Below are 57,671 nucleotides of genomic sequence, written 5' to 3'. Positions count from 1 at the left end.
TGCTTTACTTGACGGCTCCAGCTGTTGGCGCATTTGCGAAGTACAACCTGATCAATACCATTGCGGATCAACCGCTGGAAGAAGTTCAAAGTATCGACTGGGTCAACAAATGGGAGACAACCGGATTACTTCAATTCAATGACCTCAATGGCGACGGTATCGTCAATTTTTCGGAAGGGGAAGAAGATAATGAAGTGGTGATCGACGGCGACATTATTGTCCTTTCCACTCCTGAGGTTGCCAACTTAGCACCGTTCATTATCGCGCTGGTGGCCACCGGCGGTCTGGCGGCGGCACTTTCGACAGCTTCGGGGCTGTTGATTACCATGTCGAGCGCGGTTTCACATGATATCTATTACCGGATTTTTAACAAAGAAGCTTCTGAAAAACAGAGGCTGAGGGTCGGCCGGATTACATTGCTGGTAGCCCTGTTGATTGCTGCTTATGTCGGAATCAATCCACCTGGGTTTGCCGGGGAAGTCGTCGCTTTGGCATTCGGTTTAGGGGCGGCGAGTCTATTTCCTGTTATTTTGTTAGGTATATTCGATAAGCGGATGAATAAAGAAGGGGCAATTTCCGGGATACTTACAGGCCTGATATTTACCCTGCTGATGATCGGGATGATACTCTCTGAGTCTATCTTCGGAACAAGTAGTGCCATATTGGACAGCTTCTTTGGCATCAATGCACAGGGCGTCGGTGTTATCGGTATGATTTTGAACTTTATCGTAAGTTTCGTCGTATCGCGTAATACTCCCGCACCTCCGGTTGAAATTCAGCAGTTGATAGAAAATGTGCGGGCTCCTGAAATAGATAGTGGAGTAGAGATAGCAGCAACAAAAGAAGATGAGTAGTTAAGAAGGGTACTGTTATGGTGAAGGAGGCGGATGCGTTGAATGTAATCAATATCGTGGCAATCTCTTTGACAATCCTCGTTTGGTTTCATCCTATGATGGGGCTGCTAACCTTCCGAAAGGTAATCGGCATCACGCTATTTCTGGAACTGTTCTATCTGATCGGCTCCTATTTATTAGACTGGCCATTTCCTACACCTTATGTTCTCATCCAATTGTTCGTGGTGACTGTATGGGGCGTTGTTCTGGGGATTGTATTTTCACGTATCTGGCCGTTGCCTTCACATAAAGGTTTGGAACGAATTTTCCGTACATTCCTGGTGGTGATTCCTGCTCTGGGGCTCGGAATGGGCCTTCAAGTATTGTTGCAGGGTGCTCAGGCAACACAAGCCATTTATCTGATTTTTGCACTTTCGGCCTGGCTAGGATCCGGGCACTTTGTCAGAGGCGCAGCAGAGAATTATGGCTGAATTTTTTTTGTAATGGGAGTGTTCATTTTTATTCAGTGCTTCTTCACATATTTAATCCGTGGAAAAGGGTATGGAATAATTTTCTTCTATACCCTTTTTGCATTATATCCTGAATATTACTCCCAATCTTCTAAGAACCTCGGTATTATACTTTAACTCGTTCCGATGGATAGCTGTCCAGTTTGTATATAAATGTACATAAAGAGAAGTCTACTTATTAAAAGCAAGCAGTTAACATATTTTGTGGGTTTATTGCTGTAATCTTCTGCTAGACGGAGCTGGTGGGAATATATGAGATCGGATAAAACCAATTTAAAATTAAAAATGATTATTTTCCTGTTTCTCCTTTTAATCATTGTCTTTACAGAGGTTAAATGGATGAAAAGTGAGGATGTTTACACCAGGCAAGGTGACAAAGAAGGACAAACTGTGACAGAGATACTGGCCGAGATGAGTCTGGAAGAAAAAATCGGTCAAATGGTCATAGCCGGCATGGCAGGTACCTCGTTACAAAGTAATGAAAAGGAACTGATTTCAGAATACAGAGTAGGCGGTATGATTTTTTATGCAAACAATCTGGAAACACGAGAACAGACGGAGCAATTAGTGAAAAACATAAAAGAAATAAACAAAGAAAATAAACTTCCTCTGCTGATCAGCACCGACCAGGAGGGTGGAAGGATTTCCAGACTTCCAGGTATCAATGAAACTCCAACTAACAAAGAAATCGGAGAGAAAAACGATAAGGAATATGCTTTTTCCGTGGGTCAAACACTAGGGGAGCAATTGCTGGCAATGGGTTTCAATACAAATTACGCACCGGTACTCGACGTAAATAGCAATCCGGAGAACCCTGTGATTGGAGACAGGGCGTTTGGTGACAATGCCGATCTCGTCAGCAGGTTGGGGATTCAAGTGATGAAAGGAATCCAATCCAAGGGTATTATACCGGTTGTCAAACATTTTCCAGGACATGGTGATACAAGTGTCGATTCTCATATTGAGCTTCCAAAAGTAAACAAAAGCCTGGAAGAACTAAATGAGCTGGAGTTAATCCCTTTTAAACAGGCTATTGCTAATGGCATAGATGTCGTAATGGTCGCCCACATACTGCTTCCGAAACTGGATGAGGAATTCCCGGCATCCATGTCCGAAACCATTATTACTGACCTGCTGAGGGGTCAGCTTGGCTTTCAAGGTGTGGTCATCACGGATGACATGACGATGGGAGCTGTTATCAATCATTATGGAATAGGCGAAGCTGCCGTTGAATCTGTTAAAGCAGGTAGTGATCTTATTTTGGTTGCTCATGATGATAACAAGGTGAAAGAGGTAATCAGTTCGTTGAAAAAAGCAGTTGAAGGCGGCCAAATATCCGAGGACAGCATAAATGAAAGTGTTGAAAGGATCCTGGGATTGAAAAATAAGTATCTTATAGAATAAACGCAGGTTAATGAAGCTCCCCAATTCATGGTGTTTTATTTCTCCATTAGTTGGATATACAACTATATATTGTTTTTTCTAGAAGGAGGAAAGATATCATGAAATCACTGGAAGAAGCATTAACGCATAAAATAGGGCTTGGTACGGCTCCTTTAGGTAATATGTTCAGGGAAGTTCCAGAAGAGGAAGCGCTAAAAACGATTCAAAATGCCTGGGATCAAGGTGTACGCTACTTTGATACAGCCCCATTTTACGGCGCGGGTTTAGCGGAAATGCGTCTCGGGAAAGTATTATCGAATTATAACCGTGATGATTATGTGATAAGTACGAAGGTGGGCCGTTATGTAACCGATGAGCAGGAAGAAAAAGAAGGCCTGTTCGAATATGCCCGTGATAATAAGGTTATTACGGATTACACCGAAGAGGCGACGATGAGGTCCATCGAACAGAGCCTTGAGAGATTAAAGACTGATCGTTTAGATATCGTGAATGTCCATGATATTTCTCCTGACTTTCATGGCGATGAGTGGATTTCGAAATTTGAGGAAGCTAGAACTGGAGCATTTCGTGTGTTATCACGCCTTCAGGAAGAAGGCGTAATCCGGTCCTGGGGTGTCGGTGTCAATACGACAGAGCCGATTGAATTGGCGATGAGCCTTCAGGAAACACAACCAAATGTAAGTTTGTCCGCTACTCAATATACGCTCCTTCAACACGAACATGCATTACAGCGGATGATGCCTATGGCTGAAAAAAAGGGTGTGGACATCATTGTAGGAAGTCCTTATAACTCCGGTGTATTACTGGGCGGAGAGCATTACAATTATGAGAAAGCAGGCCCCGATATTCTTGAAAGAGTAAGTCAATTAAAAGAAATAGGGCAAAAATACGATGTCCCATTAAAAGCGGCAGCGCTTCAGTTTTCTACTGCCCATCCTGCTGTTAAAGCGGTTATCCCGGGTTCAACCCATCCGGAAAGAATCGAAGAAGACCTCGCTATGATACGAAGAGATATTCCAAAGGATTTCTGGGATGAGTTAGTGGACAGAGGCTTTATCTCCTCAAAAGCTCCACTGCCTGCCTAATCAAATTAAAAATTATAAAAAAAGGAAAGGAACCTCGAGCATGGTTCCTTTCCTTTTTTCTTTGGCTATCTGGTAAACAGGCTCTTCAGTTGTGTCTCTGCCTAAAAACTAATTGACAATGATTCTCAATAACAGTATTATAAATGATAATGAGAATCAATATCATTTAGGTGCATTGATTCTAGAAAACATCAACCATGCTAAAAAGGAGAGGATTAATATGAGAAAAATATCATTCATCTTTACCTTCCTGTTAGTGATTGTATTTCTCTTAAGTGCGTGCGGTAATGCCGCTATAACCAACAGCACGGAGGAATCTTCAACCACCGAAAATGAACAGGAGGAAACAAGTTCCGAAACTATTACCTATCAATCAGAAAACGGACCTGTAGAGGTACCTGAAAATCCAAGTCGGATTGTGGCACTTTCCAATGCTCCAAACATGCTTGCCTTGGATGGAAAAGTTGTTGGGGTAGACGAATGGACAAGTACCAATCCCTTGTTTGAAGAAAAGGTGGAGGGGATTGAAGTAGTATCCGACGAAAATCTGGAGAAAATTATCGAATTAGAGCCTGATCTTATCGTCGTGGGATCGTGGATGAAAAACATAGATAAAATGAAAGAAATAGCCCCGACTGTTGTTTCTACCTGGGGGGAATTAGATTACTTAGAACAGCAAGTTGAAGTTGGAAAGCTCATTAATAAGGAACAAGAAGCAAAGGATTGGGTGGAAGACTTCCGAAAGCGTGCAGAAAAAGCCGGCGAAGAAATAAGGGAAAAAATCGGCGAGGATGCAACAGTTTCCGTTTTTGAAAATGACGCCAAGCAAATATATGTGTTCGGAGATAACTGGGCACGAGGGACTGAACTGTTATATCAAACGATGAATCTGAAAATGCCGGAAAGAGTGAAAGAAAATGCGCTGGAACCTGGCTATTATACATTGTCGATTGAAGTAATCCCCGAATTTGCGGGCGATTATATCGTCCTTAGTAATAACCCGGATGGAGACAGTTCCTTTATGGAAACCGATACATGGAAGAATATCCCCGCCGTGAAGAACAATCGGGTTATAGAATTAAACACTAAAGCGGTTACCTATAGTGACCCCATAACGGTAGAATATCTTCTAGATACGTTTAAGACCGCATTTCTTGAAGAGATAAATTAGGATATGCCGAAATGAGTACCTTTTATAAGATGCAAAACTGCTTCCTTGAAAGGGAGGCGGTTTGGTATTTGTTTATCAGTCAGTGTTTGAAAGCTTTCTAAAGTATGCCTGCCCCTTTTATATCATCCATAAATAGGTTATAATTATCAGAAAAGTAGATATTTTGCCTTGTAAGATATTATAATAGATTGGAAAAGATTGTATCTATATGGAGAAGTTGTGTTACTAGATGGGGGCCCTTTATTGGATGCCTGAGCAGGAGTGCCTCCTCTTTTTCAAATATAGACGATAAGGAAGGGTATAATGAGCAGCGTACAGAAGAAAACAGACGTAATTTTAATCGGTGCCGGAGTCATGAGTGCGACTTTGGGATCTTTGTTAAAAGAGTTAGAACCGGATTGGGAAATCACCGTATTCGAGAAACTCGCAAATGCAGGAGAAGAAAGCTCTAATGAGTGGAATAATGCCGGGACTGGCCATTCTGCACTGTGCGAACTTAACTATACATCTGAAAAAGCAGACGGGTCTATAGATATCAGTAAAGCAATAAAGATCAATGAACAGTTTCAGCTTTCCAGACAGTTTTGGTCCTATCTTGTTAACAACAACCTAATTAATAAACCAGAAGACTTCATCAAGCCACTGCCGCACATAAGTCTCGTACATGGGGAAGAAAATGCCCTTTTTTTAAAAAAGCGATTTGAAGCGCTATCACAGACCCCGTTGTTTGAAGGAATGGAATATACGGAGGATGACGATAAGTTAAAAGAATGGTTGCCGTTAATCATGGAAGGCCGTACAGGAAATGAAAAGAAAGCGGCGACAAAAATCGATTCTGGAACCGATGTCAATTTCGGTGCCTTGACACGAAGGATGTTCGAGCACCTTGAAAGTACAGACGTAGTCGTAAACTATAAGCATAGTGTAGAAGATATAAAGCGTACCAGTGATGGATCATGGGAAGTGAAGGTCCATGATATTGATAATGGAAAGATCGAATACCACACCGCGAAATTCGTCTTCATCGGCGGAGGCGGAGGTAGTCTGCCTTTACTTCAAAAAACCGGCATTCCGGAGTCGAAGCATATTGGCGGTTTTCCGGTAAGCGGTTTATTCATGGTATGCAACAACCCGGAAGTGGTAGAGCAACACCATGCAAAGGTGTATGGAAAAGCTAAAGTCGGCGCACCTCCAATGTCTGTTCCGCATCTTGATACGAGGTATATAGGCAATAAGAAAACGTTGTTGTTCGGGCCGTTTGCCGGCTTTTCGCCAAAATTTTTGAAAACAGGTTCCAATTTGGATCTAATTGGATCGGTCAAACCGAACAATCTTGTTACTATGTTGTCCGCAGGTATAAAAGAAATGAAGTTGACAAAATATCTGATTCAACAAGTCATGTTATCAGATGAGAAACGCCTGGAAGAATTACGTGAGTTCATTCCGAACGCCAGAGCAGAGGATTGGGATATAGTGGTCGCAGGCCAGCGTGTCCAAGTAATCAAGGATACCGAAGGCGGCAAAGGAACATTGCAGTTCGGAACAGAAGTGGTGAGCGCTGCTGACGGATCGGTAGCTGCTTTGCTTGGCGCTTCACCGGGTGCTTCTACTGCCGTCCATGTTATGATCGATTTACTCGGAAGATGCTTCCCACAAGAAATGAAGGGTTGGGGAGAGAAGATTAAAGAAATGATTCCATCGTATGGCGTGTCACTAGTGGATAACCCACAGCTGTTCCATGAAGTACATGCTTCTACAGCAGAAACTCTAGGTTTAAGTGAAAAAAAAGAACCAGTGTATAGTTGAAAATTTATTTTGCGAAAAAGCTCCTGACACATGCGTCAGGAGCCTTTTCATTTATATAGACTACTCATCACCATGTTTCTAGAAGAGAAGCCAGCGTCCTATAATAAACCGCTGGCTTCTAAGTTTATCTATTTTTTGTTAACAGAAGCATCATAAATGGAATTTACTGCTTCCTGAAGGGCTGAATTAAATTCTTCATCAGATTGGCCGGCGCTCAAGTCTGCTGCCAAGGCACGGGAGAAGCTGGCTATCAGGCCATCATTTTCTTTCAATCTCTCGTTTGCTTCTTCGCGTGAATAACCTCCTGAAAGGGCAACTACTCGTACGACACGAGGATGTTCGATCAACTCTTTATAAGCATTTGGTTGTGTCGGAATAGACAGCTTCAACATCACATTTTCTTCTTCTGACAATCCGTTTAGGTGCTCGATGATTTCTTCGCGGAGGATTTCTTCTGATTTTTGTTTATCCTTGCTGTAAACATCTACTTCCGGTTCGATAATCGGGACTAAACCGGATGCAATGATTTTTTTCCCTATATCAAATTGTTGATCGACAACGGCTTTGATACCGGTAGGATTTGGTTCCTTAATGACAGAACGCATCTTCGTCCCGAAGATATGGCGATCGGTAGCACGACCTAGTGTTTCATCCAGATCATGAATCGGCTTCATCAATTGGACGCCATTCTCTTCTTCCGCCAAGCCTTTATCCACTTTCAAGAAAGGTACTATTCCTTTCTCTTCCGCAAGATAATCACCTGTAAATTTACCTTCGATTTCACGGTCCATTGTTTGTTCGAATAAAATCGCTCCAAGGATGTGTGCTGAATCAAAAGCAGGTGACGTAATAATTCGAGTCCTCATTTCGTGCACAAGGTCGAACATTTCGTCTTCATTCGAGTAGGAAGACTCCGGCACACCATATTCTGCCAAAGCTTTCGGAGTACTTCCGCCACTTTGATCAAGGGCAGCGATAAATCCTTTTCCATTCTTAATTTTGTCGAATTGGCTGTTGTTCATCTTTTCCACTCCTTTTAAGTTTTCCTATTGTCTCTTTGCTTGATTCTCACAGAGAGAATAAGTCTATTATAAGTGTAGCACTAGAGAGACACGGATTAATAGTTAGGAGCTTGAATTCAAGCCCCATCTCTCATTTCTTTTCCCGATTATCATTCATCTAACACAACCGGATGATCCGGCAAGGTTTGCATGTATGGATACCTACTGTTTTCTACTAGTTTCTACCTAAATATATATGGTTTAAAAGAGAGTCGGTCGGGAACTTTCTTAACAAGGCCCCTAAGAGCTAGAAGTAAATCATGAAAGGAGGTTATTTGAATGAATGCTGCAGCAGAAATGGCCTATCACTTAAAAATTGTGGAGGGACTGGCTGACAGGGTATTGCAACAGAACCCCGTTTTAAAAAATCCTATGGAAGACAGGTACACGGAAATACTCCAGGAAAAAAAGGAAGCAATCCATAACACATTGTCGGAACTGAAACAAGAACCTTCGATGACCGAAGAACTACACAAAAACCTCAGTGTTATCTATCGGGCGGATGAAACGGATAAACTCTTGTTTGAACAATGGAAGAGAGTTTCCAGCCAAAACAATTGGGTGAATCAAGAAGAGCTGGAAGAACTGGAAAAAGATATGCAAAGAATGAAAACAGAACTGGAGGAGGTAGTTCCATTCATAGAAGAAATGGCCGGTGGATGGGAGAAAATGAGGTTCGTTGTTCCGGCGTTATATCGGGAACAAGCCAGGAAAGGAGAATGACAATGGACAGAAGAGACATAAGACAGGACCAAGTTACTGCAGAAGGCGCGGATGTTGATAAATGGGTCCACAGTACATGTAACTTATGTTCAGTAGGATGTGGGACAGATATAGCTGTCAAAGATGACAAAATTGTCGGTATAAGGGGAATCAATGAGCATTCCATCAACAAAGGAAGGCTGGATCCAAAAGCTAAATATCAATGGATTCCCAATAACAGTGAAGATCGTGTGTTGACTCCGTTGATCAGGAATTCGGCGGGAGAGCTTGAACCGGCAAGCTGGGATGAAGCAATGGAACTGGTTGTGAGAAAATCCAAGCAGGCTCTCAAGGAAAAAGGCGGTGATGGTGTTTCCATCTACTCGACAGGTCAAGGTTTTCTGGAAGATTATTATACTATCGGAAAAATCGGCAGAGCCGGATTGAAAACACATCTTCTTGATGCCAATACGAGATTGTGTACAGCTACCACCGAATGGTGTTTGATCGAATCTTTCGGTTCAGATGGCGTACCTGCCTCATTTGATGACGTTGACAAAGCAGATACCATCATGTTGTTTGGACATAATCCTGCCGAAACGGGGACGGTGTTATGGGATAGAATCCTAACAAGGAAAAAAGCGACCGGCAAACCTTACTTAATTGTTGTTGATCCAAGAAAAACGCCGACAGCGGAAGAAGCGGATTTACATTTGGATTTAAAGCCCGGCACTAATCTTGCCCTGCTGAATTGCATTCAAGAGCAACTTATCGAACACAACTGGATCGATCCTGATTTCATTCAGAATCACACCATCCAATTTGATTCCCTCCAAAAAGAGCTGGAAAATTGGAGCATCGATAAAGCGAGCTCGATTACCGGTCTGCCTGCAGATAAGATTAATCTTGCTGCCGAAAAACTCGGTAAAACGAACACATTGGTTTCCACCACCTTACAGGGTGCGTTTCAAAGCAGTGATGCAACTGCATCCTGTGTTGCAATTAACAATATCCATCTGATGAGAGGGTTAATTGGCAAAGAAGGGTGCGGACCTCTTCATATGGCAGGTCAGCCAAGTTCCTCGGCAAACCGGACAGTAGGGGGAGTCGGAACATACCCGGCCAACCGAAATCCTAATAATCCGACCCATATTAAAGAGATTGCCGAGCTATGGAATGTAAGAGAAGAGGATTTGGAAATCGGACCGAATAAGGATATCATCAAACAAATCGAGTTGATAGAAAAGGGGCAAATCCAATTCTTCTGGAACATCCATACGAATCCGCTTGTCTCCCTGCCTAACAAAGGGCGGGCACGAAAAGCGTTGGAAAAAGTATTCCTGGTCGTACAGGATCCATTTCTGACAGAAACAAGTGAAGTAGCGGATGTCATCCTTCCTCCTGCGATGTGGGGAGAAAAAGAAGGGACGATGGAGAATGCCGACAGAACGATCAACTTATTGCGCAAAGCAGTAGAACCGCCAGAAGGGGTTAAGTCCGATTTTGAAATCCTTGTCGATTATGCGAATCGGATGGGTTTCCAAGACAAAGAAGGTAATCCTTTAATTGGCTATAATACGCCTGAAGAGGCATTTGAAGAATGGAAACGGGTTTCAGAAGGCCGTCCGAGCGACATGACGGGGATGACCTATGAACGGCTGGAAAAAGAAAACGGCATTCGCTGGCCGTGCACCAAAGAAAACCCTGAAGGAAAAACAAGGCTATATGAAGATTTTCACTTTCCTACCGAAACGGAATATTGTCAAAGCTTCGGGAAAAATACCTTTACAGGTAGACCATTGTCGAAAGAGGAATTTAAAGAAATGGACCCGGATGGGAAAGCGATGTTTCAGGTAACCCGTTATGGAGGGCCTTCGGAAGCGCCTCAGAGCGAGTACCCATTCTGGCTGAATACCGGACGTCTGGTATGGCATTGGCATACCAGGACAAAAACGGGCAGAATGCCGGAGATGGAAGAAAAAGCGCCACAGGTTTTTGTGGAAATCAATGAGGAAGATGCCAGGCATTTATCAATCAGGGAAGGCGACCAAGTACGGATCGTGTCTCCACGTGGTAAAGTCGAAGTGCCCGCAAAAGTAGGAAATAAGATGAACAAAGGGGAAGTATTTGTACCATTCCATTATGGAAACTTTGAAGGAGAACAAACTCCTAACGAAATGACGATGGATGAAGTGGACCCTCTTTCTCACCAACCGGTCTTGAAACATGCAAGTTGCCGATTGGAAAAAGTGGGATAACCAACGTTTTAGGCCAGAGTGATGGACAACCGTCTGTTTGTCTATCACTCTTCTTGTTTTCTGATTGTTTTTCACAGCTAAAGCTATACTATTATTATTGTTAGAAGAAAGGAGCGGTAAAATGAGCGGAAATACAAATAAGGAACATACTGCTGCCGCGAGGGACATACTTGCCAAGGAAAGGACAAGATTAGCCAATGATCGAACCCTCCTAGCCTTTATTCGGACAGCTTTGACATTTTTTGTAGGGGCAGCAGCACTGATTGAATTTTTCGGAGAGAGCAGAAAATTGGAACTAACTGCTTATGCTACAGTTCTAATAGGATTCATAACCCTCTGGATAGGGGTATATCGCTATTATCGTTCCAGAAAATCTATCGAGAATGCTGTGAAATAATTTTTTTATCTTCAATAGGAAAAAAGGTATCTTCCAACTATCCCTTTCCCTTTTACCAAGCCTTTTTTTCCTCGCTAAACCTTGCGAATAAACATCAACTCCTCCCCTTAAGTACAGATGAACTTATATTTCATGTTTATCCCCCCCTTTGTTTTTTTGCCATGAATATTGCAAGACTGGCGGACTTTTATTGGAAAAGTCCGCTTTCCTTTTTTTTTCAGTTATAAAGAATTTAATTTTCGGTAGTTAGTACTAAGGATGTTGAACTCATTTGATAGTAGTTAGGGTACATGCCGTGCCAAGCCTTTCCCTTCTTTCATAAATTGCTGTAAACGAAAGGAAGGGAGGGGCAATATTTGTTCAATTACTCGATGGTGCAAATGGCGAGGACGAATGCCCGCAGGTTGGATCGGCCTTTACGGGAGGAAATCCTCAACATTTATAAACCATTTAAATGGATGCCGTGTTTTCTGCATAAAGTTCTGGAAGGTTCACTGAGGAGAAGTCGTAATATTCCGGTTATTATTGAATTCGAAAAAGAGTGTTATCTGGAAGGCTGCGCTCAAGTTGATGGAATAATGAAAAAGCATCGAAAAAATAAAATTAAACGGCATTTTTCCAGAATAGGCTGCTGTAGTGCACGTGTAACTCCTAACAGTCTTAATGAGATTCTTTCCACTTGCAGCAGGGTAAAGAAGGTACATTTAAACCGGAAAGTGCATGCCTTACTCGATGTGGCTGTACCATCAGCGAATGCCAGCAATGTTAAAAGGGATAATCAAGTATTGACTGGAAAGGGAGTCAATATCGCTATTCTTGATACAGGTATTCACCCGCATCAAGATTTGAATGGTCGAATTACAGGATTTAAAGATTTGGTCAAGGGAAGGACAGAACCATATGATGACAATGGCCATGGAACGCACTGTGCTGGCGATGCTGCTGGTAACGGGTCGGCTTCCTCATCCCGCTATAAGGGACCGGCACCTGAAGCAACTCTGACAGGTGTGAAGGTGTTGGATAAAAGGGGCTCAGGTTCCCTCGACACAGTAATAGAAGGAGTAGATTGGTGCATTCAATATAATGAAGAAAATCCAAAAAATAAAATTGATATCATCAGTATGTCGCTAGGAAGCTCTGCACAACCTTTTGCCAATGAAGATTTGGACCCAATGGTGCAAATGGTAGAAGAGGCTTGGGCTGCGGGAATTACTGTCTGTGTTGCAGCAGGAAACGAAGGACCTGATAGCGGTACTATTTCCAGTCCGGGCATAAGTGACCGTGTCATTACAGTGGGAGCACTTGATGACAGAGATACTTCGGATACAAAAGATGATGACGATGTTGCAGATTTTTCAAGCAGGGGACCGACCATTTATGGAATAGCCAAACCAGATATACTTGCTCCCGGTGTAAACATCGTTTCTTTAAGATCTCCAAGGTCCTATATTGATAAATTGCAAAAAGCTAATCGTGTAGGCGATGAATATTTTGTAATGTCCGGGACCTCGATGGCAACCCCGATATGTGCCGGGGTGGTCGCATTGATGAAGCAGCATAATCCTGAGCTTCAGCCTGATGACATGAAGGATCTGCTGCTGAGTGGAGCGGATTTATGGGAAGGTAAAGACCGTAATATCTATGGAGCCGGATATATCAATGCTGAGAGGTCAATTCCTCAATAGGTAAACAGACAAAAAACTTACCTTTATGATGGAACGGTAAGTTTTTTGTTTGATTTTATTTACCTTGAAGTGCTTCTAAATCAATATTCTCCTCTTGTTTAGACCATTCCCCGGTAAATTCCTCTTCGTTATAGGAAAAGAAGTCTTCCAATATTTCTTCTCGATCGTCGAGAAAAAGCTGATCGGCAACAGTTGTAACCAGTTTTGGAATGCCAAATCTCATTCCGGACAATGCGGAAGCGGCAATTCCACAGCTGATTAAGGCTGAGTAATTGAATGCGAACAGACCGTGTAAGGACTTTTTTCCTTTATCATCCCGACTTAGTAGTCCGAATCCCGGTGTTAGATAAGGATGTGCATCGAGCAAAGGGTTCGCACATTCAGCCGGTGCTTTATATTTATCTCCCCAACGGGCAATCGAGTTTTCTACCAATTTTAATTCGGGTCGCAATGCCGGATCAGTTACCAGACCAGTACTGATAATCAAATAATCGAAAGAAAATTGTCCTTTTGGCGTTGTTACGACTGCACCTATATCCGACGATTCAACATCCAACCATGGTGAACCTAAATGAAGATGAAATCCCGACCAGGAACATGCACGGTTAAAGGTGTCATTAGTAGGCGGTTGGTTATGTTTAAAGAAATGGTTGATAGCATCGTATTTATCAGAATCCGGCAAGGAATGAAACCGTTCGATCATTCCGGAGACTTCCATCTGCCGTATCGGATTAATGCGTTGCATCTTTTCACGCCGGACAAAAACGTGCGCTTCTGAAACCCCTTTAGAGAGAGCATAGTTGGCATTATCAAAAGCTGAGGCTCCCCCTCCAAGAATGCCAATCTTTTTGCCTTTTAGTTTATTGTAATCAATACGTTCAGAAGTGTGGGCATATAACGAGCGTGGCAGTTTGTCGGAAATCATGGAAGGTACATGCCATTCACCGCCGCCCTGAATGCCGGTTGCCAGGATTACTTTACGGGCGAAAAGGGGGGAGGAAGGATAACCATTTCTCTCAACATGAACACGGTACATTCCATAAGCTTCCGGTTCAATCAAACTTAATTTCATATTGTTAATTAGAGGCAAGTTAAGGATGCTTCGATACCATTTCAAATAGTTCATCCAATCCCCTCGGGGAATCTTATCGACCTCCTCCCAGCCTTTTGCGCCGAATTGTGCTTCCCACCACGATCGGTAGGTAAGGGACGGAATGCCCAAGTCGACAGAGGTCAAATGTTTCGGAGTGCGTAGTGTTTCCATACGAGCATAAGTGTCCCAAGGACCTTCCTGCCCCTCGGGATTCTCGTCAATAAGAAGAATGTTCGAAATGCGCTCCCGTAGTAAGCCGAAAGCAGCTGCCAATCCGCTTTGTCCTCCTCCGACGATTATTACATCATAGACGTGCCCTTCCGGGTGTTTGTGTGGGCGGACCCAGTCCGGACCCCCGAAGTTTAAGTAGGATAAATCCCTTTTCACTTGTTCGTTCAAGGCCTCTAAGCTCATATTTTTCCTCACCCTTCATCGCAAAGTATGTAATGGTCAATAATTTGTTAATAAATGTATCGCTCCATGTAATGTTAATTTACATACTAACATTGAACGCCGGGATAGTGTATATACAAATTATCTAAATTTTCTATTTTTAGTTGGTTAAAATCGCTAAATAAAACGAGCAAGGTGCTGAACGAACAAGAGTTGGCAAATTTCCAACTGAACACTAGTCCGAGAAGGTTGAATGCATACCTTTTTTATATTGTTGCAAACTATAACGGATATCTTTGCAAGTATCTTTTTCTCTTGAAAAAGTAAAGAAAGAAGGTAGTGAACATGGCATTCAACCCACCGAAAGAAACTGCGCGTCTGGCTATGGAGCATGGGGAGAAGAAGGCTGGTTTGCCGCTTACAACGCAAGCTGTTCTTGGTTTCCTGGCTGGCGCATTCATTTCATTGGGTTTTTTACTGGATATCCGGGTTACCGGAGACATGCCAGAAGAAGTATGGGGATCGATGACAGCACTCATAGGCGGATTGGTCTTTCCGGTCGGCCTTGTATTTGTCTTGTTGGCTGGAGGTGAACTGCTTACAGGCAATATGATGGCAGTGGCAACCGCAAGATTTGCAGGAAAAATTAAGACGATGGATATTATTAGAAATTGGTCGATTATCACGATCACTAACTTTATCGGTGCTATTTTCGTTGCATATTTTTTTGGGCATATTCTTGGTTTGACTGGAACCGGCCCATATCTTGAAACAACGGTATCCATTGCAGGACATAAAGTAGAGGATTCCTTTTTCCATGCGTTTGTGTCAGGGATAGGCGCCAACTGGCTTGTTTGTCTTGCGGTTTGGCTTTGTTATGCGGCAGACGATGTAGCCGGTAAGATTCTCGGCATTTGGTTTCCGATTATGGCATTTGTCGCTATCGGTTTTCAACACGTTGTCGCCAATATGTTCGTCATTCCAGCTGCCATTTTTGAAGGATATTTTACGTGGGGGGAATATTTGGCGAACTTTGTCGCCGTCTTCCTTGGTAATGCCGTCGGGGGTGCCATTTTTGTCGGAGCGATGTACTGGTATGCTTATTTAAGACAGGATGTGTAGATCAAGTTGATTAAGGAAAATGCATTAACGACAACATTACCATGATGACTACATATCGGAGATCGCTTTAGTTAGTGTTATATCGACAAGAAAACGGATTAGTCAAAAAAGGTTCCGATCATCGAAGCGTGATGAGGGAACCTTTTTTCATTTGTATTTTATGTTTCATTCACTTATATCTGAAAGTGGGTGGACGACATGTTCCGTGCATTGCGGACACACATCCAAAATGTCGTATTTATGGTCTTCTTCCAGTATGTCTTCTATTCTGCCGCAAACTTCACAAATTCTGCTCACCGGATAGCCTCCTTTTACATTTCGCTTTCCAATTCGTTTGCTTCATAGCCAACATCCATGATGGCTTGCTGGAAGTCATGTAAAGCACCTGCATTTTCATCATAGGAAATGATCGCTTCTTTCGTCTGTACATTGATTTTGACATTGCGGACGCCCCACACATCGTGCAGAGCATCACTGATTTTTTGTTCATCTTCCTTTTGGAGGTCAGGAATAGAAAGTTTATGGGTAATCAAAGGAGCCACATCCTTATTAATGAGTTTGTTTACTGTTCAAGCCTTCTCCCAGCCCATTTAAAAAGTGCATCATGGTATTCAACGATGTTTTGACATTGGGATCTCTCATCGACTTCATCAATCCCCACATACCGACCTGTTTGTCATTTGAACTTGTTTCGGCTGCTTTTTGCATGCCATGGGTTAAACCGTCACTGAATTGTTTTAACTGGTCAGGATCGATTGCTGACAAGAGCGCCATTCCGCTCATCGCGTTTTTGATAATGTTGTGCATGCCGGGCTGGTTGATCTGTTCTATAGCGATAGAACCGACTTTTTCTCTTGTTTGGAGGAGTCCTTTTATCATGGGCAGAACACCGGATTTGTGCAGTTCCTGCAATATGCTGAGACTTTCCTCGATTACTTCGCGGTTATCAGCTATTTGCTTTAGGATTGCCGATAAATCCTCTGAGCGTTCTTCTTCCACATTGCTCTCTTCCCGTTCAATTTGCTGTATCGCTTTGGCCATCGAATAACCCCTCGCTTTCCAAGGTTTCAGGAATAGATGTGAAATCTGGACGGCTCCACTTTTTCTCGACCTCTACACCGATATGCGGTTGAGGATTACCGAACCTGTGGTTATGTTCAGGCAGGGGCGATTCTCCTGTTTTCTCCAATAATTCCATCTTTACCTGTGTTTCTTTATAGTTTGGTGTGTGCGTATCTTTGTCATAATAGCTGCTTGTCAGTTTATTTACAGCCTCCTGGTTAACTCTCGTATTCATCGGCAAGTATAACTCTTTACCTTTGACACGGTCTGTCACTAACACACGGATTTGCACTTTTCCGTATGGAGAGGTGAGCCGGACGAGTGATCCTGTTTCAAGGTTCCGTTCTTTGGCGAGTTCATGTGACACTTCCAGCCAAGGATTCGGCACGATGTGATGGATTCCTTCTGATCTGTCCGTCATGTTGCCTTCATGGAATTGTTCCAACAGTCTTCCGTTATTCAGATGGAGGTCAAACTCATCGCCCATTTCCAATGGTTTGGTCCAATCCACAGGGAAAAGACGTGCCTTACCATCCAAAAATTTAAACTTATCCGTGTACAAAAGCGGCGTGCTGTCTCCATTTGCTTTAACCGGCCAAATCTGGCTGTCCCAGCCTTCGAGTCGTTGGTAACTCACGCCGGCAAAGATCGGTGCCAATTTTGCCACTTCATCCATTATGTCGGAAGGGTGGTTATATTCCCAGCCAGCCCCCAGTTTATTGGCGAAATCCCTGAATATTTCCCAATCCGGCTTGCAGTCGCCAAGCGGCTCAAGCACTTGGTAAAAGCGCTGGATCCGTCTTTCGGTATTGGTAAAGGTACCTTCCTTTTCCAGGCTAGGAGCTGCTGGTAAAACGACATCCGCAAACTGTGCCGTTTTTGAGAAGAAGATGTCCTGTACAACGAAGAAATCAAGTTTTTCGAAGGCCTCGTGTACATAGTTGATATTCGAGTCAACTAAGGCCATTTCTTCACCGAACAGGTACATTCCCTTGACGTTGCCTTCTGAGATGGCTTCTACGACCTGATGATTATTCAATCCGGGTTTCTTCGGTATTTTCGTTCCCCATGCTTTTTCATAACGGGAACGGACTTCGTCATTTTCGACTGGTTCATACCCAGGCAGCCAGTTAGGCATTGTCCCAAAATCGCTGGCCCCTTGAACATTATTATGGCCGCGGAGAGGGAAGGCTCCTCCTCCTGGCTTTCCATAGTTGCCTGTGACCAAGAGAAGGTTGCTAATTGCCGTACTGGTGTCAGTACCTCCCATGTGCTGGGTGACACCCATTGCCCACAAGATACATGTGCCCTTCGACGCATGAATCATTTCTGCCACTTGAATGATGGTTTCCTTTGATAAACCTGTTATTTCCTCGGCATATTCCAATGTGTACTTTTCAAGGGAGTTTCTATACTCGTCTACTTGGTTTACCCGTTCTTCCAGGAACTTTTTATCTTCCCAGCCTTGGTCAAAGAAGTACTTTGTAACAGCTGACAGCCAGACAAGGTCTGTACCAGGTTTAGGGTGAATGAAAAGATCCGCCCTGTCAGCCAGTTCATTTTTCCTTAAATCTGAAACAATCAGTTTTTGATTGTGAAGCTTATGAGCGCGCTTAACTCTTGTTGCGAGTACAGGATGAGATTCCGAAGGGTTGGCGCCGACTACCATGACAAGGTCGGCATTTGCGATATCTTCCATCGTACCCGAGTCGCCCCCGATACCGACCGTCCGCATCAATCCAGCTGAAGCCGGCGTTTGGCAATAGCGTGAACAGTTGTCGATATTGTTCGTGCCGAATACGGATCTGGCCAGTTTCTGGAATAGATAATTTTCTTCATTGGTACATTTGGAAGAGGCAATAAAGCCAAGTGCATCAGGTCCATCTTGCTCTTTGATGTGCTGGAATTTTTCGGCCATAAGTGAAAGGGCCTCATCCCACGTAGCTTCATAGAATTTATCGCCCTTACGGATGAGCGGTTTGGTCAGTCGTTCCTCGCTGTTGACGAACTCCCACCCGAATTTACCTTTTACACAAGTGGAAATACCGTTGACCGGTGCGTCTTCCATAGGCTGAACTCGAAGTATTTCCCTGTCCTTTGTCCATACTTCGAAACTACAACCAACACCGCAGTACGTACACACTGTCTTTGTTTTTTTGATTCTGGCTTCCCGCATCGCTGCTTCGACATTGGATATTGTAAATATCTCCTTGTAGCCTGGTTCTACTTCTTTTGTTAAATCGATCATCGGCTCGAGAATATTTTGCGGAATTCCGGTCATAAACCCTGCATTGCCAAGCATCGACTTTTCCATCAAGGCATTACACGGACAAACAGAAACACAATGCCCGCACGATACACAAGAAGATTGGTCTATCGGGACATCATTGTCCCAAATAACCCTTGGTTGTTCTCTTTCCCAATCGATGCTCAAGACTTCGCTGACCTGGAGATCTTGACATGCTTCTACACAAAGGCCGCATAAAATACATTGATCTGGCTCATACCTGTAAAAAGGATGGGAATTATCAGGCGGGTATGGCTTCGGTTTGAATTCGTATTTCTGATGTTCAAGTTCCAAGTACTCTGCCGTGTTATGGACGACACAGTTTCCGTTATTGTTATCACATACGGTACAATATAGCTCATGGTTTTTGAGTATTCTGGACATGCCCTCCAATTGAGCTTCTTTTGCTGTTTCGGACACAGAGTCGACTTTCATATTTGGTTCCGCTTGTGTCGCACATGCGCGCTCCAATTTGCCATTGACTTGTACATAACAAGTGTCACATGTTTGGATGACGCCGACACCAAGATCAGGCTGGGAGGAACAGATCCCGGGGATATAAATATTGTTCTCCAGTGCTGCTTCCAGAATGGATTGTCCTTCTTTCGCCTGGATCTCCTGGTCGTTCAGCTTTAGGGTGAAACTTTTTTCTCCCATATGTATAACACCTCCTGTATTTGTTAGCCTGTTCTCAGTATCTACAAATCAGGGAGATGTATGACAATTTTTTGATGAAAAATAAGAAGCATGACCTTTTGATGGTCATGCTTTAAAACGAAGTGTTTTGGTTTTTTTCGGCGTTAGAAATGCTTTTTATTCACTCTGCGTTCCTGAAAGATACGTAGTGGGGCGGTCAACTTCCAGGACTTGCTGTTCAGCGTATCCTCCAGCCGTCGGTGTAAATTTTTCCGCTCCTCTTTCAATACTTGGTTCTTCTGCTGCAATTGTTCAATTTTTAAATCCTTTTGTTTTATTTCATCTTCATATTGCTTGTACTCTTCCTGCAATTGGTTTCCCTCCTCGGTTAACGTCCATGTCAAAACTAATTTTTCCAAATCTTCTATAGCCGGGAGTAAGTAGATGGATAACTCTGTTTCAATACCTTTTCGACCCAGTTTTTGAAAATAAAAAAGGACCAATGCATAAAGGAAAAAAATATGTTCGATCAAGGTAAGGTCTTTTCCGAGCTGATCATCTTCCAGAAAAAGTGTTTTGATGGTGGAGTAGGGAAGCAACAAACTTGTCAAAAACCTGGCGATATCAATGAAGTGTGGCCCGGTTGTATAGGAGGTCCAGTCGATAACCTTTGGCTGCCCATCTTTTTTGTCGATTAAGATATTCTGGAAGGCAAAGTCCCCATGAAGCAGACTATAGTGTTCGCTTGGATTGAGGTATTTAAATAATCGGTTGTCCATAATAGCTTTTTCAAGACGGCCAATTATTTGAACAACAGCATCAGGGTATTTATGCTGCCTGGCGATCAACTTTAAAGATTCAAATACTTTCTCATTGTAGTATTTTTCGTGAATTTGGGTGAAGAAATGGACAACTGAAATTGCCCGTCCTTTTTTAAATTGAAATACATACTCCGGCTTTGGGTGCTTAGAGGCAATGTCCCCAAACCTTACGCTGGTAAGCTTTTGGGATAATAAAAGAATCTGCCTGTAATGATCTTCTTCCATTGGAAAGGTTTCGATCATTTCGATTGTCAGATAAGAAATCTTATCAATGATTTGTGCATCGACAAATTCCGGCACTGTACCTCTTAAACTTGGGAATTCTTTCACTATTTCTTTGTAAAAGGTTTCTTCCCGTCCTGCACCGGTTTTTGGATTGTGATATTTGGATATTTTGGTGAAATATCGTTTGTTATTGTACCTATGGATAAATGCACCAAGATTATTTTTCCCATCGATGAAAATGTATTTTGAGCTCATACCTGATGGTTCTTCTGAAATCCCTTTCTGAATCTTTCCTGTCAACTCATCAAAAGACAGGCCATGGGTCAGTTCCAATGCCTTCCGGTAAGCTTTTTTAGCCTTCTCATATTCCGACAGAAAGGAGTAAGTCCTTCCAAGACGAAAGTAATAATCATCATTATCGGGGTGCCTTCTCACAAGCAATTTTGCGATTTCTTCTGCATTTGTCCAATTTCCTGTAAAATCGTCTAAATTATGAATCTCTACTAATATTCGCTGGCTTTCAGGATGCTGCTCCAACCCTTTTTGAAGGATTTCCTCCGCTGCATCTGTTTTGCCGATAATTCTAAGAGAGCGAGCATATGCCACGAAGGCGGTCTCCGGGCATTGGTGTTTATTTAGTTTCATGTACTGGCTGAAGCAATTGGCGGCTTCTTTCCAATGTTTCTTTTTTTGATACTCTTTTGCCTTTTGTAACAAATCACTTTCCAAAATGGATCACCTGCTTTGTTGGCATTTCCATAATATAGGATATCACGGTTTTGCGGTTACGGGTAGCATTTCAACGTAATTGCTTGTCTATATATAAACTTGATAGGGTAAAGGGAATGTAAGGCCGAAAACGGAGCATGTGTGATGGTGAAAACAGCAAAAAGCATGACCGACTCTGGCCATGCTTTTACAAGAATACTGTATTAATGAAAGTACCATTTCTTCCATATATCTGCGGAGTCTGTACATCCGTGTTTATTATTCCAGTCTTTCTTATGCTTGCCGCATTTGTCTTTGTGCTTGTAATCCCAATCCCAGTCCCACCAGCAATCCCACCAATTATCTTTATCCTTTTTATAATGCTTTTCATCTTTTTTCTTTTTATCCTTGTTGTATTTGTGATCAGATGAATCACTATTTGAATGAGGAGTGTCACCAAAGTTGAAGGTAAACAAAAAACCGAAGATTGATTGTAAAAAGTTATCATTCGACTCGTACTGGGATGAATAAGATGAAGCAAAGACAGAAGTGGGGGTCAATAAAGTGAAAACGAAAATAAAACATACTACTTTTTTTAGTATATTCGGGTAGTGCAAGGTCATCTTCCTCCTTCGTACCGTTAAATGAACGAGTTGTTCTCTATTAAGAATTATAGAATAACTGGTACTGTTTGTAAATGGAAACTCCCAAAACTTCTTTCATTCATTGCCGTTTCCGCAATTTGTTTGTTTTCTCCTTGTAAGGGACTTGCTACATCGGCATAGATTCAGTAGTATAAGGGAAGGATGAAATGTAAAGATTTGAAATGAGGGTAATGAATGAAAAAAGAATCCATTTATGGGATGACTTTTGAACAGCTGACCTCTTGGTTGGTGGATAATGGACAAAAGAAATTCCGCGCTAAACAGGTGTGGGATTGGTTATATAAAAAGCGTGTCACCGAATTCGCTGAGATGAAGAACTTGAACAACGATTGTATTCAGTTACTGGAAGATAACTTTGTTATTCAGACACTGAAAGAAGCAGTCAAACAGGAATCCAAGGATGGCACGATTAAATTCCTGTTCGAATTACAGGACGGTAACCTGATCGAGACGGTGTTGATGAGATTTAATTATGGATTGTCGGTTTGTGTGACAACACAGGTCGGTTGTAACATTGGCTGTACATTCTGTGCAAGTGGATTGCTAAGAAAGAACCGTGATTTGTCCAGTGGAGAAATCGTGGAGCAAATCATGAATGTACAACATCATCTCGACAGCAAAGCCAAGGACGAACGTGTCAGTCATATCGTGGTCATGGGTATTGGCGAACCATTTGATAACTATGATAACATGATGGACTTTTTCCGGGTCGTCAACGACCAAAAAGGACTTTCCATTGGCGCCAGACATATTACCGTCTCAACAAGCGGGCTTGCGCACAGAATTTATGATTTTGCGGATGAAGATATCCAAATCAACTTAGCGGTCTCTCTTCATGCACCGAATAATGAACTGCGGACAAAAATCATGAAGATCAATAAAGCTTTTCCTTTGGAAAAACTGATGCCTGCGATTGATTACTACCTGGAGCAGACGAATCGCAGGATTACGTTTGAATATATTTTATTGCGAGATGTGAATGATCATAAAGAAGAAGCGCTCCAGCTGGTAAAACTGTTAAAGGATAAGCGTCACCTCTCCTATGTGAACCTCATCCCTTATAACCCGGTTGATGAGCATAACCAATACCAGCGCAGTACGAAGACGTCGATTCTGGCATTTTATGAAACATTGCTGGAGAACGGAATCAATTGTGGTGTCAGAGTCGAACAAGGTTCTGATATCGATGCTGCATGCGGACAGTTGAGAAGTAAACAAATCAAAAAAGAGAAAGCTTTGCAGAAGTAAAGGTGAGCTGTGTTCCTGATTTCATAGGGACACGGCTTTTTTATATGCCTGTTTATTTATAATACCTAAAAAATTAGAAAAATTATAAAATAATGTTTTTTTTAATTATGTCCCGGGAAATAAAGTACGGGGAACAAGTCTCCAAATTTTCAAAAGGAGGAGAAGCGAAGTGAGTAATGACCAAAACGTGAATGGAAACAGCAGTAAAGATGAACAGTTGGACAAATTCCGAACGGATGACAGAGGCAAACAATTGACGACCAATCAAGGGGTTAAAGTATCCGAAGATGAGTTTTCCCTAAAAGCCGGGGTCAGAGGGCCGACTTTGATGGAGGATTTCCACTTCCGTGAAAAAATGACTCATTTTGACCACGAACGAATCCCTGAAAGAATTGTCCATGCAAGAGGGTTCGCTGCACATGGAGAATTCCAAGTGTACGAATCGATGAAAGAGTACACAAAAGCAGGTTTTTTACAAGACCCATCGAAAAAAACACCTGTTTTTGTCCGTTTTTCAACAGTTGCTGGCTCTCGTGGTTCTGGTGAATTAGCGCGAGATGCGAGAGGGTTTGCGACAAAATTTTATACAGAGGAAGGGAACTATGACCTTGTAGGCAACAACATACCAGTCTTTTTCATCCAAGACGCCATCAAGTTCCCGGACTTAGTGCACGCCATCAAGCCAGAACCCCATAACGAAATGCCACAAGCTGCAACGGCACATGATACTTTCTGGGATTTCGTAGCAAACAATCAGGAATCCGCACATATGGTTATGTGGGCGATGTCTGACAGAGCCATACCGAGAAGCTTTCGAATGATGGAGGGATTCGGGGTACATACCTTTCGATTCGTGAATGATCAAGGCAAATCCCATTTTGTGAAATTCCATTGGAAGCCGGTACTCGGTACCCATTCTGTTGTTTGGGATGAAGCTCAAAAAATAAATGGGAAGGATCCTGATTTCCACCGCCGCGATTTATGGGAAGCTATCGAAAATGGGGATTATCCGGAATATGAACTTGGTGTTCAAGTAATCCCGGAAGAAGATGAATTTAGATTTGACTTCGATATTTTGGATCCGACAAAAATTTGGCCGGAAGAAGATGTGCCGGTAAAGTTGATTGGTAAGATGACATTGAACCGCAATGTTGACAATGTGTTTGCCGAGACAGAACAAGTGGCATTCCATCCTGGACATGTGGTGCCTGGCATCGACTTTACAAATGATCCTTTGTTACAGGGGCGCTTGTTTTCTTACACAGACACTCAATTGATCCGGTTAGGAGGTCCTAACTTCCATGAACTGCCAATCAATCGTCCGGTATGTCCGTTTCATAATAACCAGCGTGACGGTTATGGTAGACAGACAATTAACAAGGGTCCTGTCAGCTACCATAAAAATTCACTTGCAAATAATACACCATCTCCAACAAGTGAAGCAGAGGGCGGATTTAAACATTATGAGGAAAAAGTGGAAGGAAGAAAAATCCAAGCTAGAAGTGACAGTTTCAACGACCATTTCTCCCAGGCTACACTGTTTTGGAACAGTATGAGCAAGCCGGAGAAAGAGCATATGATTCATGCCTTCAGCTTTGAGTTGGGTAAGGTACAAAGTGAATCTGTGCAACAGCAGGTAGTCGATATGTTCGCTAACGTAAGTACGGAGCTGGCCCACGGATTTGCAGAAGCTATCGGAGCGAATCCGCCGGAAGCACATGATACGGGAGTAACGAAATCATCTCCTGCTTTAAGTCAGGAAAATACGAAAAAGAAACCTGAAACACGAAAAGTCGCTGTCCTTGTAGGAAAAGATTTTAATGGTCCAGAAGTTCTCGCTGTATTGGATTCACTCAAAGCAGCAGGGATACAAACGGAAATAGTCAGCAGCAAATTAGGAAAGATAAAGGGTAGCGATGGAGCAGAATTGAATGCCGACTTTACGTTCCTTACCGCCGATTCTGTATTGTTCGATGCTGTATATGCAGTTGGAGGAAGCGATGAAGACAAGGCCTTTTATAAAGAAGCAGCATACTTCGTTTACGAAGCCTTCACGCATTATAAACCGATTGGAGCCACACAAGAAGGTAAGAAACTGCTGAATGTAGACAATATGGAAGATAGTCCTGGTGTGGTGAAAGGCGGAGATGCTAATAATTTCGCCAATGACTTTATCGAGGCTATATCAGCTCACCGCCATTGGGATCGTGAAATAGTCTGAGGCAGAGAGATTTCTCTCTGTCTTTTTCCTCTTTTTATGAGTCAGAATATTTGAATAGATACAAAAAAATACATATACTTTATTCTACATCATGAGATAGGAGGGATGTAGGAAATGAATGAATGGAAAAAAGCTGTGCAGGAATTGCGAAAGCCCGCATATGATATCGATCCGGTTTATATCCAGCGGTGGTCCCCGCGGTCTTTCCAGGACAAAGAAGTACAAGAAGATACTTTGTTCAGTTTGTTTGAAGCAGCGCGTTGGGCGCCTTCTGCTCTCAATATTCAACCGTGGAGATTTATCCTGGCCCGTACCAAGGAAGATAAAGAAAGATTTCAGTCATTTATCATGGAAGGGAATAGAACATGGGCAGAAAAAGCCCCCGTGTTGTTTTTGATTATTTCCAGGAAAACTGACGATAAAATCGGTGATAATGTTTCCCATGCGTTTGATGCTGGCACTGCTTGGGGATATTTATCATTGGAAGCTGCAAGAAAAGGTTTGATCACTCATCCAATGGGTGGATTTCATAAGGATATGGCAAGAGAAGTGTTGAACATCCCAGATGATTATGCGTTGCATGCAGTAGTAGCTGTAGGCTATCAAGGTGAAAAACAAGCTCTTCCGGAAAAATTGCAGCAAAGAGAACAACCATCAGACAGACGTTCATTGAAAGAATCTGTATTTGAAGGAACTTTCCAGTAAAAGCGGGTCGCCTGGACGATTCGCTTTTTTCCATGAATGGGTTTGTTGCATATTGAATTGCCATACATGCTATGTTATAATTTAGGAAACGAATAGCAAGTCCCTAAGAAGGGGAGTAGCGACCGTTATACGGTTAGTGTTCCGTCATATCAGTGATTTTTCACTCGGGACATTAAGCTTTCCATAGGCGAAAGTACGCAAGACCTTTTTATGAGCGTTTTTGACATTAAAAAACGTTCGTAAAAGGGTCTTTTTTCGTTTAATCGAAAAGGAGGCGGTTTTTTTGATATTTGTCTACCTTGTATTGGCGGCAATGGCTACCGTGTTTGCAGCAATCAAGCTGTCCAGTTACGCAGATGTCATCAGTGGGAAAACAAAAATGGGCGGACTGCTTGTCGGCACCTTGCTGCTTGCTGGAGCAACTTCACTTCCGGAGGTTACTACAAGTATCTCTGCCGTGGCTATCGGAAACCCTGACATAGCTATAGGCAATATGCTAGGTTCCAATTTATTTAATCTGTTCATTCTGGCGAGTTTTGATCTTTACTTCAGGAAAAATAAATTGTATCAGTGGGGCGGCAGAAACCATGTGTTCACAGCCGGGCTCGGTCTTTTGCTCACTTTATTGACGATGGTTTCCCTGGTGCTGCGTATAGATTATACGGTGCTCGGAGTAGGTATAGATTCGCTGGTGATTGCTTTGGCATATATCGTTGGAATTTATTTAATGGGTAAACTACCAGCAGACAACTCTGTAAGAAGCACCGGTTCATCTTCGCAAGATGCGAGGGAAGAAACCAGTGATGGCAACATTACAGTCAAACATGCCGTTATTGGTTTCATCGTAGCTGCCATTTTCATTATGGCTGCTGGATCTGTACTATCTATTACAGGTGACAGAATTGCTGTTATAACCGGACTGGGTTCCAGCTTTGTCGGCAGTTTCCTTATTGCTGCCACTACATCCTTGCCTGAAGCAGTCTCGGTGTTCATTGCTTTGCGTCTGAAGAATATCGATATGGCGCTTGGTTCTATTCTCGGGAGCAACATGTTTAATATGCTGATCATCGCAGGTTCTGACGCTGTGTACCGCAATGGCTCTATATTGGCGGATGTTTCAAGCTCCCATTTAGTCACGGCTCTGGGAGTAGCCATCTTGTCTCTCTTCTTGATTCAGGCTCTAACCAGAAAAGAAGCGAAATCAGCATTCAATTACAGCTTTCCATCATTGTTAATTATTATTGGTTACTTTCTCACATCGTATCTTATATTTATCGGTTGATCGAGCGGCTCTTGCCTGGCAAGGGCCTTTTTAAATTACTTGGAATAGGGTAGGGGAGGACATTTTATGAAGACAGTTATCATTACGGGAGCATCCAGTGGCTTTGGGTTGCTCTCAACTTTGGAATTTGCAGAAAAAGGCTGGTATGTTATAGCCACCATGAGAAATTTGAACAAGAAGGCTGTGCTGAGAAATGCTGTCGAGGAAAAGGGAATAGTAGACAGGGTAAAAATAGTGGAGTTGGACATAACCTCCAAAGATTCGATTAATAATTTCAAAGAATTTGTCGCAACTTTGGATACCATCGATATTCTCGTCAATAACGCCGGATTTGCAGCAGCAGGATTTGTTGAGGAAATCCCGATAGAAGAATATCGTCAACAATTCGAAACGAATTTGTTTGGAACTATTTCAGTGACGCAAGCTGTCCTTCCAGTGATGAGAAACCAGAATAAAGGTACGATTATCAATATCAGCAGTATCAGTGGCCGTGTCGGCTTTCCGGGGCTTTCCCCTTATACTTCCTCCAAACATGCCTTAGAGGGTCTTAGTGAGTCGCTAAGACTGGAAATGAAGCCTTATGGTGTAAATGTGGCGCTAGTAGAACCTGGTTCCTATCAAACCAATATATGGTCAACAGGTAAGCAGATAACTAGCAAATCACTAGATTCATCCTCCCCGTATTTTCCTATGGTGAAAAAGTTAATGGCTCGTTTAGAAAATACCGATAGTTTCGGGAACCCTTCATGCGTTGCCAGATTGATAGTCAAAATAGCCGACCAGAAGAACCCCAGGCTGCGCTATCCGATCGGAAAGGGGATTCGCTTTATGATTATACTTAAAAAGGTTCTTCCATGGAAAATGTGGGAAAAGATCGTTAGAAAAGTTGTATCTTAAGAGGAAAAATAGAATGTAAACAAATTTGAACACATGTAAACAAATTGTAAGTAAAATGATTGCAAAAGTGTGTGCAAGTTTACAAATCCGTACGCATCTTGATATAAAAGTATGTGTGCAATTAAGTATACATGTGTGCATATATGATTGCTTGTACACAAAATTAAAAACATTATGACCTGTTTTTAGATTGAAAGGTTCTTGCTTATGATAGTTTCAAATAGAATGATTCCCCTGTAACTATATTCATGACAGGTAAAAAGAAATGTTTTTAGTTATGAGATTATAGTATGGCTGCTGTTATCCGCAATGCTGTGTTGATTAGTTGCTCTCTCTGAAGAACAAAAGCAAAATGATCTAATTAGTAAGGGAGGGCAGTCGATAATTCAGTAAAGCAGATTATTCGTGGGGTTAGTAATTAGAATGAATGTTTGCTTAGCAAGAACCAGTATGTGAAATTGATGAATTAAACATTTTTGGTAATGGAAAATCAATATACTTTCTTCGGTTTTAACTTTTCTCCTTTTCAGCTGTTTTGTTCAAAAGTATTGCACCAGTTAAGAATTACATTTTGAAAATATTTCCCTCTGTTGAACCACATTTTTTGATATGAGGCTAAGCCGCCCGTATATATTCTAATTACATTTTTAGTAAGTTGTTTGCCAGAGCAATAACCTTGTGGGGAGAAGGCTATAATAGATTCCAAGCTAAACCTCGTATTACTTCATGTAATTATCCGGTTTCTCTGTAATTTATAAAGATATCCGTTATTAATAAAGGCTCTTTTCGTAAGTTTTGTCGCCTTTTAATTTCCTCTTCGACACAAACTGCGAACTACTGAAAATTTACTTCAGCGAGGCTTCCTTATGTTCTGAAGATAGTAAAGTGGATATTTCACGCTTCAGCAGAACACTTCGCTTTCCTCGGGCGTGGCCTCAGCCACGTGACTACTTTGAATAAGCTTCCCTGCTCCCTTTGGGACTGCGATTATTCGTCCCACCGAAAATCATGGGTCGAGAAATTTGCTGCGAAGCTTTACTGGAAGACACAGACCCATCACTTGGGTTCTTCGGACTAGTGGGACTGCGATTACTCGCCCAATCTAAGCCCTTTGCTATTCCCATAGGAGTCTGCGTGTTCTGCCTATCTCTAGTAAAAGTTTTCTCTTTTTGTTAGGGAGAACCTTGACAGACACAATGCTGGACCACCACTCAATCCGAAAAGGATGGTAGGAAGTCACGTTTAGTGAAGCTAGTTATGTCGCATTTTATGTAATCCAGAAAACACAATCTTTGTGAAAACAGCCTAAATTAACCCGCCTGCAAAATCTTTTGTAATTCAACAAATTTATCCAAATGTTTTAGAAGCATAGAAGAGGACGTATTCTAAGATCTCTTTAGAATCTCCGTTAATTTATTTCCTGACAGAAAATGCATCCCTTATCCATTAAACTTCGATCGAATGGCAAATGTATATGTGGAGCAAGTAATCTTTTAGGTACGGACATTCATAAGCATTGCTTTTACACGAATCTTATTAAGGAGCAGATACCAACTAGAATTAAGCGGATGAAAACTATTAATATGAAAGGAGGGTAATATAAATACTCATGTTTACGACATTGTTTGCATGCACACAAAAAGAAAACAAACTGTTTGCAATTATGAAAACATGTACACAAACATGAACACATACTGGAATGACAGGAAGCGTGCAAAAATGTATGCATGTGTGCAAATAAAGTTGTTTTGTATGCAAATAAGCGTGCAAGCAAACAAATATGAGTACAAAGGCATGATTGACTATTGGGGCAAAATTTTATATTGTTAGATTAATAGGTAAATAATAGTAAAATTCAAATGAAAGAATGGAGAGTTATATAAATGTCAAATTCAAGAATAGCAGCGGTTGACGTAGGTAATGATGCGTTAAAGGCCAATTTCGGGAAGATGGAATCGGAACTTTATATTCCTAACGTAATTGCGAGAGATATAGAAGATCGTCCTGTAATCGGGATTGAAGAGCTGGATGATAAGGATCCAATAGATAATTTACATATACGAGTGCACTCACCAGCACTAAAAGAAAACAATGCCATCTACCGGGTGGGTAATCTTGCAACGAAAGCTACCAACTCTACTGAACTGGATCCTGGAAGCAGCAAATCAGAAGAAGATCAAACATTGGTGATGATGTTTGCTTCATTGGCACTTGATTCTGTAACAAATGGTGAGTTCAAATCGGTTAAGAATGACGTGCTTGAAGCTAATTACACATTGGGTACGGGACTTCCTTTGCGTGAAGTGAAAGAAGGAAAAGATGTAGGTTACCGCTCTAAACTACTGGGTTCTGTGCATCAGGTAGAGTTTTTGGTTACACCTAAATACCAGGGCAAGAAAGTAAATATAAAGTTCGATGAGGTAAAAGTATATCCGGAAGGTTTTGCTGCATTTGTGAACCTTGTTATGGATAATGACTTGAATATTATTAATAAAGATCTAATCGATAAACAAATCCTTATCCAGGATATCGGCGGTCTTTCCACAGATATTGCAGTGATCAGAAACCGTAATGTCGATGATGATAAGGCGCAAGGATTCAATTTGGGTGTTTCGGAATCATTAGAAGCTATTCGTGAAGAGATCTATACCAAACATGGAGTCGAGTTAGACAGCCGTCGGGAAGTCGTTGATATCATTACTAGAAAGAACAACCGCCACCATATTATGGTGAAAGGAAGCAGGACAAGTGTCCATGACATTACAGACAGGATTCTTCTGGAGCTTGCGAAGAAGGAATACCGTTACCTGCGGAATGTTTGGCAGAGAAACTCTCAAACAGAAATCTGTTATTTTGTAGGCGGTGGATCTGCTGTCCTTAAAGATTACTTGAAATCACTGAACAACAGCCTGGACGGGTTCAACATTGAATTTTTTGAAGACGAGAATGAGAGCATCTGGATGATGGCTAACGCTTACTATAAGTTGGTTTCAGATTTTATCCGTAAAAACAAAAAAGAGAAAAAGGATGAGAAACAAGAGGTTTCTTCATCTAAATAGGATGAGATTAAATGAGAGACTCTAAGAAAAGTATTGAACGGGGACAATCGATTACCTTTCGTGTCCCCTCTGATACTCCTGAGCATCTTTTAAAACAACTACAGCAACTTAAAGAAACAGAGCGAAGAAACTTTTCCAGCAGGATTGCCCAATTCGTTTTGCAGGGTGTCAATGAATCCCGTTCCAAACAAAAAGAGACAGTCACCATTCCTTTGCCCCGGCAATTAACAAAGGAGCAGCGGAACTGGTTGAAGCATGAGCATTCGGAAGCGTTAATCGGCAGTATTTTATACCACTTGTTGATGGATCCGATGCGTGCCACTACATTGCTGGCTTCATTGAACAGTAACGCTTACGATATCGATGAAGCATTATACCTGCAGGAAGATGAGATTCCTCCAATGCCTGCCGATCCTGAAAAATATCAAACTCCGGAGGAAATTCCTGCGGCGGCAGCCCAGGAAGAAGCGGTCGATGACTGGGACGTAAATTCGGAAGATGATTTAAACAATTTCAGCCTCGAGAATTTGGGCAGCGATTTGCATGGCGAAGAAGAGGAAAGCCCGGAGGAAGAAGAAGACTTATTGGGAGATTTCCTTTCCAGCATGAATAAGTAATCAGTGAAAACAAGAGCCGGCAAGAGGTTCTTGTTTTTTCCTTGATGATAGAAGTGGTTTATGCAAGACAGGAGTAGGAAATAATGTAACAGTGCACTTGAAGGAAGAAGATTGTATTCCTAAATGTTAACAATTCTAATTCAAACGAAACTGCTGTATAATTATTTTACGAGACACTTCCTGTCAGGACGGAATAATAAGTGAAGAGAAAGTGTTGAGACAACCCTTGTTAAATTTATTTGAATAACGAATTACTATATTTACGATTATAAGTTTTTGTGAAACGAGGAGTTGAAATAATGGATAATAAAGCCGTCATTTTAGGCTGCAATTACTATATAGGACTAAGTATTATCAGGTGCCTCGGGGTTCATGGAGTACATACCGTAGCCGTTGATTATTCCAGCAAAAATAATTATGGAGCACATTCAAAATATTGTTCAGAAAGAATACTTGCTCCACATTATCAGGAAGATCCAGAGGGCTTCCTGGCATTTCTGAAAGCTTATGCTGAAAAACAAAGTGAGCCGCCTGTATTGATTCCAGGCCATGACAATTATGTAGAACTGATCGATGAGCATTTGGAAGAATTAAAGGGATATTATTTGATTCCTCAAACAAAACCAGGCCTTTATTCGCAAGTAATGAATAAAGAGACTGTGCACAGGCTTGCAGAGGAACACGGCGTGGCAGTACCGGAAACAGTAAGAATTAATGAAGACGACTTATTAGAAAAAGTGGATAGGATCATTAAATATCCTTGTATTGTGAAACCTGTGGACTCCCCTGCTTTCGTGGCAAAGTTCAGAAGCAAACTGTTTAAAGTTCATAACCAGCAGGAATTACAGGAAGCATTGGCTAAAGCAGAGAAAGAAAATTTGGAGGTTATCGTTCAAAGAATCATACCTGGTTTCGATGACCATATGTACACATTCGATGCATACCTCAATCAAGATTCAAAAGTGACCCATTGGGTAACTTGCCAGAAACAACGACAGTATCCGATCAATTTCGGGGCTTCCGTTTACACAGAACAAAAATATGTACCAGAACTTTACGATTTAGGCTCCAAGTTTTTGGAGGCAATTGGATATAAAGGTTTTGCAGAAATCGAGTTTAAAAAAGATGCAGAAACGGGAAAATTCTATCTAATAGAAATCAATGCCAGAACAACGAATTTGAACAATTTATTGTATAAGGTAGGCGTTAACTTCCCTTATGTTACCTACAGGGAATTGACGGGCAATCCTTTGGAACCGATGGCGGTCACCAAGGATACTAAAACTGCCTTCTGGTACGGTTATGAAGATATGCTAGCTGTTAAGGATTATATAAAGACAGGACAACTTTCTGTCCGCGAAGTTTTGAAGTCATTATGGAAGCATAAAGCATACGCCATCTGGGATTGGAAGGATCCTAAACCGGCTGTGTCTTTTGCCAAAATGATGGGCGGAAAGATTCTGGGAAAATAAGAGAAATAATAGAAAGGGATCATAACTATGAAATTAAGCAACCTTTTACAATCAATTGAGGTTTTGGATTCCCTTAATCCAAAGGAGTCCGAAATAGCCGGGCTATCCTATCATTCACAAAAAACATCAAAAAATGACGTGTTTGTGTGTATAAGGGGTTACAAAACAGATGGGCATAAATATTTGCAAAACGCCGTCAACAACGGAGCGGTAGCTGCAATAGTCGAGGAATTTCAGGATGATATCCGCATTCCTCAGTACCGTGTGGAAAATAGCAGAATTGCCTTGGCAAAATTGGGCGATGCCTATTATGATCATCCATCGAAAAAGTTGAAAATGATCGGAATCACGGCCACGAATGGGAAGACAACTTCTTCCTATATGACGAACGCCATCTTGGAAAAGGAAGGCTTAAAGACTGGTTTGATCGGTACGGTTAACATCAAAATCGATAATGATTCGATCCCTTCAGAGTTAACGACACCGGAGTCCCTGGACTTACAATATTATTTACAACAAATGGTCGAAAAAGAAGTTACACATACTACAATGGAAGTATCTTCTGCGGCACTCGAAACACATCGGGTGGAGCAAGTCGATTACGACATCGTTACCTTCAATAATATAAGCAGGGAACACATTGATTCACATGGATCATTCGAGAAGTACTTTGAAGCTAAATCAAGTCTGATTCGGAATGCTGGAGAACATAGCTTTGCAGTGCTTAACCTTGATGACGAGTACTCCGCTTCTTTGATCAGCCAGACAAAGGCACAGCCGATCACATTTGGAGTGAACAGCCGGGAAGGCCATTTACACTGTAAAGATCTTGATCTCTCTACAGGTAGAGCCAAATTCACAGTCGAAATTTTAAAACCATTCAACGGTGATGGCGTGGAGTACACCCCTAGTGAGTTCCAAGTAGAATTAGGGGTGCCAGGGCTTCATTCCGTTTATAATTCAATGGTGGCCATTACAGTCGGACTGCTTAGCGGGGTTTCCATTTCCACCATACAAGAAACACTCCGGTCCTTTGGTGGAGTGGAGCGCAGATTTGAATTTGTATTCGAAGATTATTGTAAAATCATTGATGACCACTTCGCCAATCCGGGAAATATAAATGTCACTTTGGAGACACTGACTCAAATGGACTATGATGATTTGCATTTAGTATATGCAATCAGAGGTGAAAGAGGTCCGACAGTCAACAGAGAAAATGCCGAAGCAATCGCAGAGTGGGCACCAAAGCTCAATCTTCAGGAAATCATTGCGACAAAGAGTGTTTCACATGTAACAGACAAGGATAAAGTGACAGATGAAGAAGTGGAAGTTTTCATGGATGTAATGGAGAAGGCCAACATCAAAGTCCATTTATTCGAGGAACTTCCGGATGCGACGTCACAGGCTCTCCAAGAGGCAAAAGACGGCGACCTTGTACTATTGGCGGGCTGCCAAGGCATGGATTTCGGAGCAGAAATCGCCCTGAATCAATTATTGAAGATGAAACCGGACCTTCCGAAGTCCAAGCTGCTGTCTTACTGACTATGTGAATGGTCCCTGCCAAATTGGAAATAGGATGCCATGAAAAAACCAAGATGCGTTTCTTGGTTTTTTCATGAATAAATACCTCGATGGATGCATGAATGAATAACGGTCAATTATATAAATAAAGTAGGGTGGAAATATGCAATACAACAAACTAGGTGTACTAGGTGGCATGGGACCAAAGGCAACGTCCGTTTTCTTTGATAAGGTGATCGATTGTACTGATGCACATAAAGACCAAGAACATATCGATATGGTAATCCTGAATCATGCTACCCTTCCTGATCGGACCAAAGCCATTTTGGAGAATAAGGGACATATCTTCCTGTCAGCTATTGAAAAGGATATAAAGCTCCTTGAAACAGCAGGTGTTGCCAACATTGCGATCCCTTGCAATACTTCCCATTATTTCTATGATGAGATGCAGAAAATGACCGACATCAATATCATTAATATGGTGGAAGAGACGGTTAAGGAAATCGCAAAACATTATGGGGAAGGCAGTAAAGTCGGAATAATGGCTACGAATGGTACGATAAGCACCGGTATATATGAAAAAACTTGTCATAAATATAATATGACGGCATATTTGCCTGCAGAAGCAATGCAAAGCAACATCATGAACATCATCTATCATGATATTAAAGGCGACTCAGGCGAGAATGCAGCACTTAAAGTAGAAACAATCATCCAAGAGCTTGTCAATAAAGAGAAATGTGACTGTATTATACTTGCCTGTACCGAGCTGTCAGTCGTAGCCTTGAGGGAAGAAGTATCCCGTTACTGTGTGGATGCCATGAGAGTTCTAGTCAACAAGTCCATTGAACTATCCGAGAAATCAAAAATCACTCAAAAATAGTTGAGTGAATTATTCATTAGAAGGAAGGTATATAGATGGCCGCTAATGATTATGAAAGATTGGAAAGGTTTTTGATGGATTCATTTGGTGATGGCATTTATTTCAGAGAGTTAAGGTTATCGCCAGAAGAGGCTGAATATGTACAGAAACGTTATCCCAAGGCCAAGCTGAAAAAAGCACAGTTTGGAAGAGAACCTGATGAAAAAAACTGGTATGAAATATATCTTGGGGAACAGGCTTCTTTCCAGGATGGACTTAAAGCAGGCCTGGAAGCGGTGAAACAGGAAAATGTTCGCTTGAAGCGGGAACTGGAAAAGGCAAGACAGTCCTCATTTCAATCCAAAGAATGATAAGCAAAGAGAACCTCAAGTAATTTATTTGGTATACTATTAAGAGCATCCCATCCGGATGCTCTTTTTGAATCAGGGAAGGGGATGAAGATGGTTGACGAACAGATTTATCTGGAAGTCACAGAAATAACCGAGATCGGGGAAGGAATGCGAGTTTGCATCGACTTTGTGGATGTATTAAGTGAGAGCGACGGTTTATTTGTAGGAAACACTGGAGAGGGGTACATCAAAGTACTCTCGGAAAACCGCCACTCAGAAGGCTACCCGCCACGCCCGTTCCGTATTAACTGTGGATCCTTTCACCAATACATATATCAAGAAGATAAAAGCAACTATTTGCATGAAATAGAACCAGGGGTTGGCTTGATCATTGCTGGAGAAGACGAAAAGAAATCGGTTCCCGTCGGACGCGTGAAAATGGAAAAAAGACCGCTTATAAGAGTAGTATGTTCTGACGGCAACAAAACCATTTCGGCGACGCTTCAAAAATCCACGAGTGTTTTTGTTACTACAGAAGCTCATCCGGCAGTAAACATACTGGATTTGAAAACTGGTGACCGTATTCTATGCCAAACCGATAAACCAGGCAGGCATCTTGGAAAACAAATCGATGAAATCATTGTCGAGAAATAATACAGGGAAGCCCCGTCTACTGCGGGGCTTCCCTGTTACCGTTTCAGCTTTTGAATGACATTTTCGTCGATATTCCGGATATTTAAATCTCTTTGTGGAAATGGTATTTCAACCTGATGTTCATTAAACAATTTGTTTATCCGGAAGTTCAAATTACTTCTGGTGACGATGACGAATCTAGGGTCCTCAATCCATATAAACAGCTCGAAGTCCAAAGAGGAATCCCCAAACCCGACAAAATGAACGAATGGTTCGGGATTCATTAAAATCCCTTCAGAATTTTCGTGTTCATCTCTGGCCGCCTTAAGAAGCAATTCCCTTACCTTCTCTACGTCTGTTCCGAAAGCAACACCAACAGGTAACTTCAAACGTAGCGTCGGATCACTATAGGAACGATTGACCACGTGCTCTTCAAGAAAATAAGAATTCGGTACGATGATATGTTCATTGTCTATTGTCCGGATAATCGTCGCCCGCATACTGATTTTTTCGATATCGCCCATGATCTCATTCACGATTACCCTGTCGCCGACTTTGATCGGACGTTCAAACAACAAAATGATTCCGGAAATGAAATTGGAAGCTATGTTTTGCATCCCAAAACCTATCCCCACTCCAAGTACACCTGCAAAGACGGTCAAAGCACTTAAGTCGATTCCGACAGTGGTTAAACTAATGATAAAGGCAACCACCATTACCGTGTAATGGAACATCCTGTTGAAAGTGTACTGCATGCCTTGATCAAGCTGATGGCGGTGGTAGATATTCGGAAGCAAATACTTGGTAAATACTTTTGAAGCGCGGTTGGCAAACGTAATGATCAACAGGGCAATCAAAATGAGCGATGCTGTGACTTTGACACTCCCTACTGAAAATATCTCTGCGGTCAGCCACTCAGAATCTGCAAAGTATACCAGCGTGAATATCAATATCCCGTAAAAAGCGAGCCAGTTAACAAAAAAGTAAACGGGAGTCTTTCTGCCAGGGATTCCTCTGTTTCGATTAACTGTATTAAAAAACAAAAGAAAGAGCCAGCGGGCACATATAATCAGAAATACACAGACCCCATAGACCGTAAAATCAATCCAGTCAAATGTCTGGAAAAAAGGAATGATATTTCCGGGGAAATGAATAGTGGTGTTTGTTAAGTACATGTTACTCTCCTAACTTGAGTTCTAAATCTTAACTAGTACCCATATTATATAGCTATCTAAAAGATAAATAAATATTAGATAAGTACTTGAATAGTAGGAAGTATTGATTTAGTATAAAGATGTTCTTTATCAAGAATGCGCCAGGAGCGGATAAATAATTTTGTAAATTTCCAGTAGATAAATATTGACATGTTCTTTATAAAGAACTAAAATAAGACGAAAGACTTAGTGAAATATCAAAAACAAGCAAGTGAAAATTTTTTGGGTTTGATGTTCTTTATAAAGAATGAAAAGGTGGTTGCAATGGGGATATTAAAACAGGTTAGGGTACAAGAGGAAAATAACGCTAAAGAGATCAGCTTAAGAGATTACTTTGAAGTGGTGAAAAAACGGTTTTGGATGATTATCGTTATTACGATTCTTACTACCTTGGCTGGCTATTACTATGGGGCGGCAAACAATGTATCATTATATCAATCTTCGACTAGGATGATCGTTAGTACAGAAAATGAAAATATGAATACATTGATGGTGATGATCACGGATCCAATTATTATGGAACAGGTTACAAGTCAGCTGAAATTAGATACAACACCAGAATGGCTTGCCAGACAAATAGAGGTTACACGAATCAATGACTCAGAAGTAGTCGATATTTCTGTCACACACATGGATCCCCAGACAGCAGCCGATATTGCCAACACTACTGCAGGAGTATTTAAAAGTGAGATAGTGAATATTTTAAAGTTTGAAGGCGTTCAATTGTTGTCGGAGGCAAAAGTAAATCCAGTTCCGATAAATGGCAGTCAGAATAATTCCCTAATCGTTGGGTTCATTTTTGGAATCGTAGCTGGGATTGGTCTAGTATTCCTTCTTGATTCCATTGATGGAACAGTGAATAAAGAACGAGAAGTGGAGGAGGTTCTTGGAGTGCCGGTTCTTGGAGTTATCTCCAATATGAATAAGAAAAAGTTATCAATGAAAAAGCAGAAAGCTATAAAAAATGAAATGGAATTCAGGGGGGAATCCGTGGATGTTAAATAAAAGCAAAAAGTTAAAAAAAAGAAATCTCGTCACATATGCTAATGCGGATTCTCTCATATCTGATCAGTTTCGGACAGTTAGGGCCAACATTCAATTTTTAACAGTAGATGGAAAGAAACGAACCTTTCTGATGACTTCTTCGGTAAGTGGTGAAGGAAAGTCTGTGACCACAGCAAATTTGGCAGTATCAATGGCACAGCAAAAAGAAAGGGTGCTTCTTATCGACGCTAACTTGCGGAAGCCAATTATCCACGAAATATTTAAAATATCTCAAGATTGCGGGTTAACGAATGTCTTAATGAAGAATGCAGCCTTAGACAGGGCAATTAAAAAAACGGGGATAGGAAAATTAGACATTCTGCCATGCGGGAACAGTGTCAACAATCCTGCGGAACTGTTAACGAGTGATTGGATGTCCAGTATATTGAGACAGGTTTCTGAAAGTTACGATATTGTTCTGATTGATGCCCCTGATGTTTTACATACAACCGAGACAAGAGTACTAGCCAATTACTGTGATGGTGTTGTATTAGTGTTAACTAAAGGAAAGACGACCCTGGAGAAAGCAATAAAAGCACGAAAAGTGTTAGAACTTGCTCATGCAGAACTGGTAGGAGCAATAATAAATGAAAAGTAAGCTATTTTTTTAACAAATTTGTTCTTTATTAAGAATAAATGGTTCTATAGAGAATGTACTGGTGATGCCTACTTGCCATTATAAAAGAAGGCACTCGGCCATGCTGTGGGTTGGATTCAACCTTAGCGCTCGTCTGCATTAGTGTGGTGTGAGGATGGGTTAAATGCCCTTTTATACATAACAGAAATGTGTCTTTCTCTAAGAGAGTCTTTATGTATGGGGTTTTTAGAAAACCCTATACATAAGGGCTCTTCCCATTGGGTAGAAGACCTAGACTGTAATTCCAAGTCAGTCAAAAAGGTTCCGTATATAAACAAAGAGCCAGACAAGAGAGATCATGGGAGTATGTATCGAATAGAATGCAAACGTTAAATTCAAAAAGGAAATTATTGAGCTGAGAAAGGAGCAAGTAAATGACATACCCGCAAAGGCTTTCTTTATTCATCGTTATTGATTCATGTATTGTTTTGGCAGCCATTTTTGTCAGCGGATTTCTCGTAAATGCAGATATTCATGTGTGGAAAGGTTCCATCATTTTGGGTTCCGTTATCATTTTGATCAGTCATCATTTATTTTCCTTACAACTTAAGCTTTATAAGAAAGCATGGGAATACGCGAGCATCGGGGAACTTATTATCATATTCAAAGTTGTTACCTACTCCATCGTCATGGCGGTCGCTGTCCAGCAGTTGGTTTTACAGGAAATATTTTTTCGGTTGATGGCCGTGACATGGTTGTTACACATGTTATTTATTGGAGGATCGCGGTTTGTATGGAGGATGTATCGTGATAATAAACTAGCAAAAAATGATAACAAAGTCAGAACGTTGATAGTAGGGGCTGGCGCAGCCGGTACGATGGTAACAAGGCAGCTTTTGAAAAATGAAGGGGATTTGCTTCCGGTTGGATTCATTGACGACAATATAAGCAAGCAACAATTAGACATATTCGGCGTACCGGTGGTTGGAGGCGTGAAAGATATTAATGCGAAAGTAGAAGAACTACACGTAGAAAATATCGTCATTGCAATACCGTCACTTAATAAAAAACAGCTGAATGATATTTTTCAAGAATGTGCTAAAACAAATGCGAAAACACAAATCCTTCCAATGTTGGAGGATTTGGTTACTGGCAAGGTCTCTGTAAGCCAGTTCAGAGATGTTCAAGTAGAAGATCTGTTAGGACGAGATCCGGTTGACATGGATATGGAAACCATCTCTGGCAGTATTACTGGAAAGACAGTATTGGTGACAGGTGCCGGCGGTTCGATTGGATCAGAGATATCGAGACAGATAGCGGCTTTTGAACCAAGACAGTTGATTCTACTTGGGCACGGAGAAAATAGCATCTACACGATCGAGATGGAATTGAATGAAGTGTTTCAACATACCCCAACCGAATTTATTACAGAAATAGCGGATGTTCAAGATGCACAAAAGATGATGTCTATAATGAATATCTATCGGCCGGATGTCGTTTACCATGCAGCAGCCCACAAACATGTGCCACTAATGGAACGAAATCCAGAAGAGGCAGTCAAAAACAATGTGATTGGAACGATGAATACGGCGAAGGCTGCCAGCTGGAATGATGTGGGTACCTTTGTAATGGTATCAACAGACAAAGCGGTGAACCCGACAAGTGTGATGGGAGCTACAAAGAAACTTGCAGAAATGATTATCCAAGGAATGGATCAAATGAGCAAAACGAAATTTGTTGTCGTCCGATTTGGCAATGTGTTGGGGAGCAGGGGCAGCGTTATCCCGTTATTCAAGAAACAGATTGAAAGAGGAGGACCTGTCACGGTCACACATCCTGACATGGTTCGATACTTTATGACTATCCCAGAAGCGTCCAGATTGGTGGTCCAAGCAGGTGCCTTAGCCGAGGGCGGGGAGGTATTTGTTTTGGATATGGGGGAACCCGTAAAAATTGTCGACCTTGCCAGAAATCTAATAAAATTATCAGGTTACTCTATTAGCGAAATCGGCGTTGAGTTCACCGGCATAAGGGCTGGAGAGAAGTTATTTGAAGAATTGCTGAAAGATGACGAGATTCATGATAGGCAAGTGTATCCCAAGATTTATGTCGGGAAAACAACCGGGCTTTATTTAGAAGAAATAGACGACATTATCTCCAATTATTCGAATTTAGATAAAGAAAGCCTTCGGAAAGCCTTACTAAACCTGGCGAACAACCAAGTGGTGAAACAGCCGACATCTGCTATTTCCGTGTAACTCTACTACTATAAAATAGGTGATTGAATGAGGAGTATATTGTTTTGTGCAACAGTCGATTATCATTTTAAACTTTTTCACATGCCATATATCAAATGGTTTAAAGAGCAAGGATGGGAAGTACATGTGGCCGCCAGCGGGAGTCTCCCATTGTCTGGTGTAGACCATAAATTTGATTTACCCATCGAACGCTCTCCTTTCCATTTAAACAATAGGAAAGCTTATAAGCAGTTAAAGTCTATTATCGATCAAAACAACTACCAAATGATTCATTGTCATACTCCAATGGGAGGAATAATTGCCAGATTAGCCGCAAGAAGCGCGCAGAAACAAGGGACCAAAGTTATCTATACGGCTCATGGCTTTCACTTTTGTAAAGGAGCTCCAATGATTAATTGGCTTGTGTACTATCCAATCGAATTGACCATGGCCCGTTATACAGATTGTCTGATCACCATTAACGAGGAGGATTACCAGCTAGCTGCCCAGCGTTTCAAAGCAAAACAAGTGAAACATGTTCATGGTGTGGGCATCAATACAAACCGATTTAAACCAATAGATGAATATAGGAAAAAGGAAAGAAAGAAGTCATTTGGATACGATCCCGATGACTTTTTATTGTTTTATGCAGCCGAATTTAACAAAAACAAAAACCAGCAGTTCCTTATAAACTGCCTGGCTATGATAAAAGAAGACATCCCTAATGCCAAATTGCTGCTCGCGGGAGAAGGAAAATTATTAGACAGCTGTCGAGAGCTTGCTGCCAAGCTTGATGTAACACATATGGTGAACTTCTTGGGTTTCAGAGATGATCTGGATCAACTGCTTCCCATGTGTGATGCTGCAGTAGCCTCTAGCTTAAGAGAAGGGCTGCCAGTGAACATCATGGAAGCCATGGCGTGTGGATTGCCTGTCGTTGCTGTCGATAATCGGGGGCACAGGGAGCTGGTGAAGGATAATATCAATGGGTGGGTGTTAGAACCTGGAAACAAGGAAGTGTTTGCTGAAAAGGTGAAGACACTATACCAATCAAAAATTATATGTGACAACTTGGGAAAGTCCGCAAGAGAGTTAATTAACAAATATACTATTCCAGAAGTTAGCAAAGAATTAGAAGTTGTCTATTCTAGATTTATGTTGGAGGCAAGTTATGGACCCCAAAATAAGTATAATCGTGCCCATATATAATGTAGCAAAGTATCTTAGTAGATGTCTTGATAGCTTAATCGGACAAAGTATAGAAGAAATCGAAATTATTGCAGTGAATGACGGTTCTACAGATAGCAGTTTAGAAATTCTCAAAGATTACGCTGTTAAGGATAAACGTATCGTGATTAAAACCAAAGAAAATGGTGGCGTTTCATCTGCTAGAAATGAAGGGATTGAACTGGCTAAGGGAGAGTATGTAGGATTTGTAGATCCTGATGACTGGATAGAGATTGATATGTATAAAGTCTTATATCGGGAAGCGAATAACTATGGAGCTGAAATAGTAATGTGTTCTTATATAAGAGAGTTTGGAACACATTCTAAAGAAAAGCACTTTCCCTTACCAGAAAAAGTATTTTATCAAAATAATGATGTTCAAACACAGATTATGAGGCGATTAATTGGCCCGATAAATGAAGAAGTTTCAAACCCTGAACTTCTAGATGCTTGGGGAACTGTTTGGTCTAAGTTATACAGAACTGACATTATTAAAAAAAACAATATAAGATTTACTGACTTACATAAAATAGGATCCAATGAAGATTCTTTATTTAATATGGAAGCATTTCACTACACTAATAGTTTTCTATTTATTAATAACCCTTTTTATCATTACTGGAGGGCAAATGCTGAATCTGAGACAGTAAGTTATAGGCCGGATTTATTACAAAAATGGTCAAACTTATACAGTTTAATTGAGAGGTTTATTGAAGAAAAAGGATTAGATGTAAAGTACAGTCAAGCATTAAACAATCGAATAGGGATGAATACTTTAGGACTTGGTTTAAATGAGGTAAGTAATTCAAATGAACTATCATTTAAGTTGAGATTGAGAAAACTGAGAAACATCTTATCCGATTATCGAATTCAACAATCCTTTCAACAACTGGAATTTAATTACTTTCCGCTAGTATGGAGGTTTTTTTATTATTGTGCAAAAACAAAAAAGGCTATAAGTTTCTATCTTATGTTACTAACTATAGAAAAATTAAGAAGGGTCGTTAGATAGGAGTGTTAATTCTGGAACCTATAAGAGTATTACAAGTAGTTACAATTATGAACCGTGGTGGACTGGAAACCATGTTAATGAATTACTATCGCAAAATGGATAGATCTAAAGTACAGTTTGATTTTATGGTCAATAGATTAGAACAGGGGGATTACGATAATGAAATAGAGAAGTTGGGTGGAAAAATATATAGAATGCCTTCTATAAGGCCTGGTAACTACAAAAAATATTTTAAAAAATTAGATGAATTCTTTTTAAGAAACAAAAATTACAAGGTTGTCCATTCCCACATTAATGAGAATAGTGCATTTGTTTTAAGGGCGGCTAAAAAAGCGGGAATTCCTTGTAGGATCTCACATAGTCATTTAGCGGGCTTACCCTTTGATCATAAGTTAATCTTTCGAATGTATGCAAAATTTAATTTAAACAAAAATGCCAGCCATTATTTTGCTTGCTCACAAGAGGCGGGGCAATGGCTATTTGGAAAAGATGAAAAGATAAAAAGAGAACTAGTCATCTTTAAGAACTCAATAAGTTGTGAAGAATTTAGTTATGATGAAAGTATCCGATTTTTTATTAGGAAGAAGTTAAACTTAGAAAATAAGTTTGTTATAGGGCATGTCGGAAGATTTAACCCTCAAAAAAACCACGCCTTTTTAATCGATATCTTTTATGAAGTATATAAAAGAAACAAAAATGCAGTGTTGCTTTTAGTTGGAGAAGGATATCTTGAGGAGAATATTAGAAAAAAGGTGGATAAGCTATCACTAACCCAATCTGTCAGATTTTTAGGGTTAAGAGGAGATGTGGCCAATATTATGCAGGCAATGGATTTGTTCCTATTCCCTTCACTATATGAAGGTCTAGGGGTTGTATTAATAGAAGCTCAAGCAGCAGGGTTAAAATGTATAACTTCTACAGGCATCCCAAAAGAAGCTGATGTCACGGACACAGTGGAATTCTTAAAATTAAAAGACTCTGCTGAGAGGTGGGCAATTAAGGTATTAAATTCAGATTTGCAACGTAACAGTGGAATACAAAAAATTAAAGATAGAGGGTATGATGTCCAAACTAATATAGAATGGTTAACAAGTTTTTATACAAGATATTATCAAAAAATAAATGCTGCAGAGGTGATGTAGTTGAAAACCCTAACTATTTTCACGCCAACATTTAATAGAGCATACACTCTGCATAAGTGTTATGAAAGCTTAAAAAAACAAAGTTGTAAAGATTTTGTATGGTTAATTATAGACGATGGCTCAACAGATGAAACAGAGAAGTTAGTTAAAAAGTGGCAATCCGAAGATATTGTGCAAATTACGTATCATTTTCAAGATAATCAAGGAATGCATGGCGCGCATAACACTGCATATGAGTTAATTAACACCGAGTTAAATGTTTGTATAGATTCAGATGACTATATGCCTGATAATGCAGTAGAAAGAATTTTATCATTCTGGCACAGATATGGAGATAAAAAGTATGCTGGTATTGTAGGGTTAGACGCAAGTCCGAATGGTAAGTTGATTGGAACCTCAATGCCCAAAAATATAAAAGCTTCTCCTCTAATTACTTTATACAGTAAATATAAAGTAAAAGGAGACAAGAAGTTAGTTTACCGGACTGAAATAATAAAAAAAACACCCCCATACCCGATTTTTAAAGGAGAAAATTATTGTCCTTTAAGTTATAAATATCTATTAGTTGATCAACAATATCCCTTGCTGATAATGAATGAAATTCTCTGCCATGTGGAGTATTTAGAAGATGGTTCCAGTATGAATATGCTTAACCAATATAAAGCGAATCCAAAAGGGTTTGCTTTTTTTAGAAAAGAGGCAATGAAATATGCACCAAACATTAAAGAAAAATTTCGAGAGTCTGTTCATTATGTTTCCAGTAGTTTAATAGCCAAAAATAACTATTTTTTAGTCGAATCACCGCGTAAGTTAACGACAATAATTGCAACACCTTTAGGATTGTTACTTTATTTATATATTAAGACTTCCAAAAATAAAGCTATTGGAATAAAAAGTGGTGGTTAATTTGAAAAATAAAATAAATTTTAAGGAGTAAATATTATGACACTCCTTTGGATAAATCTTTTCCTAATATTCAGTTTAACTTTTTTTGCGAGGTATTTTGCGAGCCCGGTCTACGCAGGCGGCGTTGTAGTCGACACTAGACCAGTTAAATTTCTAATGTTTGCTGCATTTCTAATTGTAACAACAATAGCTGGCTTACGCTCGAATATTGGTGATACCTATTTTTATATGCATTCGTTCGAAACATCTACTTACACATGGGAATTTATTCAGTCGCAAAAGGATATAGGTTTTGGATTCTTGCAATTGTTGTTACAAAATTATGTATCCACAGATCCCCAAGTATTGATTTTTACTGCAGCTATGGTTACTTATATTTTTGTCTTCATAGTTTTTTATCAGTATTCAAGGTTGATAGAGCTAAGTTTTTTTGTGTTTATTACTAGCGGCTGGTTTTTGGTATCCATGAATGGAATTAGACAGTGTCTAGCGGCAGCAATTGCTTTTATAGCAATAAGATATATTATAAAGGGCAATTGGGTTAAATACTTTTTAGTAATAATTATTGCTTCTTTATTCCATCAAAGTGCACTTATACTGTTACCTATTTATTTTTTGGTAAGAGTGAAAGCATGGTCTAAAGCGACAGTAGGTATAATAACAGTTGCCGTTATTATTGCAGTTGGCTTTGAGCAATTTTCAAGTCTATTATTTTCTGCTATTGAAGATACACAGTATGGGGCGTATAAAGATTTTGCAGAGGGAGGAGCAAATATTCTAAGGGTACTCGTTGACGCAGCCCCTTTGGCAGTTGCTTACTTAGGAAGGGATAGGCTTCGAGATATTTTTCCGAATAGTGATTACATTGTCAATATGGCATTACTTGGGTTAGTATTTATGGTTATAGCTACCCAAAATTGGATTTTTGCCAGGTTTACAATTTACTTTAGCTTATACCAGGCAATTATAGTATCCTGGATCGTCCTTTTGTTTAGAGAAAGAGACAGAAAGCTAATATATAGTGGAATCCTCATTTGTTATTTGGCTTATTACTATTACGAGAATGTAATCAGTTTAAATATTATTTATGAAAGTGATTTTCTAGTTTTATAAAAGGAGGTAAATAAATGACCATCCTTATAACAGGAGGTGCCGGTTATATCGGCAGTCATACGTGTGTTGAACTGCTCAAGGCAGGTTTTGATATCGTCGTCCTAGACAATTTTTCAAATAGTCATCCAGAATCATTAAGAAGAGTGAAAGAAATTACCGGGAGAGATTTTAATGCATATGATCTCGATTTAAGAAATAAATGCCACGTGGAAAAAGTGTTCGAAAAATATAATATTAAATCAGTAATACATTTTGCTGGCCATAAGGCAGTGGGAGAATCTGTCTCAAACCCGCTTATGTATTATAGGAATAACTTGATGAGTACAATTGTTTTATGTGAAACAATGAAAAAATATGGAGTTAGGAACCTGGTGTTTAGTTCATCAGCGACTGTATATAGTCAAAAAGCAGATATGCCTCTAGGTGAAGATACAGGGCTGGGTGCTGTTAACCCTTATGGAAGAACCAAGTATATGATTGAGGAGATTCTCTTCGATATCTATAACTCGGATCCTTATTGGAGTATTGCGTTACTTAGATATTTCAACCCGATTGGTGCACATGAAAGCGGCCGTATTGGTGAAGATCCAAACGGTCTTCCAAACAACCTGATGCCATTCATATCACAGGTGGCAATCGGAAAACTGCCAGAGTTACAAGTCTATGGTAATGACTATCCTACTAAAGATGGAACTGGAGTTAGAGATTATGTTCATGTAGTTGACTTGGCCATCGGACATGTTAAAGCATTACTTAAAGTTCAATCTTCCAAAGGAGTTGAGGCGTATAATTTGGGAACAGGAAATGGTTATTCAGTATTGGAGATGGTGGAAGCCTTCGAAAAAGCCTCTGGTAAGAAAATACCCTATAAAATATCAGGACGTCGTCCAGGTGATTCACCTGTTTGTTATGCCAACGTTTCCAAAGCTAAAAAAGAGTTAAATTGGGAGGCCAAGAGAGGATTGGAGGAAATGTGCAGGGATACATGGAGATGGCAGAAAAATAACCCAAATGGATACAAGAAAGTCCTTAATGCAGAAAGCATTAAGGTTTTTTAATTTCTTAAAGATGAGGATGGAAGTAATGAAAGAATTAACTTCTTTAAACGAACAGCGACTGCGTGAATTATTAATAAAGATTTATAAAAAAGGTAATGAAGAAACCAGTAATATCAATGTCCAAGAGGTAGTACTGGAGATGGAAAAGACTCTTTTATTTAGGGATTCCAACAAAGTAAGTGGGACGTAAAAGCAAAGTGAAGCGGACATTCGATATTTTGCTCTCCTTGTTTTTACTTCTATTTCTCTCTCCAGTCATTGTCATCATTGCTTCAATTGTAAGACTTTCGATTGGAAGGCCAATCTTATTTAAACAACAACGACCAGGCTTATATGGAAAAGGATTTTATTTATACAAATTCAGAACCATGACAGACAAAAAAGGAAAAAACGGCAAACCGCTACCAGATGAAGCCCGCTTGACGGCTGTTGGAAAAAAACTGAGAAAGTACAGTTTGGATGAATTTCCACAATTCATTAACGTCTTGAAAGGCGATATGAGTTTCGTCGGTCCAAGACCGTTATTAATGGAATATCTGCCGCTTTACACCCCTGAACAAATGATCAGGCAAAATGTCAGGCCGGGCATCACGGGCTGGGCGCAAGTAAACGGCCGGAATGCTATCACATGGGAGGAGAAATTCCAATTGGATACATGGTATGTCGAAAACCAAAGCTTTCTTCTCGACTTGAAAATACTCGCAATGACTGTTCGAAAAGTTATTAAAAAAGAAGGTATCAACCAGCAGGGCCATGTCACAACTGAAAAATTTAAAGGATCGAAAGAAGTGTTATGACATGAACATGATCTTAATTGGAAACGGCGGTCATAGCAAGGTAGTTAAAGATATTCTTCATGCAATGGATCATTCTCTCATCGCCATTCTAGATGATAAGTTCGAGTTGGAATTTATAAAGGATGGCATGATCTATGGCCCGCTATCATCCATCTATCGCTTACATGCCCCAGATGTAAAAGTGCTCATAACAATAGGCAACAACTTCATTAGAAAAAAGCTATCTGATTCATTAAATCTTCCTAAGGAACAATATGGAACGATTGTTCATCCTACTGCATTGGTGAGTGCGACAGTAAGACTGGGAAGCGGGACGGTGGTTATGCCACACGCAGTTATAAATGCAGATGCAAAAATCGGGGAGCACTGCATCATCAATACCGGTTCCATCATCGAGCATGAATGTCATATTGGCAGCTATGTACATGTATCTCCGAACGCCACACTAACGGGAAATGTACGTGTCGGTACTGGTTCCCATATCGGTGCATCTGCCACGGTTATCCCAGGGAAACAAATTGGAAATTGGGCAACAATCGGAGCGGGTTCCACTGTAATCCATGATATTCCGGATCACAGTACCGCTGTAGGATCCCCAACGAGGTTAGTTTCAGAGATGCCAATTTAAAATGGAAAGGCGGTGGGTCTTATTGAAAAAGAAAATACTGTTGTCACCACCCCATATGAGTGGACGAGAGCAGGAATACATTCAAAAAGCATTTGACTCCAATTGGATTGCTCCATTGGGGCCCAATGTCGATGCCTTCGAAAAAGAATTAGCTGATCACGTAGGAGCCAAGCAAGCTGTAGCCGTTAGTTCGGGAACTGCAGCAATTCACTTGGCTCTTTCTTTATTAGACGTAAAACAAGGTGACAAGGTATTTTGCTCAAGTCTTACTTTTGTGGCAAGTGCCAACCCAATTCTTTATCAAGGTGCGGAACCGGTCTTTATTGATTCAGAACCAGAAACTTGGAATATGTCCCCTTTGGCCTTAGAGAGGGCCATGAGGGAAGCATACCTGGAAGGGCAGCTGCCAAAGGCTGTTATCATTGTCCATTTATATGGTCAAAGTGCCAAAATGGATGAATTATTGGCTATCTGTAACCAATATGAGATTCCGGTTGTCGAAGATGCTGCTGAATCACTCGGAACTACCTACAAAGAAAGATTCAGTGGTACCCTCGGTAAATTCGGGATTTATTCGTTCAATGGCAACAAAATCATCACTACATCTGGAGGCGGTATGCTCGTTTCTGATGATGAAAACGCAATGGAGAGGGCTCGCTTTTTAGCAGCCCAAGCCAGGGACCCAGCTCCTCATTATCAGCACAGTGTACTTGGCTACAACTACCGAATGAGTAACATTTTAGCCGGTGTAGGAAGGACACAGCTGCAATTGTTGGATGAACGAGTTATTGCCAGGAGACAAATCTTTGAAAACTATCGCCGGGAATTGGCTTACCTTCCAGGGATAGATTTTATGACTGAATTAGAAGAGACACGAATGAACCGCTGGCTGACTGCTTTCACTATCAATCCCCATCAAACAGAAGTTTCCCAGTCACAACTCCTGACTGCGTTACTGATGGAAAATATCGAAGCGAGGCCGGTATGGAAGCCGCTGCACCTGCAGCCTCTTTTTCAGAATGCCAAGTATTATCGTCACAAAGATGGTTTTGATGTTGCGAAACAAATATTTGGGACGGGAATATGCCTTCCATCAGGATCAAACCTCACTGAGTCTGAGCAAGACAGAGTTATTACTTGTTTAAAAAAGACAATTAGCAAGTTAGTGCGTAAAGAAGAAATTATATGAAAATATGAGGTATTGCTAAATGATTGGAGATAAGATCCACAAAATCAGGAAACGGAAAGGTCTTACGTTAACCGGTCTTGCAGAGAAAGCGAACATATCTAAGTCTTACTTGAGCAATATAGAGAGAAATATAAACAAGAATCCATCGATTCAAGTGTTGCGAAAAATTGCTGTTGTTCTGCAGGTAGATATGAAAATGTTGATCAATGGAGAAGATGAAGTAACTCAACAATTGGAAGAGGAATGGCTGGTTTTTATTAAGGAATTGAAAGACTCGGGAGTACAGAAGGAGCAAATAAATGATTATAGAAAAGTAATACAATTTATTAAATGGCAAAATGAATGTACGAAAGGTGATAACTAAGCAAAGGAATGATGAAAGGAGACTTGGTATAAGGTGAAAATTCCTAAACGCATACACTACTGTTGGTTTGGTGGGAAAGAAAAACCTGACATTGTTAAAAAATGCTTAAATAGCTGGCAAGAGCATTTAGTAGAATATGAAATTATTGAGTGGAATGAAGAAAACTTTGATATAAATGTAAATCCTTATGTTAAAGAAGCCTATGAAAATAAAAAATACGCATTCGTAAGTGATTATGTAAGAGTTTATGCCTTATATCACCACGGGGGGATATATTTAGACACTGATGTCGAAGTATTTAAGCCATTTGATGACTTTTTACGCCATGACTCATTTTGGGGCTTTGAACAAGAAAATTATATTGCTACCAGTACAATCGGTGCAGCTAAAGGCAATAAACTTATTAAGTTGTTTCTAGACTCTTATCATAATAAAAAATTTGTCAGAGAAGATGGTAGGTTAGATCAACTAACCAATGTAGCAGTAGTAACAAGTATTTTAGAAAACATGGGCTTAAAAAAAGATGGCAATTATCAAGAATTGAAAGGGCTGGGTGTTTTTTATCCACAAACCTATTTTTCTCCCTATGATTACATTAACTGTAGAAGGTTTGTTACAGATGATACACATGCCATACATCATTTTTATAAAAGTTGGCTTCCTTTTAAGTCTCAATTTAAAAGTACCTTTAAAGTTATTACTGCCAAGGTGATTGGTGGAGAAAATATAGCCCGCTTACGAAGCTTAGTCTCTAAGGGTTAGGTGGTTACCATGAAAAATGTATTAATAGCCTCTTTTGACATGGAAGTTGGGGGAGTGGAACGAAGTCTTATTAGTATGTTAAATAATTTTGATTATGATAATTATCAAGTTGATTTAATGCTGTATAGTCATACCGGTGATTTTATGGATCAACTGCCCAAAAAGGTTAAATTGTTAAAAGAATCAAAAGCTTACAAAACATTTCGAATGCCAATTAAAGAAATATTTAAAACAGGAAATGTTCCAGTAGCATTATCTCGGTTGATGGCTAAAATCAAGACTAGCAAAGATAAGACACTAGAAAGTGGCTATAAACAGATGCAATATATGTGGAAATATGCGCTTCCTTTTCTGCCAAGAACTCAAAAGGAATATGATGTTGCAATTAGTTATCTTTGGCCCCATTACTTTGTAGCCGAAAAAGTAGAAGCTACAACTAAAATAGCTTGGATTCATACTGATTATTCTACTATTAAAACAGATATAAAGATGGACTTGGAAATGTGGAAGAAGTTTGACTATATTGTCGCAGTTTCTGAAGAGTGTAAAAATTCATTTTTGAAAAAGTATAAAGAATTAAAAGAAAAATTGGTAGTAATAGAGAATATTACTTCACCCGATTTTATTAGAGAAAGTGCAAATGAATTAATAATTAACCCAATGACAAAAGACCAAAGGTTTAAAATTATAACGGTTGCTAGATTATCATATGCAAAAGGCATTGATAATGCAATTAAGGCACTGAAAATATTAAATGATAAAGGACATCAAAACATTGCTTGGTATGTAGTTGGTTATGGAGGGGATGAGGGTAAACTAAAAAAAATGATTAGTGAAAATAATTTAGAAGAAAATTTTATTTTGCTGGGAAAAAGAACAAACCCTTACCCTTATATAAAAGAATGTGACCTGTATATTCAACCTTCAAGATATGAAGGGAAAGCCGTAACGGTTGGAGAGGCACAAATCCTTTGTAAACCTGTTTTAATAACTGATTATAATACAGCTAAAAGTCAAGTAAAAAATAATTTTGATGGATATATAACAGAACAGTCAGTTGAAGGTATAGCTAAAGGGATTGAAAAATTAATTTTCGATGAAAAATTAAGACAAAAAATAGTAAACAACTGTATTATTACAAGTTATGGAAATGAATCGGAATTGTTGAAATTATATCCTTTATTCTGTAATGGAAGTGATTAAAATGAAAAAAATACTATTTTTTATTGAGAGTCTCTCAGGGGGCGGTGCTGAAAAAGTATTGGCTGAACTAGTCAATCGGTTTAATAAGAATAAATTTGATATTACTGTTATAACAGTAGTAGATGTAGGTATATATAGAAATGAAATTAAAAAAAACTGTAAATACATTAGCATACTTCCAAATCCAGAAAAATTGAAAACAATGAAATTATTAATATATAAGCTAAGGTATAAGCTTATATATCTACTACCACCCTCCTTCTTTTATAAATTTTTTATAAAAGAAAAATACGATTTAGAGGTAGCGTTTGTAGAAGGATTTGCAACTAAAATTATATCAAAATCTACTAACACTTTGAGTAAGAAAGTAGCCTGGGTACATGTAGATCCAATAAACAGGGGATATGCTGATAGATATTTTAGAAATTTAAGAGATCAAATAGAAAGCTATAAAAAATACGATAAAGTTGTATGTGTATCAAAAAAGGTAAAGAATTCATTTGAAGAAAAAGTATATAAAGATAAAAAAGTTATTGTAAAATACAATCCTGTTGACAGTAAAGCAATTATTTATAAAAGTAATGAAAAATGTGAACGCACAAAGCCTGATAAATTCTTAATAGGAACAATAGGTAGGTTAACACGTCAGAAAGGCTATGATAGATTATTAAAAATAATGAAAATTTTAAAGGATGATGGATTAAATTGTGAATTGTGGGTACTGGGCGAAGGCCAAGATAGACCCCGACTAGAACAATATATTAATGATAACAATTTAAGTGATTCAGTAAAATTGATAGGTTTTAAAAGCAATCCTTACAAATATATTGCTATGTGTGATTTGTTTGTATGTTCTTCTAGAGCTGAAGGTTTTAGTTTAGCTTTAGCAGAAGCAATGGTTCTTGGTTTACCTACAATTAGTACTGAGTGTGCAGGTCCAAATGAATTATTAAATTCAGGAGAGTATGGGATGGTTGTTAAAAATAATGATCTTTCACTTTATGAAGGAATTAAGACATTAATTAATGACAAGGCACTGTTAGCAAGATATAAAGCCAAGTCGTTAGAGAGAAGCAATATTTTTACTATTTCTACAGCAATAAAAGATATTGAAAAAGTGTTTAACTAGGTGACGATATGAATCCATTTATAAGTGTAATAGTACCTGTTTATAATGTTGAGAAGCATTTAAGTAGATGTATTGAGTCGCTATTAAAGCAAACATATACACATTTTGAGATATTACTAGTCAATGATGGATCTACTGATAAAAGTGGAGATATATGTAATTATTATAAACTAAAAAGCAATAAAATTAGAGTTTTTCATATGTCTAATAAAGGAGTATCTAGTGCAAGGAATTATGGAATAGAAAAATGTAAAGGGGAATATATTCAATTTGTTGACTCCGATGATTTTGTAAATGAAACTTATATATCCTCAATGGTAAATATAATTAAAGATAGAAGTATCGACTTAGTCATTAGCGGAATAAACCAAGTAGAATCTAGCAATGGTAAAATAAAACAAGTTAAAGAGATAGTAAGCAAAGTATCTGGCTTCTATAAAAAACCAGAACTGAAAGATATTATGCCTGATTTAATCGAATCCTCATATATAAATTACTGCTATTCAAAGTTGATAAAGAGAAATCTAATTACAAAAAAGCAAATACGCTTTGATGAAAATATCAGTTTAGGCGAAGACACTCTGTTTGTACTAGAGATTATTAAGGCTAGTAACAAAATATATATTTTATCAACCGCTGAGTATAATTACCTAAACCATTCAGATGATACTCTTACCTATAAGATAAGACAGGATAAATTTTATATCTTAAACAAGTTATATAGCGCGCTGTTAAACTTCTGTCAAACAGAGGGATACTATACTCCTTCGACAAAATATAGTTTAGAGAGAAGATATTTAGAAACGATAAGATTCTGCCTCGATGAAAATTTCAAACTGGTTGGTAGCTTAAACTTCTTAAAAGGGTTAAGAAATATAAGTAATATATTAAATAATAAAGATGTCTGCAACTATTTTAATGATAATAAAACATTATTTAATAATTATCCCAAAATGTTAATAAATGCAATACGCTCTAAGAGTTCTGTTCGGTATTCTTGTATATATTATTTGTTGATCATTAATAGAAAGTTAAGGAGCCTTTTATGAAAAAAGTTCTATTTATAACAAAAAGTCAAATGTTTGGAGGGGTAGAAAAAGTATTAATTGATATAGTAAACCTCCTTGATCCACTTAAATATCAAATTACTGTTATGACAGAAGAACAGAACACGGAAGTAAAAAAGAATTTACCTAGTCATGTGGAATACAAAAGCATATTTAAAAAGAGATTTAGAGGCTTGGATAGAGTTTTAGTCCATTTTCCCCCTTTCCTACTACACAAAATGTTTATAAACAACTTTTACGATATTGAAGTATCTTTTCAAGAAGGGTTTCCAACAAAATTAGTTGCTGGAAGTAATGGAAAAACGAAAAAAATTAGCTGGTTTCATAATGATCCATATTATTATGACTTTAATCTACCCTATTTCCGTGAAAAGAAGAATTTAAAAAAATATGTTAATAAGTTTGATCGACTAGTTACTGTATCAAATGTAGTTTCTAATAATTATAAAAAATATATTAATTTTGATAAAGAATTAAAAGTTATATACAATCCGATAGACACTGCTCTCATAAAAAAGTTATCTAAAGAAACAGTGACAGATTTAGAAAACAATGAAAGTATCTTTCGGATATGCTTTATCGGAAGGTTATCGGAAGAAAAGCAAGTAGGTATGTTAATTGATAGCGTAGTTAGATTACATACAGATTATAGCAATATAGAGCTAATTATTGTTGGAGATGGTCATCAATTTAGTGATATTGAAAATAAAATATCTAATTCACATGCTAATGGATTCATCAAACTGTTGGGTTATAAAGATAATCCTTACCCTTATATTTACAAATCATCTTTATTAATTTGTTGTTCTAAAACAGAGTCATTTTGTTTAGTAGTGGCTGAATCACTACTATTAGGTACACCAGTTTTATCCACAAAGTGTGGAGGACCAGAAGAAATTTTAGAAAATGGAAAGTATGGAATGTTAGTGGATAATGATTCTGAATCCTTATTAAAAGGTATAGAAAAAATGCTAAAAGATAAAGGATTATATTTTAGTTATAGAAATAAGGGTTATACAATTTTGAACAAGTTTGACAAAAATATAATTAGAAAAGAAATAGAAGAAGTATTAAAGGAGGAAGAAAATGAAAAAGATTGTGCTATATAGCCATGGGGGAAGTGGAAATAGGGGATGTGAAGCTATAGTAAGAGGTACTCGTAAAATAATTGACTATACAGAGAAAAAACATAAATTCTACTTGTGTTCACTGGATAAGTCTGAGGACTTGTCAGTAGGAGTATCCACGTTTAATGAAACTATAGAATATTCAAATTATATTAAACGCTACTCTCTAGATCATATTATTGCGGCAGCGAATAGAACAGTATTTGGAAATGTAGATAGCTATGTTTCATTAGCTCAAAAAAACTTATATAAAATGTTTAATAAAGATACCATAGGAATATCTATAGGGGGAGATAACTACTGTTATTCTGATTCAAAGTGGCTTTACTTAAGTAATAAAAAAGCAAAAAAAAAGAATACAATAACCATCTTATGGGGATGCTCTTTAGAAGAAGGAAAAATGGATAAAGAAATGATGGAAGACTTGAATAGTTATGATTTAATTATAGCAAGGGAAAACATTACATATAACTTACTCCTAGATAAAGGTATAAATAAAAACACCAAGCTTTATCCAGATCCTGCATTCCAATTGGATTATGAGGTTATAGATTTACCAAAAAATTTTAGAAAAAAAAATACTATTGGAATAAACTTGAGTCCTTACATTTTTAAATCAAAATTACCTAAGAATGAAGTTATAGATTTATATGTAAAACTAATAGAGCACATTATTAAAACAACAGATTTACATGTGGCACTAATTCCCCACGTTTTCTGGGTGCATAATAATGATTTAGAAGTGTTAAATCAAGTCTATTCTAGACTTAATACCACAAATAGAGTTTTACTTATTAAGGAAAAGTACAATAGTAAACAACTTAAGTATATTATTTCGAATTGTAGAATGTACATCGGAGCGAGAACACACTCAACGATTGCAGCATACTCATCTTGTGTACCAACTTTGGTGTTAGGCTATTCTGTAAAGTCAAGAGGAATAGCAAGGGATATTTTTGGTAGTGAGCGAGATACGGTTCTACCCGTACAAAAGTTAACAAGGTTAGAGGATTTAGTTCAGGCATTTGAGTATATAAGAGAAAAAGAAGAAGAATTAAGGAATC

52 protein-coding genes (2 of these 52 only partly in view) are annotated in these 57,671 nt (G+C 39.6%); 43 read left to right on the top strand and 9 right to left on the bottom strand.

Annotated features, from left to right (window positions below):
- The 6 genes from CZ434_RS14045 to CZ434_RS14020 all read left to right on the top strand — a co-directional run.
- Positions 1–854, top strand: the final stretch of a protein-coding gene (locus CZ434_RS14045) for a sodium:solute symporter family protein (RefSeq protein WP_077623733.1). 856 nt of this gene lie to the left of the window's left edge; the window shows 854 of its 1,710 coding nt (coding positions 857–1,710); its start codon lies beyond the left edge, outside the window; the stop codon is at positions 852–854.
- A 38-nt stretch (positions 855–892) separates the two neighbouring features.
- A complete protein-coding gene (locus tag CZ434_RS14040; RefSeq protein WP_245830992.1) occupies positions 893–1,324 on the top strand; it encodes a hypothetical protein in 432 nt (143 codons plus the stop codon).
- A 291-nt stretch (positions 1,325–1,615) separates the two neighbouring features.
- Positions 1,616–2,767, top strand: a complete 1,152-nt coding sequence (nagZ, locus tag CZ434_RS14035) for a beta-N-acetylhexosaminidase (RefSeq protein WP_077623731.1) — start codon at positions 1,616–1,618, stop codon at positions 2,765–2,767.
- 98 nt (positions 2,768–2,865) lie between these two features.
- Positions 2,866–3,852, top strand: coding sequence for an aldo/keto reductase (locus CZ434_RS14030; protein WP_077623730.1), 987 nt, complete (start codon positions 2,866–2,868; stop codon positions 3,850–3,852).
- A gap of 220 nt (positions 3,853–4,072) precedes the next feature.
- Positions 4,073–5,023, top strand: coding sequence for an iron-hydroxamate ABC transporter substrate-binding protein (locus CZ434_RS14025; RefSeq protein WP_077623729.1), 951 nt, complete (start codon positions 4,073–4,075; stop codon positions 5,021–5,023).
- 303 nt (positions 5,024–5,326) lie between these two features.
- Complete coding sequence (locus CZ434_RS14020; RefSeq protein ID WP_077623728.1) at positions 5,327–6,829, top strand: malate:quinone oxidoreductase; 1,503 nt, start codon at positions 5,327–5,329, stop codon at positions 6,827–6,829.
- Between the two features lie 128 nt (positions 6,830–6,957).
- On the opposite strand, the gene CZ434_RS14015 is transcribed toward CZ434_RS14020, so the two are convergent.
- Positions 6,958–7,851 carry a fructose bisphosphate aldolase gene (locus CZ434_RS14015; protein WP_077623727.1) on the bottom strand — a complete coding sequence of 298 codons (894 nt, stop codon included), beginning with the start codon at positions 7,849–7,851 and terminating at the stop codon, positions 6,958–6,960.
- Positions 7,852–8,169: 318 nt separating this feature from the next.
- Between CZ434_RS14015 and CZ434_RS14010 the strand changes: the two genes are divergently transcribed.
- The 4 genes from CZ434_RS14010 (at position 8,170) to CZ434_RS13995 (ending at position 12,932) form a co-directional block, all read left to right on the top strand.
- The gene (locus CZ434_RS14010; protein ID WP_077623726.1) at positions 8,170–8,613 is read left to right on the top strand and encodes a hypothetical protein; all 444 of its coding nucleotides are present in this window, start codon (positions 8,170–8,172) and stop codon (positions 8,611–8,613) included.
- 2 nt (positions 8,614–8,615) lie between these two features.
- Positions 8,616–10,850: a molybdopterin oxidoreductase family protein gene (locus CZ434_RS14005; RefSeq protein WP_077623725.1), complete on the top strand. Its 2,235-nt coding sequence runs from the start codon at positions 8,616–8,618 to the stop codon at positions 10,848–10,850.
- A gap of 121 nt (positions 10,851–10,971) precedes the next feature.
- On the top strand, positions 10,972–11,247 hold the full coding sequence (locus tag CZ434_RS14000; protein ID WP_077623724.1) for a DUF202 domain-containing protein: 276 nt from the start codon (positions 10,972–10,974) through the stop codon (positions 11,245–11,247).
- A 356-nt stretch (positions 11,248–11,603) separates the two neighbouring features.
- A complete protein-coding gene (locus tag CZ434_RS13995; RefSeq protein ID WP_077623723.1) occupies positions 11,604–12,932 on the top strand; it encodes a S8 family peptidase in 1,329 nt (442 codons plus the stop codon).
- Between the two features lie 55 nt (positions 12,933–12,987).
- Here the strand turns inward: CZ434_RS13995 and CZ434_RS13990 are convergent, their stop codons facing one another.
- Complete coding sequence (locus CZ434_RS13990; protein WP_077623722.1) at positions 12,988–14,439, bottom strand: NAD(P)-binding domain-containing protein; 1,452 nt, start codon at positions 14,437–14,439, stop codon at positions 12,988–12,990.
- Between the two features lie 324 nt (positions 14,440–14,763).
- Here CZ434_RS13990 and CZ434_RS13985 point away from each other — a divergent pair, with 324 nt between their 5' ends.
- Positions 14,764–15,540 carry a formate/nitrite transporter family protein gene (locus tag CZ434_RS13985; RefSeq protein ID WP_077623721.1) on the top strand — a complete coding sequence of 259 codons (777 nt, stop codon included), beginning with the start codon at positions 14,764–14,766 and terminating at the stop codon, positions 15,538–15,540.
- 165 nt (positions 15,541–15,705) lie between these two features.
- Here CZ434_RS13985 and CZ434_RS22665 read toward each other — a convergent pair whose 3' ends face one another.
- From CZ434_RS22665 to CZ434_RS13960, 6 genes are all read right to left on the bottom strand, one after another.
- On the bottom strand, positions 15,706–15,837 hold the full coding sequence (locus CZ434_RS22665; protein WP_281252275.1) for a hypothetical protein: 132 nt from the start codon (positions 15,835–15,837) through the stop codon (positions 15,706–15,708).
- Between the two features lie 14 nt (positions 15,838–15,851).
- Positions 15,852–16,073 (bottom strand): heavy-metal-associated domain-containing protein, encoded by a 222-nt coding sequence (locus CZ434_RS13980; protein ID WP_084778745.1) that lies wholly within the window; start codon positions 16,071–16,073, stop codon positions 15,852–15,854.
- Between the two features lie 16 nt (positions 16,074–16,089).
- Positions 16,090–16,581 carry a helical membrane plugin domain-containing protein gene (locus tag CZ434_RS13975; protein WP_077623719.1) on the bottom strand — a complete coding sequence of 164 codons (492 nt, stop codon included), beginning with the start codon at positions 16,579–16,581 and terminating at the stop codon, positions 16,090–16,092.
- Positions 16,556–19,546, bottom strand: coding sequence for a formate dehydrogenase subunit alpha (gene fdhF / locus CZ434_RS13970; protein ID WP_077623718.1), 2,991 nt, complete (start codon positions 19,544–19,546; stop codon positions 16,556–16,558). Before fdhF ends, CZ434_RS13975 begins: the two co-directional genes overlap by 26 nt.
- Positions 19,547–19,689: 143 nt before the next feature.
- Positions 19,690–21,300 (bottom strand): tetratricopeptide repeat protein, encoded by a 1,611-nt coding sequence (locus CZ434_RS13965; protein ID WP_077623717.1) that lies wholly within the window; start codon positions 21,298–21,300, stop codon positions 19,690–19,692.
- A gap of 203 nt (positions 21,301–21,503) precedes the next feature.
- Complete coding sequence (locus tag CZ434_RS13960; protein ID WP_077623716.1) at positions 21,504–21,896, bottom strand: hypothetical protein; 393 nt, start codon at positions 21,894–21,896, stop codon at positions 21,504–21,506.
- Positions 21,897–22,118: 222 nt separating this feature from the next.
- Between CZ434_RS13960 and rlmN the strand changes: the two genes are divergently transcribed.
- From rlmN to CZ434_RS13900, 12 genes are all read left to right on the top strand, one after another.
- Positions 22,119–23,192: a dual-specificity RNA methyltransferase RlmN gene (rlmN, locus tag CZ434_RS13955; protein WP_077623715.1), complete on the top strand. Its 1,074-nt coding sequence runs from the start codon at positions 22,119–22,121 to the stop codon at positions 23,190–23,192.
- A 169-nt stretch (positions 23,193–23,361) separates the two neighbouring features.
- Positions 23,362–25,413, top strand: coding sequence for a catalase (locus tag CZ434_RS13950; protein WP_077623714.1), 2,052 nt, complete (start codon positions 23,362–23,364; stop codon positions 25,411–25,413).
- 114 nt (positions 25,414–25,527) lie between these two features.
- The gene (locus CZ434_RS13945) at positions 25,528–26,118 is read left to right on the top strand and encodes a nitroreductase family protein (protein WP_077623713.1); all 591 of its coding nucleotides are present in this window, start codon (positions 25,528–25,530) and stop codon (positions 26,116–26,118) included.
- A gap of 283 nt (positions 26,119–26,401) precedes the next feature.
- The gene (locus CZ434_RS13940) at positions 26,402–27,400 is read left to right on the top strand and encodes a sodium:calcium antiporter (protein ID WP_077623712.1); all 999 of its coding nucleotides are present in this window, start codon (positions 26,402–26,404) and stop codon (positions 27,398–27,400) included.
- Positions 27,401–27,466: 66 nt separating this feature from the next.
- A complete protein-coding gene (locus CZ434_RS13935; protein WP_077623711.1) occupies positions 27,467–28,297 on the top strand; it encodes an oxidoreductase in 831 nt (276 codons plus the stop codon).
- Positions 28,298–30,180: 1,883 nt separating this feature from the next.
- A complete protein-coding gene (locus tag CZ434_RS13930; RefSeq protein ID WP_077623710.1) occupies positions 30,181–31,356 on the top strand; it encodes a ParM/StbA family protein in 1,176 nt (391 codons plus the stop codon).
- An 11-nt stretch (positions 31,357–31,367) separates the two neighbouring features.
- Complete coding sequence (locus CZ434_RS13925) at positions 31,368–31,973, top strand: hypothetical protein (protein WP_077623709.1); 606 nt, start codon at positions 31,368–31,370, stop codon at positions 31,971–31,973.
- Positions 31,974–32,272: 299 nt separating this feature from the next.
- Positions 32,273–33,445, top strand: a complete 1,173-nt coding sequence (locus CZ434_RS13920; RefSeq protein ID WP_077623708.1) for a carboxylate--amine ligase — start codon at positions 32,273–32,275, stop codon at positions 33,443–33,445.
- Between the two features lie 27 nt (positions 33,446–33,472).
- Positions 33,473–34,987 (top strand): Mur ligase family protein, encoded by a 1,515-nt coding sequence (locus CZ434_RS13915; RefSeq protein WP_077623707.1) that lies wholly within the window; start codon positions 33,473–33,475, stop codon positions 34,985–34,987.
- A gap of 142 nt (positions 34,988–35,129) precedes the next feature.
- Complete coding sequence (cuyB, locus tag CZ434_RS13910) at positions 35,130–35,849, top strand: cysteate racemase (RefSeq protein WP_077623706.1); 720 nt, start codon at positions 35,130–35,132, stop codon at positions 35,847–35,849.
- Positions 35,850–35,884: 35 nt separating this feature from the next.
- The gene (locus CZ434_RS13905; protein WP_077623705.1) at positions 35,885–36,199 is read left to right on the top strand and encodes a hypothetical protein; all 315 of its coding nucleotides are present in this window, start codon (positions 35,885–35,887) and stop codon (positions 36,197–36,199) included.
- 90 nt (positions 36,200–36,289) lie between these two features.
- Positions 36,290–36,832 (top strand): 3-dehydroquinate synthase II domain-containing protein, encoded by a 543-nt coding sequence (locus tag CZ434_RS13900; protein WP_245830991.1) that lies wholly within the window; start codon positions 36,290–36,292, stop codon positions 36,830–36,832.
- A gap of 35 nt (positions 36,833–36,867) precedes the next feature.
- Here CZ434_RS13900 and CZ434_RS13895 read toward each other — a convergent pair whose 3' ends face one another.
- Positions 36,868–37,986 carry a mechanosensitive ion channel family protein gene (locus tag CZ434_RS13895; protein ID WP_077623703.1) on the bottom strand — a complete coding sequence of 373 codons (1,119 nt, stop codon included), beginning with the start codon at positions 37,984–37,986 and terminating at the stop codon, positions 36,868–36,870.
- Between the two features lie 303 nt (positions 37,987–38,289).
- Here CZ434_RS13895 and CZ434_RS13890 point away from each other — a divergent pair, with 303 nt between their 5' ends.
- The 20 genes from CZ434_RS13890 to CZ434_RS13800 all read left to right on the top strand — a co-directional run.
- Positions 38,290–39,030 carry a YveK family protein gene (locus CZ434_RS13890; protein ID WP_077623702.1) on the top strand — a complete coding sequence of 247 codons (741 nt, stop codon included), beginning with the start codon at positions 38,290–38,292 and terminating at the stop codon, positions 39,028–39,030.
- Complete coding sequence (locus tag CZ434_RS13885) at positions 39,020–39,667, top strand: CpsD/CapB family tyrosine-protein kinase (RefSeq protein WP_077623701.1); 648 nt, start codon at positions 39,020–39,022, stop codon at positions 39,665–39,667. Before CZ434_RS13890 ends, CZ434_RS13885 begins: the two co-directional genes overlap by 11 nt.
- Positions 39,668–40,080: 413 nt before the next feature.
- Positions 40,081–41,904 carry a polysaccharide biosynthesis protein gene (locus CZ434_RS13880; protein ID WP_077623700.1) on the top strand — a complete coding sequence of 608 codons (1,824 nt, stop codon included), beginning with the start codon at positions 40,081–40,083 and terminating at the stop codon, positions 41,902–41,904.
- Positions 41,905–41,931: 27 nt separating this feature from the next.
- Positions 41,932–43,092, top strand: coding sequence for a glycosyltransferase family 4 protein (locus CZ434_RS13875; RefSeq protein WP_077623699.1), 1,161 nt, complete (start codon positions 41,932–41,934; stop codon positions 43,090–43,092).
- Complete coding sequence (locus CZ434_RS13870) at positions 43,055–44,122, top strand: glycosyltransferase family 2 protein (RefSeq protein WP_077623698.1); 1,068 nt, start codon at positions 43,055–43,057, stop codon at positions 44,120–44,122. The genes CZ434_RS13875 and CZ434_RS13870 overlap by 38 nt, the downstream gene beginning before the upstream one ends.
- 47 nt (positions 44,123–44,169) lie before the next feature.
- The gene (locus CZ434_RS13865; protein ID WP_245830990.1) at positions 44,170–45,264 is read left to right on the top strand and encodes a glycosyltransferase family 1 protein; all 1,095 of its coding nucleotides are present in this window, start codon (positions 44,170–44,172) and stop codon (positions 45,262–45,264) included.
- Positions 45,265–46,170, top strand: coding sequence for a glycosyltransferase family A protein (locus CZ434_RS13860; protein ID WP_077623697.1), 906 nt, complete (start codon positions 45,265–45,267; stop codon positions 46,168–46,170). It abuts the gene before it with no gap.
- A 36-nt stretch (positions 46,171–46,206) separates the two neighbouring features.
- Positions 46,207–47,283, top strand: coding sequence for an EpsG family protein (locus CZ434_RS13855; protein WP_077623696.1), 1,077 nt, complete (start codon positions 46,207–46,209; stop codon positions 47,281–47,283).
- A 14-nt stretch (positions 47,284–47,297) separates the two neighbouring features.
- Entirely contained in the window at positions 47,298–48,341 is a 1,044-nt protein-coding gene (gene galE, locus CZ434_RS13850) for a UDP-glucose 4-epimerase GalE (RefSeq protein ID WP_077623695.1), read from the top strand.
- Between the two features lie 25 nt (positions 48,342–48,366).
- Positions 48,367–48,531, top strand: a complete 165-nt coding sequence (locus CZ434_RS22215; protein WP_179107278.1) for a YwzD family small protein — start codon at positions 48,367–48,369, stop codon at positions 48,529–48,531.
- Positions 48,532–48,538: 7 nt separating this feature from the next.
- Positions 48,539–49,138: a sugar transferase gene (locus CZ434_RS13845; RefSeq protein WP_077625198.1), complete on the top strand. Its 600-nt coding sequence runs from the start codon at positions 48,539–48,541 to the stop codon at positions 49,136–49,138.
- Position 49,139: 1 nt separating this feature from the next.
- Complete coding sequence (locus tag CZ434_RS13840; protein WP_179107277.1) at positions 49,140–49,766, top strand: acetyltransferase; 627 nt, start codon at positions 49,140–49,142, stop codon at positions 49,764–49,766.
- 55 nt (positions 49,767–49,821) lie between these two features.
- Complete coding sequence (locus CZ434_RS13835) at positions 49,822–50,955, top strand: DegT/DnrJ/EryC1/StrS family aminotransferase (RefSeq protein WP_425442096.1); 1,134 nt, start codon at positions 49,822–49,824, stop codon at positions 50,953–50,955.
- 19 nt (positions 50,956–50,974) lie between these two features.
- Entirely contained in the window at positions 50,975–51,319 is a 345-nt protein-coding gene (locus CZ434_RS13830) for a helix-turn-helix domain-containing protein (protein ID WP_077623692.1), read from the top strand.
- 33 nt (positions 51,320–51,352) lie between these two features.
- A complete protein-coding gene (locus tag CZ434_RS13825) occupies positions 51,353–52,081 on the top strand; it encodes a glycosyltransferase family 32 protein (protein ID WP_077623691.1) in 729 nt (242 codons plus the stop codon).
- Between the two features lie 9 nt (positions 52,082–52,090).
- Positions 52,091–53,284 carry a glycosyltransferase gene (locus CZ434_RS13820; protein ID WP_077623690.1) on the top strand — a complete coding sequence of 398 codons (1,194 nt, stop codon included), beginning with the start codon at positions 52,091–52,093 and terminating at the stop codon, positions 53,282–53,284.
- 1 nt (position 53,285) lies between these two features.
- Positions 53,286–54,413 (top strand): glycosyltransferase, encoded by a 1,128-nt coding sequence (locus tag CZ434_RS13815; RefSeq protein ID WP_179107275.1) that lies wholly within the window; start codon positions 53,286–53,288, stop codon positions 54,411–54,413.
- 8 nt (positions 54,414–54,421) lie between these two features.
- Positions 54,422–55,462: a glycosyltransferase family 2 protein gene (locus tag CZ434_RS13810; protein WP_077623688.1), complete on the top strand. Its 1,041-nt coding sequence runs from the start codon at positions 54,422–54,424 to the stop codon at positions 55,460–55,462.
- Entirely contained in the window at positions 55,459–56,589 is a 1,131-nt protein-coding gene (locus CZ434_RS13805; RefSeq protein WP_077623687.1) for a glycosyltransferase, read from the top strand. The genes CZ434_RS13810 and CZ434_RS13805 overlap by 4 nt, the downstream gene beginning before the upstream one ends.
- Positions 56,567–57,671: the 5' portion of a polysaccharide pyruvyl transferase family protein gene (locus tag CZ434_RS13800; protein ID WP_077623686.1), read on the top strand. It continues 74 nt past the right edge of the window; only the first 1,105 of its 1,179 coding nucleotides appear in the window; its start codon is at positions 56,567–56,569; the stop codon falls past the right edge of the window. The genes CZ434_RS13805 and CZ434_RS13800 overlap by 23 nt, the downstream gene beginning before the upstream one ends.

Origin of the sequence: Sediminibacillus massiliensis (assembly GCF_900156915.1) — a bacterium.
Lineage (GTDB): Bacteria > Bacillota > Bacilli > Bacillales > Amphibacillaceae > Sediminibacillus_A > Sediminibacillus_A massiliensis.
Note: the sequence above shows the minus strand (reverse complement) of the source record. Positions and strands in the feature narration are given on the sequence as shown.

Bases quoted from the DNA above. Each gene is read 5' to 3' on its own strand.
- CZ434_RS13945 (WP_077623713.1), top strand. From the start codon at position 25,528: ATGAATGAATGGAAAAAAGCTGTGCAGGAATTGCGAAAGCCCGCATAT.
- CZ434_RS13840 (WP_179107277.1), top strand. From the start codon at position 49,140: ATGAACATGATCTTAATTGGAAACGGCGGTCATAGCAAGGTAGTTAAA.
- CZ434_RS13880 (WP_077623700.1), top strand. From the start codon at position 40,081: ATGACATACCCGCAAAGGCTTTCTTTATTCATCGTTATTGATTCATGT.
- CZ434_RS13920 (WP_077623708.1), top strand. From the start codon at position 32,273: ATGGATAATAAAGCCGTCATTTTAGGCTGCAATTACTATATAGGACTA.
- CZ434_RS13820 (WP_077623690.1), top strand. From the start codon at position 52,091: ATGAAAAATGTATTAATAGCCTCTTTTGACATGGAAGTTGGGGGAGTG.
- fdhF (WP_077623718.1), bottom strand. From the start codon at position 19,546: ATGGGAGAAAAAAGTTTCACCCTAAAGCTGAACGACCAGGAGATCCAG.
- CZ434_RS14030 (WP_077623730.1), top strand. From the start codon at position 2,866: ATGAAATCACTGGAAGAAGCATTAACGCATAAAATAGGGCTTGGTACG.
- CZ434_RS14015 (WP_077623727.1), bottom strand. From the start codon at position 7,851: ATGAACAACAGCCAATTCGACAAAATTAAGAATGGAAAAGGATTTATC.
- CZ434_RS13895 (WP_077623703.1), bottom strand. From the start codon at position 37,986: ATGTACTTAACAAACACCACTATTCATTTCCCCGGAAATATCATTCCT.
- CZ434_RS13985 (WP_077623721.1), top strand. From the start codon at position 14,764: ATGGCATTCAACCCACCGAAAGAAACTGCGCGTCTGGCTATGGAGCAT.
- CZ434_RS13990 (WP_077623722.1), bottom strand. From the start codon at position 14,439: ATGAGCTTAGAGGCCTTGAACGAACAAGTGAAAAGGGATTTATCCTAC.
- CZ434_RS14000 (WP_077623724.1), top strand. From the start codon at position 10,972: ATGAGCGGAAATACAAATAAGGAACATACTGCTGCCGCGAGGGACATA.
- CZ434_RS13885 (WP_077623701.1), top strand. From the start codon at position 39,020: ATGTTAAATAAAAGCAAAAAGTTAAAAAAAAGAAATCTCGTCACATAT.
- CZ434_RS13925 (WP_077623709.1), top strand. From the start codon at position 31,368: ATGAGAGACTCTAAGAAAAGTATTGAACGGGGACAATCGATTACCTTT.
- CZ434_RS13930 (WP_077623710.1), top strand. From the start codon at position 30,181: ATGTCAAATTCAAGAATAGCAGCGGTTGACGTAGGTAATGATGCGTTA.
- CZ434_RS13915 (WP_077623707.1), top strand. From the start codon at position 33,473: ATGAAATTAAGCAACCTTTTACAATCAATTGAGGTTTTGGATTCCCTT.
- nagZ (WP_077623731.1), top strand. From the start codon at position 1,616: ATGAGATCGGATAAAACCAATTTAAAATTAAAAATGATTATTTTCCTG.
- CZ434_RS13900 (WP_245830991.1), top strand. From the start codon at position 36,290: ATGGTTGACGAACAGATTTATCTGGAAGTCACAGAAATAACCGAGATC.
- CZ434_RS13875 (WP_077623699.1), top strand. From the start codon at position 41,932: ATGAGGAGTATATTGTTTTGTGCAACAGTCGATTATCATTTTAAACTT.
- CZ434_RS13805 (WP_077623687.1), top strand. From the start codon at position 55,459: ATGAAAAAAGTTCTATTTATAACAAAAAGTCAAATGTTTGGAGGGGTA.
- CZ434_RS13835 (WP_425442096.1), top strand. From the start codon at position 49,822: ATGAGTGGACGAGAGCAGGAATACATTCAAAAAGCATTTGACTCCAAT.
- CZ434_RS13870 (WP_077623698.1), top strand. From the start codon at position 43,055: ATGGACCCCAAAATAAGTATAATCGTGCCCATATATAATGTAGCAAAG.
- CZ434_RS14020 (WP_077623728.1), top strand. From the start codon at position 5,327: ATGAGCAGCGTACAGAAGAAAACAGACGTAATTTTAATCGGTGCCGGA.
- CZ434_RS13935 (WP_077623711.1), top strand. From the start codon at position 27,467: ATGAAGACAGTTATCATTACGGGAGCATCCAGTGGCTTTGGGTTGCTC.
- CZ434_RS13815 (WP_179107275.1), top strand. From the start codon at position 53,286: ATGAAAAAAATACTATTTTTTATTGAGAGTCTCTCAGGGGGCGGTGCT.
- CZ434_RS13905 (WP_077623705.1), top strand. From the start codon at position 35,885: ATGGCCGCTAATGATTATGAAAGATTGGAAAGGTTTTTGATGGATTCA.
- CZ434_RS13865 (WP_245830990.1), top strand. From the start codon at position 44,170: ATGAACCGTGGTGGACTGGAAACCATGTTAATGAATTACTATCGCAAA.
- CZ434_RS13975 (WP_077623719.1), bottom strand. From the start codon at position 16,581: ATGGCCAAAGCGATACAGCAAATTGAACGGGAAGAGAGCAATGTGGAA.
- CZ434_RS14010 (WP_077623726.1), top strand. From the start codon at position 8,170: ATGAATGCTGCAGCAGAAATGGCCTATCACTTAAAAATTGTGGAGGGA.
- CZ434_RS13810 (WP_077623688.1), top strand. From the start codon at position 54,422: ATGAATCCATTTATAAGTGTAATAGTACCTGTTTATAATGTTGAGAAG.
- CZ434_RS13830 (WP_077623692.1), top strand. From the start codon at position 50,975: ATGATTGGAGATAAGATCCACAAAATCAGGAAACGGAAAGGTCTTACG.
- CZ434_RS14025 (WP_077623729.1), top strand. From the start codon at position 4,073: ATGAGAAAAATATCATTCATCTTTACCTTCCTGTTAGTGATTGTATTT.
- CZ434_RS13855 (WP_077623696.1), top strand. From the start codon at position 46,207: ATGACACTCCTTTGGATAAATCTTTTCCTAATATTCAGTTTAACTTTT.
- galE (WP_077623695.1), top strand. From the start codon at position 47,298: ATGACCATCCTTATAACAGGAGGTGCCGGTTATATCGGCAGTCATACG.
- CZ434_RS13890 (WP_077623702.1), top strand. From the start codon at position 38,290: ATGGGGATATTAAAACAGGTTAGGGTACAAGAGGAAAATAACGCTAAA.
- CZ434_RS22215 (WP_179107278.1), top strand. From the start codon at position 48,367: ATGAAAGAATTAACTTCTTTAAACGAACAGCGACTGCGTGAATTATTA.
- rlmN (WP_077623715.1), top strand. From the start codon at position 22,119: ATGAAAAAAGAATCCATTTATGGGATGACTTTTGAACAGCTGACCTCT.
- CZ434_RS14005 (WP_077623725.1), top strand. From the start codon at position 8,616: ATGGACAGAAGAGACATAAGACAGGACCAAGTTACTGCAGAAGGCGCG.
- cuyB (WP_077623706.1), top strand. From the start codon at position 35,130: ATGCAATACAACAAACTAGGTGTACTAGGTGGCATGGGACCAAAGGCA.